45 protein-coding genes (1 of these 45 cut by a window edge) are annotated in these 50,189 nt (G+C 64.7%); 26 read left to right on the forward strand and 19 right to left on the reverse strand.

Going from position 1 to position 50,189, the window contains the following annotated elements; all coding sequences use genetic code 11:
* From IVB42_RS36770 to IVB42_RS36780, 3 genes are all read right to left on the reverse strand, one after another.
* On the reverse strand, window positions 1–626 hold the 5' portion of the coding sequence (locus IVB42_RS36770; protein WP_018454905.1) for a 4-(cytidine 5'-diphospho)-2-C-methyl-D-erythritol kinase. Its footprint begins 259 nt before the window's first position; 626 of the gene's 885 nt are visible here — the first part of the coding sequence; its start codon is at window positions 624–626; its stop codon lies beyond the left edge, outside the window.
* Window positions 627–654: 28 nt separating this feature from the next.
* Window positions 655–2,457: a tetratricopeptide repeat protein gene (locus IVB42_RS36775; protein ID WP_026232840.1), complete on the reverse strand. Its 1,803-nt coding sequence runs from the start codon at window positions 2,455–2,457 to the stop codon at window positions 655–657.
* A 331-nt stretch (window positions 2,458–2,788) separates the two neighbouring features.
* On the reverse strand, window positions 2,789–4,450 hold the full coding sequence (locus IVB42_RS36780) for an electron transfer flavoprotein-ubiquinone oxidoreductase (protein ID WP_018454907.1): 1,662 nt from the start codon (window positions 4,448–4,450) through the stop codon (window positions 2,789–2,791).
* Window positions 4,451–4,585: 135 nt separating this feature from the next.
* Between IVB42_RS36780 and IVB42_RS36785 the strand changes: the two genes are divergently transcribed.
* Window positions 4,586–5,395, forward strand: coding sequence for a uracil-DNA glycosylase (locus tag IVB42_RS36785; protein WP_247372693.1), 810 nt, complete (start codon window positions 4,586–4,588; stop codon window positions 5,393–5,395).
* A 124-nt stretch (window positions 5,396–5,519) separates the two neighbouring features.
* On the opposite strand, the gene IVB42_RS36790 is transcribed toward IVB42_RS36785, so the two are convergent.
* From IVB42_RS36790 to IVB42_RS36805, 4 genes are all read right to left on the reverse strand, one after another.
* Window positions 5,520–7,028, reverse strand: coding sequence for a glycosyltransferase family 39 protein (locus tag IVB42_RS36790; RefSeq protein ID WP_247391673.1), 1,509 nt, complete (start codon window positions 7,026–7,028; stop codon window positions 5,520–5,522).
* Window positions 7,029–7,126: 98 nt separating this feature from the next.
* A complete protein-coding gene (locus IVB42_RS36795; RefSeq protein ID WP_247372689.1) occupies window positions 7,127–7,984 on the reverse strand; it encodes a ribonuclease HII in 858 nt (285 codons plus the stop codon).
* A gap of 77 nt (window positions 7,985–8,061) precedes the next feature.
* Entirely contained in the window at window positions 8,062–8,517 is a 456-nt protein-coding gene (locus tag IVB42_RS36800; RefSeq protein WP_018454911.1) for a VOC family protein, read from the reverse strand.
* A 23-nt stretch (window positions 8,518–8,540) separates the two neighbouring features.
* A complete protein-coding gene (locus IVB42_RS36805; protein ID WP_018454912.1) occupies window positions 8,541–9,704 on the reverse strand; it encodes a PA0069 family radical SAM protein in 1,164 nt (387 codons plus the stop codon).
* Between the two features lie 211 nt (window positions 9,705–9,915).
* Between IVB42_RS36805 and IVB42_RS36810 the strand changes: the two genes are divergently transcribed.
* From IVB42_RS36810 to IVB42_RS36825, 4 genes are all read left to right on the forward strand, one after another.
* Window positions 9,916–12,330 (forward strand): phosphoketolase family protein, encoded by a 2,415-nt coding sequence (locus tag IVB42_RS36810; RefSeq protein WP_247472052.1) that lies wholly within the window; start codon window positions 9,916–9,918, stop codon window positions 12,328–12,330.
* 8 nt (window positions 12,331–12,338) lie between these two features.
* Window positions 12,339–13,523 carry an acetate/propionate family kinase gene (locus IVB42_RS36815; RefSeq protein ID WP_018454914.1) on the forward strand — a complete coding sequence of 395 codons (1,185 nt, stop codon included), beginning with the start codon at window positions 12,339–12,341 and terminating at the stop codon, window positions 13,521–13,523.
* Between the two features lie 338 nt (window positions 13,524–13,861).
* A complete protein-coding gene (locus IVB42_RS36820; protein ID WP_204513849.1) occupies window positions 13,862–14,437 on the forward strand; it encodes a glycosyl transferase in 576 nt (191 codons plus the stop codon).
* 63 nt (window positions 14,438–14,500) lie between these two features.
* Window positions 14,501–15,427: a helix-turn-helix domain-containing GNAT family N-acetyltransferase gene (locus IVB42_RS36825; protein ID WP_085352622.1), complete on the forward strand. Its 927-nt coding sequence runs from the start codon at window positions 14,501–14,503 to the stop codon at window positions 15,425–15,427.
* Window positions 15,428–15,671: 244 nt separating this feature from the next.
* Here the strand turns inward: IVB42_RS36825 and moaB are convergent, their stop codons facing one another.
* Together moaB and IVB42_RS36835 are read right to left on the reverse strand one after the other, a co-directional pair.
* Entirely contained in the window at window positions 15,672–16,235 is a 564-nt protein-coding gene (moaB, locus tag IVB42_RS36830) for a molybdenum cofactor biosynthesis protein B (RefSeq protein WP_018454917.1), read from the reverse strand.
* Between the two features lie 134 nt (window positions 16,236–16,369).
* Window positions 16,370–17,305 carry a neutral zinc metallopeptidase gene (locus tag IVB42_RS36835; protein ID WP_085352623.1) on the reverse strand — a complete coding sequence of 312 codons (936 nt, stop codon included), beginning with the start codon at window positions 17,303–17,305 and terminating at the stop codon, window positions 16,370–16,372.
* 400 nt (window positions 17,306–17,705) lie between these two features.
* Here IVB42_RS36835 and IVB42_RS36840 point away from each other — a divergent pair, with 400 nt between their 5' ends.
* From IVB42_RS36840 to IVB42_RS36850, 3 genes are all read left to right on the forward strand, one after another.
* Window positions 17,706–18,836, forward strand: a complete 1,131-nt coding sequence (locus IVB42_RS36840) for a site-specific DNA-methyltransferase (protein WP_276576659.1) — start codon at window positions 17,706–17,708, stop codon at window positions 18,834–18,836.
* A gap of 121 nt (window positions 18,837–18,957) precedes the next feature.
* A complete protein-coding gene (locus IVB42_RS36845) occupies window positions 18,958–19,284 on the forward strand; it encodes a hypothetical protein (RefSeq protein ID WP_018454920.1) in 327 nt (108 codons plus the stop codon).
* 132 nt (window positions 19,285–19,416) lie between these two features.
* Window positions 19,417–20,103: a glutathione S-transferase family protein gene (locus IVB42_RS36850; protein ID WP_085352625.1), complete on the forward strand. Its 687-nt coding sequence runs from the start codon at window positions 19,417–19,419 to the stop codon at window positions 20,101–20,103.
* 59 nt (window positions 20,104–20,162) lie between these two features.
* Here the strand turns inward: IVB42_RS36850 and IVB42_RS36855 are convergent, their stop codons facing one another.
* Together IVB42_RS36855 and IVB42_RS36860 are read right to left on the reverse strand one after the other, a co-directional pair.
* Window positions 20,163–22,172 carry a methyl-accepting chemotaxis protein gene (locus IVB42_RS36855; protein WP_247372686.1) on the reverse strand — a complete coding sequence of 670 codons (2,010 nt, stop codon included), beginning with the start codon at window positions 22,170–22,172 and terminating at the stop codon, window positions 20,163–20,165.
* Window positions 22,173–22,512: 340 nt separating this feature from the next.
* Window positions 22,513–22,956 (reverse strand): nuclear transport factor 2 family protein, encoded by a 444-nt coding sequence (locus tag IVB42_RS36860; RefSeq protein ID WP_018454923.1) that lies wholly within the window; start codon window positions 22,954–22,956, stop codon window positions 22,513–22,515.
* A 90-nt stretch (window positions 22,957–23,046) separates the two neighbouring features.
* Between IVB42_RS36860 and IVB42_RS36865 the strand changes: the two genes are divergently transcribed.
* Window positions 23,047–23,967: a LysR family transcriptional regulator gene (locus tag IVB42_RS36865; protein WP_204513844.1), complete on the forward strand. Its 921-nt coding sequence runs from the start codon at window positions 23,047–23,049 to the stop codon at window positions 23,965–23,967.
* A 199-nt stretch (window positions 23,968–24,166) separates the two neighbouring features.
* Here IVB42_RS36865 and IVB42_RS36870 read toward each other — a convergent pair whose 3' ends face one another.
* Entirely contained in the window at window positions 24,167–24,787 is a 621-nt protein-coding gene (locus IVB42_RS36870) for a glutathione S-transferase family protein (RefSeq protein ID WP_085352629.1), read from the reverse strand.
* A 128-nt stretch (window positions 24,788–24,915) separates the two neighbouring features.
* On the opposite strand from IVB42_RS36870, the gene IVB42_RS36875 reads away from it, so the two are divergent.
* Window positions 24,916–26,193: a flavin-dependent oxidoreductase gene (locus IVB42_RS36875; RefSeq protein WP_085361332.1), complete on the forward strand. Its 1,278-nt coding sequence runs from the start codon at window positions 24,916–24,918 to the stop codon at window positions 26,191–26,193.
* Between the two features lie 206 nt (window positions 26,194–26,399).
* Here the strand turns inward: IVB42_RS36875 and IVB42_RS36880 are convergent, their stop codons facing one another.
* Both IVB42_RS36880 and mutY read right to left on the reverse strand, forming a co-directional pair.
* Window positions 26,400–26,822, reverse strand: coding sequence for a PaaI family thioesterase (locus tag IVB42_RS36880; RefSeq protein WP_247372684.1), 423 nt, complete (start codon window positions 26,820–26,822; stop codon window positions 26,400–26,402).
* Between the two features lie 52 nt (window positions 26,823–26,874).
* Window positions 26,875–27,990: an A/G-specific adenine glycosylase gene (gene mutY / locus IVB42_RS36885; protein WP_018454928.1), complete on the reverse strand. Its 1,116-nt coding sequence runs from the start codon at window positions 27,988–27,990 to the stop codon at window positions 26,875–26,877.
* Between the two features lie 122 nt (window positions 27,991–28,112).
* Here mutY and IVB42_RS36890 point away from each other — a divergent pair, with 122 nt between their 5' ends.
* The 9 genes from IVB42_RS36890 to IVB42_RS36930 all read left to right on the forward strand — a co-directional run bounded on the left by IVB42_RS36890 (window position 28,113) and on the right by IVB42_RS36930 (window position 38,217).
* Window positions 28,113–28,607: a DciA family protein gene (locus IVB42_RS36890; RefSeq protein ID WP_085352633.1), complete on the forward strand. Its 495-nt coding sequence runs from the start codon at window positions 28,113–28,115 to the stop codon at window positions 28,605–28,607.
* 127 nt (window positions 28,608–28,734) lie between these two features.
* Window positions 28,735–29,409, forward strand: a complete 675-nt coding sequence (locus tag IVB42_RS36895) for a DsbA family protein (protein ID WP_027516417.1) — start codon at window positions 28,735–28,737, stop codon at window positions 29,407–29,409.
* 217 nt (window positions 29,410–29,626) lie between these two features.
* Window positions 29,627–33,091 carry a chromosome segregation protein SMC gene (gene smc, locus IVB42_RS36900; RefSeq protein WP_204513841.1) on the forward strand — a complete coding sequence of 1,155 codons (3,465 nt, stop codon included), beginning with the start codon at window positions 29,627–29,629 and terminating at the stop codon, window positions 33,089–33,091.
* A 60-nt stretch (window positions 33,092–33,151) separates the two neighbouring features.
* Complete coding sequence (locus IVB42_RS36905) at window positions 33,152–34,132, forward strand: small ribosomal subunit Rsm22 family protein (RefSeq protein ID WP_247372679.1); 981 nt, start codon at window positions 33,152–33,154, stop codon at window positions 34,130–34,132.
* 138 nt (window positions 34,133–34,270) lie between these two features.
* A complete protein-coding gene (locus tag IVB42_RS36910; RefSeq protein WP_085352637.1) occupies window positions 34,271–34,831 on the forward strand; it encodes a LemA family protein in 561 nt (186 codons plus the stop codon).
* Between the two features lie 32 nt (window positions 34,832–34,863).
* Window positions 34,864–36,108, forward strand: a complete 1,245-nt coding sequence (locus tag IVB42_RS36915) for a M48 family metallopeptidase (RefSeq protein WP_204513839.1) — start codon at window positions 34,864–34,866, stop codon at window positions 36,106–36,108.
* A gap of 205 nt (window positions 36,109–36,313) precedes the next feature.
* A complete protein-coding gene (locus IVB42_RS36920; protein WP_018454934.1) occupies window positions 36,314–37,069 on the forward strand; it encodes a hypothetical protein in 756 nt (251 codons plus the stop codon).
* Between the two features lie 60 nt (window positions 37,070–37,129).
* Window positions 37,130–37,798, forward strand: coding sequence for a hypothetical protein (locus IVB42_RS36925; RefSeq protein ID WP_204513838.1), 669 nt, complete (start codon window positions 37,130–37,132; stop codon window positions 37,796–37,798).
* An 86-nt stretch (window positions 37,799–37,884) separates the two neighbouring features.
* Window positions 37,885–38,217, forward strand: a complete 333-nt coding sequence (locus tag IVB42_RS36930) for a GIY-YIG nuclease family protein (RefSeq protein WP_204513837.1) — start codon at window positions 37,885–37,887, stop codon at window positions 38,215–38,217.
* 23 nt (window positions 38,218–38,240) lie between these two features.
* Here IVB42_RS36930 and IVB42_RS36935 read toward each other — a convergent pair whose 3' ends face one another.
* From IVB42_RS36935 to petA, 5 genes are all read right to left on the reverse strand, one after another.
* Window positions 38,241–38,780 (reverse strand): adenine phosphoribosyltransferase, encoded by a 540-nt coding sequence (locus IVB42_RS36935; protein ID WP_007595035.1) that lies wholly within the window; start codon window positions 38,778–38,780, stop codon window positions 38,241–38,243.
* Window positions 38,781–38,792: 12 nt separating this feature from the next.
* The gene (locus IVB42_RS36940) at window positions 38,793–40,955 is read right to left on the reverse strand and encodes an anthranilate synthase component I (RefSeq protein WP_204513836.1); all 2,163 of its coding nucleotides are present in this window, start codon (window positions 40,953–40,955) and stop codon (window positions 38,793–38,795) included.
* A gap of 314 nt (window positions 40,956–41,269) precedes the next feature.
* Window positions 41,270–41,944, reverse strand: coding sequence for a dienelactone hydrolase family protein (locus IVB42_RS36945; protein WP_008134159.1), 675 nt, complete (start codon window positions 41,942–41,944; stop codon window positions 41,270–41,272).
* A gap of 144 nt (window positions 41,945–42,088) precedes the next feature.
* Window positions 42,089–44,161 (reverse strand): cytochrome b/c1, encoded by a 2,073-nt coding sequence (gene fbcH / locus IVB42_RS36950; RefSeq protein WP_018454938.1) that lies wholly within the window; start codon window positions 44,159–44,161, stop codon window positions 42,089–42,091.
* A gap of 62 nt (window positions 44,162–44,223) precedes the next feature.
* Entirely contained in the window at window positions 44,224–44,754 is a 531-nt protein-coding gene (gene petA / locus IVB42_RS36955) for a ubiquinol-cytochrome c reductase iron-sulfur subunit (RefSeq protein ID WP_026232845.1), read from the reverse strand.
* A gap of 278 nt (window positions 44,755–45,032) precedes the next feature.
* On the opposite strand from petA, the gene IVB42_RS36960 reads away from it, so the two are divergent.
* The 7 genes from IVB42_RS36960 to IVB42_RS36990 all read left to right on the forward strand — a co-directional run.
* The gene (locus IVB42_RS36960; RefSeq protein WP_247472050.1) at window positions 45,033–45,491 is read left to right on the forward strand and encodes a tRNA (cytidine(34)-2'-O)-methyltransferase; all 459 of its coding nucleotides are present in this window, start codon (window positions 45,033–45,035) and stop codon (window positions 45,489–45,491) included.
* A 28-nt stretch (window positions 45,492–45,519) separates the two neighbouring features.
* Complete coding sequence (gene queE / locus IVB42_RS36965) at window positions 45,520–46,152, forward strand: 7-carboxy-7-deazaguanine synthase (RefSeq protein ID WP_018454941.1); 633 nt, start codon at window positions 45,520–45,522, stop codon at window positions 46,150–46,152.
* A 17-nt stretch (window positions 46,153–46,169) separates the two neighbouring features.
* Window positions 46,170–46,535 (forward strand): 6-carboxytetrahydropterin synthase, encoded by a 366-nt coding sequence (locus tag IVB42_RS36970; RefSeq protein ID WP_247357255.1) that lies wholly within the window; start codon window positions 46,170–46,172, stop codon window positions 46,533–46,535.
* A 4-nt stretch (window positions 46,536–46,539) separates the two neighbouring features.
* Window positions 46,540–47,439 carry an oxygen-dependent coproporphyrinogen oxidase gene (hemF, locus tag IVB42_RS36975; protein WP_231188796.1) on the forward strand — a complete coding sequence of 300 codons (900 nt, stop codon included), beginning with the start codon at window positions 46,540–46,542 and terminating at the stop codon, window positions 47,437–47,439.
* Entirely contained in the window at window positions 47,436–48,182 is a 747-nt protein-coding gene (locus IVB42_RS36980) for an HAD family hydrolase (RefSeq protein ID WP_247372676.1), read from the forward strand. The genes hemF and IVB42_RS36980 overlap by 4 nt, the downstream gene beginning before the upstream one ends.
* Window positions 48,183–48,553: 371 nt before the next feature.
* A complete protein-coding gene (locus IVB42_RS36985; RefSeq protein WP_018454945.1) occupies window positions 48,554–48,760 on the forward strand; it encodes a DUF2158 domain-containing protein in 207 nt (68 codons plus the stop codon).
* Between the two features lie 194 nt (window positions 48,761–48,954).
* The coding region (locus IVB42_RS36990; RefSeq protein WP_247472051.1) for an IS5 family transposase at window positions 48,955–50,189 on the forward strand (1,235 nt) is incomplete at its 3' end.

Genomic DNA, 50,189 nt, shown 5'->3' on the forward strand with positions numbered 1-50,189 from the left:
CCCTCGCCTGGCCAGGCCGGGCCGTCGAAGACGGACGTGGCGCCGACCAGGAGTTCGCCGTTGCGCAGGCCCAGCTCCTGGAACACGTCCTTTGTCGCGACCGGCACGCGTGGATTGACCATCACGCAGGGCATGCTCGGCAGCATCAAGGGCAGCAGCTGCTCGCCGACACCGGTCATGTCGCAGGCGCGCGAGAACAGACACACCGGCACGTCGGCGCCGGTCGCAAGCGCAACCTTCTGGAGGCGGGCGTCGTCGAGCGACAGATCGTTGAGGCGCGCCAGCAACCGCAGCGCCGCCGCGGCGTCGGCCGAGCCGCCGCCGATGCCGGCGGCGACCGGGAGCACCTTGTCGAGCGCGAAGGCGCCCAGCTTCAGGTTCGGGACGGCTTCGGCCAGGAGCTTGGCCGCCTTGAACACGAGGTTGTCGGCCATATTGCCGCAGGCCGCGGCGAGCGGCCCCGTCGTGGTGAGCTTCAGCTCGCCGCCGGGCTCCAGCGTGAGCCGGTCGGCGCAGTCGGCAAAGGCGACCACGCTTTCGAGATCATGATAGCCGTCGGCACGACGGCCCACCACGCGAAGGCTCAGATTGACCTTCGCGCGCCCTTCTTCAATCAACGCCGGCATTGACGACACGCCCCCAACTTCAACTCACTCAGCCGCCCTTGCCGTCGTCCTTCTTCTTCTCCTTCTCCGCCTGCGCAGCCGAGGAGTTCGAATTGTCGTCGGTCATACCGTTTGCAATCTTGGCCTCGATCTTCGGAAGCTCATCCGCTTCGGGCTTGAGATCGCGGGCGTGGGCCCACTGGAACTTGGCTTCCAGCGTGCGGCCGACGCGCCAATAGGCGTCGCCAAGGTGATCGTTGATAGTGGGATCCTCGGGCTTGAGATCAATGGCGCGCTCGAGGTTCTTCACCGCGTCCTCGTAATTGCCGATGCGGTAATAGGCCCAGCCAAGGGAGTCGACGATGTAGCCGTCATCCGGGCGCTGCTCGACTGCCCGCTTGATCATCTTCATGCCTTCGTCGAGATTGATGCCCTGGTCGATCCAGGAATAGCCGAGATAGTTGAGGACGTGCGGCTGGTCGGGTTGCAGCTCGAGCGCCTTCTTCATGTCGGCTTCGGCCTTGCCCCACTGCTTGGAGCGCTCCTCGCAGATGCCGCGATAATAATACCAGACGCTGTTGGCCTTATCGTTGCCGGCCGGCAGCACGTCGACGCCTTGCGAATAGGTCGCGCCGCATTCGCCGAACTTCTTGCGGCCGCGCTCGATGTTGCCGAGCGCCATGATGGCTTCGAGATCCTTGGGATCCTCAGTGGTGACGCCCTTGAGGATCTTGATCGCCTCGTCGGTGCGGTCGGCGGAATCCAGATCGATGGCGAGCTGGATTTGGGCGTTGCGCTTGAGTGGAGAGGACGACGGCACCCGCTCGTAGACCTTGATCGCCATCTGCGGCCGCTTCACCGATTCATAGAGATCGGCGAGCGAGAGCAGCGCCAGGGGATGGGTGGGCTGCAGGTAGAGCGAGAGCTGGAGGTAGACCAGCGCCAGATCCTCGCCGCCGCGGCGGGTCAGTGTGGCGCCGATGCCGTAGAGTGCTTCTGCGGCGCCGGCTTGCGCGCTATCGACAAGCGGCGGCATCTTCTTGCCGGCCTTGGTGTCGCGCAACCCTTCCACGATCAGCGGATGGCGGGCGAGCTTCTTGTCGAAAGCCTGGTAGACCGTGGTCGCGGCGGCCGAGTCCTTGTTGCGAGATAGCCAGCGCGCATAGGCCTCGGTGACACGCAACATGGAATCGTCGAGCTTGTAGGCACGCTCGAACCGGGTGCCAGCGTCTTTCTCCTTGCCGGCGAGTTCGAGGATCATGCCGGCATGGAGATCCTTGAACAGCGGATACCATTCAGGACCGGCCAGCTTGTCGATGGTGGCGACGCCGCCCTTGGCATCCCCCGCACCATAGGCGGCCCAGCCCGACAGCAGCGTGGCGACGAGATCGGTGATCGGACCGCGGATCGACTGGTTGATGTTGGTCTGCGCGGTCGCGTACTTCTTGAACTTGAGATCGTGCACGCCAACGACGAGCCGTGCAACGCGGTTGGTCTTGTCGATGGTCAGGATGCGCTCGGCGAGCTTGACAGCCTCGTCGATGTCACCGTCGGCGACCGAGGAGATGAAGGCGCGATCGAGCAGCTCGTTGTTCTTGGGGTCGGTGCGCAGGGCCGAGCGATAGAATGCGGCGGCGGAGGCCGCGTCGCGCTCGACGCTGGCGTGGCGGGCGGCGAGATAGCTGCCGGAGGTGGTCAGCGCCTTCAGATCGTTTCGGGTCGGAAACTGCGCCGCCGTGTCGGACGGATGGTCCGGCGTCTGCGCCCGGACCGCGCCGGGGACCGTCGCCATCGCTGAGCCCATGAGGGCAATGGCGGCAACAGTCCAACGGTTGAAACGATTTGAAAGCATCGGGGCTCGCCTTGAGTTGGTAGTGCCTGGGTTTGCAGAAGGCCGTATCGCAAGCGAACGCGGCCGGTGGCATGGGGACCCGGAACCGTCAGGCCGACAATGCCGCTTTTGGCGCTTCACCGCAAGGATTCGGGCCGGGCGATCCCCTCCGCACGGCACAAATCGGCCAAGTGACCCGTCAAGAGCGCCCCAAGACGCCGCCAGTATGGCCTTATCGTGACCACGGGGACCGCGGCCGGGTTCTCACGCGAACGTGCGTCACAGGGCGAAGATCACGCAACTCTGGTCACATTGGCCTCGGTCACATGGATCGTGACTTGCTGACCCCAGCCTACATGGCCTCGTAGTTCGGACCGCCGCCGCCCTCCGGGGGAACCCAGGTGATGTTGCCGTTGGGGTCCTTCACGTCGCAGGTTTTGCAGTGAACGCAGTTCTGGGCATTGATCTGGAAGCGCGGGCCCGAACCTTCCTCGATCCACTCATAGACGCCGGCCGGGCAATAGCGATTCGAGGGACCGGCAAACACGTCGTGCTCGGAGGTCTTCTGGAGGTTCATGTCCGTGACCTTGAGATGGACCGGCTGGTCCTCCTCATGATTGGTATTGGACAGGAACACCGACGAGAGCTTGTCGAAGGAAATCTTGCCGTCCGGCTTCGGGTAGGTTCTCGGCGCGTGGGTCTTGGCCGGATCGAGCGTCGCGCGATCGGGCTTCGCGTGCGACTGGGTGCCAAATAGCGAGCCGCCGAACAGCGTGTTGCACCACATGTCGAAGATGCCGAGCCCGGCGCCGATGAAGGTGCCGAACTTCGACAACAACGGCTTGGCATTGCGGACAGGATAGAGGTCCTTACCGACGACGGAATCGCGCCAACCGTTCTCGTATTCGACCAGCTCATCATTGGCGCGGCCCGCAGCGAGAGCCACGTTAACATGTTCGGCCGCGAGCATGCCGGTGCCCATGGCATTGTGCACGCCCTTGATCCGGGGCACGTTGACGAAGCCGGCCGCGCAGCCGATTAGCGCACCGCCCGGGAAGCTCAGCCGCGGCACCGACTGGTACCCGCCTTCGGTGATGGCGCGCGCGCCGTAAGCCAGCCGCTTGCCGCCTTCAAGCGTCGCGCGGACGGCCGGATGGTTCTTGACGCGCTGGAATTCGTCGAATGGCGACAAATAGGGGTCGTTGTAGTTGAGATGAACGACGAAACCGATCGACACCAGGTTCTCGTCATAATGGTAGAAGAACAGGCCGCCGCCGGTGTTGTTGTTCAAGGGCCAGCCAACCGCGTGCTGCACGAGGCCCTTCTGATGCTTGGCCGGATCGATCTGCCAGACTTCCTTGAGCCCGATGCCAAATTTCGGCGGCTCACTTTTGGTGTCGAGCGCGTATTTCGAGATCAGCTGCTTGGTCAGGCTGCCGCGCGCACCTTCGGCGAACAGCGTGTACTTGCCGAGCAATTCCATGCCACGGGTAAAGGAGTCCTTCGGCTTGCCGTCCCGGCCGATCCCCATGTCGCCGGTGGCGATGCCGCGCACCGCGCCATTGTCGTCATAGAGCACTTCGGCCGCGGCAAAACCGGGATAGATCTCGACGCCTAGCGCTTCCGCTTTGCGCGCCAGCCAGCGGCAGACATTGCCGAGCGAGCCGATATAGCAGTGATGATTGTCCATCAGCGGCGGCATGATGAAGTTCGGCAGCTTGATCGCGCTGGTCTCGGTGAACCAGAAGAAGCGGTCGTCCTTGACCTGCGTCTTGAGCGGACAATCGGAATCCTCGCGCCAGTCCGGGATCAGCTTGTCGAGCCCGGCCGGATCGATCACGGCGCCGGAGAGAATATGCGCACCGACCTCGGAGCCCTTCTCCACCACCACGACATTGAGATCGGCATTGATCTGCTTCAGCCGGATCGCCGCAGCCAGGCCCGAGGGACCGGCGCCGACGATGACGACGTCGAATTCCATGGATTCGCGCGGGGGAAGTTCTTCGGTGCTCATCTGATCTCAGCCCTTGAGACGGTCCTTGGTCGATTGCGCCCTCTTGTTTCCGATTTTTCCGGGTAGGACAACCTCGGAAATGCGTTTCGCCGGGGTGCAAGGCGCTCCAAACTGGACTAATAGTCAGACTTTCCGATGATCCCAGAACCCGCACCCACGGTCCGAGAGCTGCTCGCCTTCTATCTGGAGGCCGGAGTCGATTGCACGCTCGCGGAGGAACCGATCGACCGCCTGGCGGAATTGGATGTTCCACCTCCGGCCCCGCGCGCGCCACCTCCAGTCGAGGCCCCACGGCCGGTCGCCGCGCCCGCGGTGATGCGCGGCGAGGCGGCACCTGCGCCCGACATCGCGATCGCCTCGGCGCGCGAGGCCGCACGCACCGCGCCAAGCTTGGAGGCGCTGCGCGAGCTGATGCAGAGCTTTGACGGCTGCGCGCTGAAGCACACGGCGACACGTTTGGTTTTCGCCGACGGCAATCCGCAGGCACGCATCATGTTCGTCGGCGAGGCACCGGGCCGCGACGAGGACATCGAGGGGCTGCCCTTCGTCGGGCGCAGCGGCAAGCTGCTCGATTTGATGATAGGAGCCATAGGCCTCAACCGCACCACGGCCTACATCGCCAACGTGATTCCCTGGCGGCCGCCCGGCAACCGCACGCCGACGCCGCAGGAGACGCAAATCTGCCTGCCGTTCATCCAGCGCCAGATCGAGCTGGTGAATCCGGATGTGCTGGTGACACTCGGCAATCCCTCGACGCAGACGCTGCTGTCGACCCGCGAAGGCATCATGCGTACCCGCGGCCGCTGGTTCGACTACGAGACGGGCGGGCGCACCATTCGCGCGCTGCCGACCTTCCATCCCGCCTATCTGTTGCGCTCGCCGTCGTACAAGCGGCTGGCCTGGCAGGATCTGCGCGCGATCGCGAAGGTGCTGGCGGAGGCGTGAGGGGCCGTACAGCCTTTCGCCGTCATTGCGAGCGCAGCGAAGCAATCCAGAATCTTTCCGCGGAGGGGCTGTGGATTGCTTCGTCGCAAGGGCTCCTCGCAATGACGACCGAAAGAGCGAGCAACTAAGTCCCCTTCGGCCGCACGATGGCCCAGCCGATGCGCAGGAGTTGCTGGCGTCCGGTCACCAGCCATTCGAAGGCGCGCGGGACTTCCGGCACGATGCCGGGAAAGCGCGCGAGGATGTCCGGCGGCGGCGTGCCGGCGGTATCGGAAGCGCGCCAGACCACGACGCCGCCGGTCTCGCTGAATTTGGCCTGATTGATCCAGGGTGTACGCGCGGGCTCGGCATCGATGAAGAGATGCGGCCGGCCGGAATGCAGCGTGATCAAGCTCGCAAGCTGGGTCTCGCCGGCGACCGCGCGCAGGCGATGATTGGTGCGGCGGGCAAAGCTCTCGTCGAAGAAGTCCGAAATCGCGCGGGCCGGCATCGAGGTCGCGATCTCGTTGGCACCGGTCCACGGCAGCAGCAGGACGGCGAGCACGACGCCGATTGCGGGCGCCACGACGGCAGCCGCCCAGACCATCCGCAGCATCCTCGCGCGGCGCATCGCGATGAGATCGCCGGCCCCCACGACCACGGCAAGCCCCGACGACACCAGCACGACGCCGGCGCCGCCGACGACGGCGTCGAGGCCCAGCAGGCCGGAGATCAGCACCGCGCCGAGCGCCGGCGCCAGCGCGAAGAAATAGACGAAATTACGTGCGAGCGGCTCGACCGGCGGGCGGTAGATGATCGGCGCCTCCTCGCTCTTGGGCACGAACAGGCCGGTGTTGAGGACGGTCAGCGCCGGGATCGCCGCCGCACCGAGCAGGAGCCCCCCGAGCAGCCAGGCCGCGTGCAGCGCGCGGGCATTGAGCTGGGCGACCGCAGGCAAGGCCGGCAGGACGAGCGCCTCGGCGCGCATCAGCCAGACGGCATAGGGCAATGCCAGCACGGCGACGACCACCAGCGCAAACAGCGGGTCGAAGGCACGCAACGTGCGGCGGCCGTCCGCGGTTGCGAGCGCGAAGACGACGATCAGCAGCAGCAGGAAGATCGCAGCCGGCGTCGTCAGCAGCAAGAGGCCGGCCTCGATCGACCAGGCAAACCAGGCGTTGCCGCGGCGCTGTCCGATGATCTGCCAGGAATGCAGCAGCAGCAGCGCCCAGAGCGGTCGCGCCAGCACCAGAGGGCCGAAGTCGAGTGTGGGCGAGGAGAAGGCCAGCAGCGTCATGGTCAGCAGCACGGCCAGCACTGCCTGCTGGGGACCGACCACCGCGCGGGACAGATGATAGAGCGTGATCAAAGTCGCGATCCCGCAGAGCTCGGCCAGCACGTAGACACCGAACAGGTGGCCGCCGGCAGCGCGATAGGCGATGTCGGCGAGCCAGACCGGCAAGGGCGGCCCGAGATCGGTGCCGACCTGGTATTCGCGGCCGAAGGCCAGCAGGGTCGCGAGACTGCCGGGCGGGCTGCGATAAAACACGAGCGCCACGAACAGCCACATCGCGGCCTGGAGCAGCACGGCGATCCAGACGATCAGCCGCGGCCGCGCGCGAATGAGCTCGATGACCAGGGAGGTAAACCGCATGCAACGTCCGAAAGATGCAGCCAACCCGTGAAGCCGGCCCTATTCGCTCACGACTGTTTTGATAAAGGGCGTGACGCGTCGTGGCAACTGAGTCTCGTCTAGAGATTTGCCGACGCGTCGACTTCCAGGCTCGTGTCCACCTGCAACTCGATCTCGGTCACCGCAAACAGATCCTGCGCCGGCTCGACCGTCCAGGGCATGTGCTTGGCGCGTGCGGCGGCGACGGGGGCGAAGAAGCTGCGGTGGTGGACGGTGGGACCGAGGCGGTTGAGCGCGTCGAGGTGCTCGGGCACGGCGTAGCCCTTATGCTGCTCGAAACCGTAGCCGGGACAGTCCTGCGCCAACGCGCACATCAGGCGGTCCCGCGTTACCTTGGCGATGATCGAGGCCGCTGCGATCGACAGGACGATGCCGTCGCCGCCGATCACGGCTTCGCAATCGCATTCCGTGTCGAGCCGGTCGCGGCCGTCGACGAAGACGTGCCGCGGCTGCTGGGGCAGCGCCACCACGGCGCGCTTCAGCGCCCACAGCGAGGCGCGCAGGATGTTGTCGCGGTCGATGCGGGAGCGCGAGGCGACGGCCACCGAGACCTGGGCGGTCGCGCAGATCTTGCCGAACAGCCTTTCGCGCTCCTCGGCCGTCAGGCGCTTGGAATCGTCGATGCCGCGCGGGATGCGGTCGGGATCGAGAATCACCGCCGCCGCCACCACCGGACCGGCCAGTGGCCCCCGGCCCGCCTCATCGCAGCCCGCTACCGGCCAAACGCCGCGCTTGATCAGCGCGCGCTCACGGCGGAAGCTTGGGGCAACGATGATGGCGCTCTTTGTGCCGGCCAGCGCCTTGGCGATTTTTTTGGGCGCAGCTTTCTTGTTCTCAGGCGCAGCCTTCTCGTTCTTAGGCGCAGCCTTTTTGGGCGCGCCTTTGGCCGGCTTCTTGGCGGATTGATCCCGAATCATGGCCGGGATCGTGCGCAAGCGGCATGGCCTGCGCAATCGGGAACCTCGAACAATTCCCGTTATTCAAGCCAGCCGCCCTATTCCGCCAGATGCACCCGCCGGTCCTCGCCGACGTCGATGCCGGGCGCGACCACGACCTCCCAGGGATGGCCGTCAGGATCGGCGAAATAGCCGGAATAGCCGCCGTAGTCGGTCTCATGTGCTGCCTTCAGCAACGCGGCTCCCTTGCTGACGGCGAAGACCAGCACCGCATCCACCTCCTCACGCGCGCGGCAATTCCAGGCGAGCGTCATGCCGCGGAACGTCGATGGCCTCGGATGATCAGGCAATTTGGCGTCGACCGCGAGTTGATCCCAGGGAAACAACGCGAGCACCGGACCGCCGGTGTCATAGAACGCAACGGTCTCGCCGGTTACCTTGAGCCGGCGCGAGAAACCGAGCGCGTCGTAAAAGGCAATGCTGGCGCGGATGTCGTTCACGCCCAGCGTGATGACGGTCAGCCGCGGGATAGGAGCTGGCGGTTCCTTACTCATAGACGCCTCTCTCACTTCGTCCCTCAGAACAGGCTGAGCTGATCGCCGTTCCGCTTCGGCTTGGCAAAATGATCCGTCGTCAGCTTGGCGCGCCGTTTGTTCAGCCCGAGCCTGTCGCAAGCGATCTCGAAGCGGCGGCCGATGGTCCAGGCCATCGGGCCGGTGCCCTTCATGCGCTCGCCCCATTTCGCATCGTAGTCACGGCCGCCGCGCATGTCGCGGATCAGCGTGAAGACGTGGCGATACCGGTCCGGATAGTTCGCCATCAGCCATTCCCGAAAGAGATCGCGCACCTCGAGCGGCAACCGCAGCAACACGTAGGAGGCCTCCTTGACGCCGGCATGGGCGGCGGCATCCAGGATGCGCTCGATCTCGGAATCGTTCAGCGCGGGGATCACGGGCGCGACCATGACGGTGGTCGGAATGCCAGCCTCGGAAAGCTGCTTCAGTGCCTCCAGCCGCTTCGGCGGCGTGGACGCCCGCGGCTCCATGGTGCGCGCTAGTTTCGGATCGAGCGAGGTCACGGAGATCCCGACCTTGGCGAGGTTGCGTTTGGCCATTCGCGCGAGAATGTCGATGTCGCGCACGACCAGCGCCGACTTGGTGACGATCCCGACGGGATGGCCGGCGCGCTCCAGCACCTCCAGAATGCCGCGCATGATTTTGCGCTCGCGCTCGATCGGCTGATAGGGATCGGTGTTGGTGCCGATCGCGATCATCCGCGGCTCGTAGCCCGGCGCCGCAAGCTCCTTCTCGAGCAACGCCGGCGCCTCGGGCTTCACGAACAGCTTCGACTCAAAGTCGAGCCCCGGCGACAGGCCGAGATAGGCATGCGTCGGCCGCGCGAAGCAATAGACGCAGCCGTGCTCGCAACCGCGGTAGGGATTGATCGAACGATCGAAGCCGATGTCGGGAGATTCGTTGCGGGTGATCACCTTGCGCGAGGTGTCGATCCCGACCGTGGTCTTGAACGGGGGCAGTTCTTCAAGGCTCTGCCAGCCATCGTCGAATGCGACGCGCGCCTCGGCCTCAAACCGGCCGCTGGCGTTGGACTGCGCGCCCCGGCCTCGCCTGCGCTGGCGGTCGATGGCGACCGCCAGCTCAGGGAAGTCAGAAGGCGCACCCGCCGGCTCGGAGGGCGCCGTGACCGGCGGGTGCTTGAGAGCATGAGAGGATGCTGGACTCATGAAGCCAAGATAGCATGCCAAAGGAACAAATCAAGAACACAAACAAAAAACGTGAAAACAACCCCATGCACAGTCGAGCTGCCCAAATTTCGGGCGGGGGTTTTTGACTTCACGCAACACCAGCGTGACCACGATTCCGTTTGATCACGGGAGGGATCGATCGTCGCGGAACATGGTTGATGACGATCGTTGGGTGAAGGTCGGCAAGAACATGACAAATCAACAACAATTGGCCGCAGCGAGCAGCAACCTCGATCTGCTCGACCGCTATTGGCGCGCCGCGAACTATCTCTCCGTTGGGCAAATCTATCTCCTCGACAATCCGCTGCTGCGCGAGCCCTTACGGCCCGAGCACATCAAGCCGCGTTTGCTCGGCCATTGGGGCACGACGCCCGGTTTGAACTTCATTTATGCCCATCTCAACCGCATCATCCGCGCGCTGGACCTGAACGTGATCTATGTCTGCGGTCCCGGGCACGGCGGCCCCGGCATGGTCGCCAACACCTATCTCGAAGGCAGCTACAGCGAGCTCTATCCCGATATCGCGCGCGATACCGAGGGGTTGCGCAAGCTGTTCAGGCAATTCTCCTTCCCCGGCGGCATCCCGAGTCACGCGGCGCCGGAAACGCCGGGCTCGATCCACGAAGGCGGTGAGCTCGGTTACGCGCTGGTGCATGCCTATGGCGCGGCCTTCGACAATCCCGACCTGATCGTCGCCTGTGTCGTCGGTGACGGCGAGGCCGAGACCGCCCCGCTCGCCGCGTCCTGGCACTCCAACAAATTCCTCAATCCTGCGCATGACGGCGCGGTGCTGCCGATCCTGCATCTCAACGGTTACAAGATTGCCAATCCGACCGTGCTCGGCCGGATGCGCGACGACGAGATCCGCGATCTCTTCCGCGGGCTCGGCCACGAGCCGCTGTTCGTCGAGGGCGACGATCCCAAATTGATGCACCGGGCCATGGCAGACGCGCTCGACGTCGCGCTCGTCAGCATCCGGTCGATCCAGCAGCACGCCCGCGACGGCCGCAAGAGCGTCGAACGTCCGCGCTGGCCGATGATCGTGCTGCGCAGCCCGAAGGGCTGGACCGGCCCCAAGGAAGTCGACGGCAAGAAGGTGGAGGGCTTTTGGCGGGCGCATCAGGTGCCCGTCGCGAACTGTCGCGAGAACCCGGCGCATCTGAAGATTCTCGAAGACTGGATGCGCAGCTACGAGCCGGAAAAGCTGTTCGACGCGAACGGCGCGCTCATTGCCGAGCTCCAGGCGCTCGCGCCCGAAGGCAATCGCCGCATGGGCGCCAATCCGCACGCCAATGGCGGCCTTCTGAAGAAGGAGCTGAAGCTGCCGGACTTCCGCAGTTTCGCCGTCGAAGTAGCGCAGCCGGGCGGCGTCGTGGCGGAGGCAACCCGCGAGCTCGGGAAATTCCTGCGCGACGTCATCCGCCTCAACACCGAGGCCCGCAACTTCCGCATCATGGGCCCGGACGAGACTGCGTCGAACCGGCTCGATGCGGTGTTCGAGGCCACCGAACGCGTCTGGATGGAGCCGACAAAACCTTACGACGTGCATCTCGCCCAGGACGGACGCGTGATGGAAGTCCTGAGCGAGCATCTCTGCCAGGGCTGGTTAGAGGGTTACCTGCTCACGGGCCGACACGGCTTCTTCTCCTGCTACGAGGCGTTCATCCACATCGTGGATTCCATGTTCAACCAGCACGCCAAATGGCTGAAGGTGACCCGGCATCTGCCGTGGCGGCGACCGATCGCCTCGCTCAACTATCTGCTCACCTCGCATGTCTGGCGTCAGGACCACAACGGCTTCAGCCATCAGGATCCCGGTTTCGTCGATCTCGTCGCCAACAAGAAGGCCGACATCGTCCGCATCTACTTCCCGCCGGATGCCAACACGCTGCTGTGGATCGCCGATCACTGCCTGCGCACCTATGACCGCATCAACGTCATCGTCGCCGGCAAGCAGCCGGCGCCGCAATGGCTGTCGATGCAGGAGGCAGCCACGCATTGCGCCGCCGGCATCGGCATCTGGAGCTGGGCCGGCACGGAAGATGCGAATGGCGAGCCCGGTGTCGTGATGGCCTGCGCCGGCGACGTGCCGACACTGGAAACGCTCGCTGCCGTCGACCTGCTGCGCAAGGCGCTGCCCGAGCTGAAGATCCGCGTCGTCAACGTCGTCGACCTCATGACGCTGCAACCCAGGGAGCAGCACCCGCACGGCTTGTCCGACCGCGACTTCGACGGCCTGTTCACGCGCGACAAGCCGGTGATCTTCGCCTATCACGGCTATCCTTATCTGATCCACCGGTTGACCTATAACCGCACCAACCACGCCGGCATGCACGTCCGCGGCTTTGCCGAGGAAGGCACCACGACGACGCCGTTCGACATGGTCGTGCTCAACGAGCTCGACCGCTATCACCTCGCGATCGAGGCGATCGAGCGCGTGCCGGGGCTCGCGACCAGGGCGGCGCAGGTGAAGCAGCAATTCCGCGACAAGCTGATCGAGCATTCGCGCTATGTGCGCGAACACGGCGAGGACATGCCGGAAATCCAGGAATGGGTCTGGCAGAACAGCGCCGGCGGCAACACGCCGGCAGAGGCAGGCGACTGAGGAGAGCCATGTCGAACACGGTTCTCGTTCTCAACTCGGGATCGTCGAGCATCAAATTCGGCCTGTTCGATATCTCGGCGGCCGAGCCCGCCCTGCTCTGCAAGGGCCTGCTTGACGAGCACGAGACGAAGCCGCGGCTCGTCGTGAAGAGTCCCGCGGGCGAAGACCTGTTCGAGAAACGGAGGGAAGCATCGGATGCGGCCAGCGATCATCTGTTCGCCGACGTGCTCGGCTTCATCGAGGATCGTTTCGGCGACCATCGCTTGCGCGCCGTCGGCCATCGCGTCGTCCATGGCGGTCCGGACTATTCCGCTCCGGTCGAGCTGACGGAGGATGTCACCGCAAAGCTGCAAGCGCTGACGCCGCTGGCGCCCCTGCACCAGCCGCGCTGCCTGGCTCCGGTCCGCACTATCACGGCGATCAGGCCCGACCTGACGCAGATCGCCTGCTTCGATACCGCTTTCCACCACGGCATTGCGCCGCCCGCCAGCCGCTTCGCCATTCCGCGACGTTATGAAGAGCGCGGCATCCGGCGCTACGGATTTCATGGCCTCTCGTTCGAATATGTCGCGGGACGGCTCGCCCGAATCGCGCCGCAGCTCGTGGCGAAGCGCACTGTGATCGCGCATCTCGGCAACGGCGCGAGCCTGTGCGGCTTGCGCGACGGCCGCAGCATCGACACCACGATGGGACTGACGCCGCTCGACGGGCTGGTGATGGGCACGCGCTGCGGCAGGCTCGACCCGGGCGTGCTGCTCTATCTGCAACAGCACGAGAAGATGTCGGTCGAAGATGTCCAGCACCTGCTCTACCACGAATCGGGCCTGCTCGGCGTCTCCGGCATCGCGTCGGATATGCGCATGCTGCTTGCGAGCCGCGAAGCTGCGGCGCGGGAGGCGGTCGAGCTCTTCACCTTCCGCGCCGCGCAGGAGGTGGCGGCGATGGCGACAACGCTTGCAGGGCTAGACTGCCTGGTCTTCACCGGCGGCATCGGCGAGCATGCCAGCGAAATCCGCAGCGCGATCGGTGAGCGTCTCGACTGGCTCGGCGTGCGCATCGATGCCGCTGCGAATGATGCGGCGCGCGAGCGCATCAACGATGGCGATAGCGCAGTCGATGTCTTCGTCATTCCAACGAATGAGGAACTGATGATCGCACGACATTGTGCGGCGGTGCTGCGAACAGCGAGTTGACCGGCGTTCATTCGAAGCCCTCGTCAGCAGCGTGGTTGCACGTTTTCCCGTCCTCGCGCTCGTCCGCTATCGCATCCTCCTCTTGCATGATTGCGAACGGCCGGCGCGCCGCGCAATATTGCGGCTCACCTCCGGATTAATACGGACAGGACAGGCTGGGGCGACACATTCGGCAATATCGCCGCCCCGTACGGGACATATTTGGATGCGAGGGCTGCAGCGGTTTACCATCGTCTGCCGAGGCGCGGCCGGAAAGTTGCACTCGGCAGCGCCATGTTTTATGACGCCCTCATAATGAGCTACGCTTCTCCCGAAGTGTGGACAGTGAAGCTTCCATCATGCTGAGTGTCATCATTCCGACCGAAGGCGTCGAGCAGACGGCCGTCGCAACTCTGGCCGCGCTGGTACCCGGTGCCGCCGCAGGCGTCATCCGGGAAGTGCTCCTGGTCGACGGCACCCGCAATGGCGTCATCGAGCGCGTTGCCGACGTCGCGGGCTGCCGTTTCATCGGCTTCGAAGGATCCACTCAAGGCGCCGCGCTCGCCGCCGGCGCACTCCAGGCCCGTTCGTCCTGGCTGATGTTCCTGCCCGCGGGCGCCGTGCTGGAAACCGGCTGGATCGAGGAAACCACCCAGTTCATCCAGTCCGTCTCGACCAGCGGCCGGGATCGTGCGGCCGTCTTCCGCTATGCGCGCTCGCCCTACGCCGATGCCGGCTTCCGCCACATCCTCCGGGCCCTGATGCGCAAGCTCGTCGGTCCCTTCGGCGATCAGGGACTTTTGATCGCGCGTGATCACTACGACCGCATTGGCGGCTACCCGCCCCAAGCCCGCCACTCCGAGGCACGGCTGCTCCGGCGGCTCGGCCGCTCGTCGCGGATCATGCTGCGCAGCCGGATCGTCATGGTCGGCTGAGGCACTTCGATACTTGCCAAGGTCAAATAATCATTTGACAATGGCAAATATCGGAGGTGACCCATGTCGTTCAATCCTACCGACGACCACATCGCAGCGGTCCGCGCCTTCAACCGCTTCTACACCCGCAAGCTTGGCGTGCTCGACCAGCACCTTGGCAAGAGCCCGTTCTCGCTCAGCGAGGCCCGCGTGCTCTACGAGCTCGCGCAACGGGACGACCTTGCCGCCAAGGAGATCGGCAACGAGCTTGGCCTCGACCCCGGCTATCTCAGCCGGATCGTGCAAAGCTTCGACGAAAAGGGCCTGATCACCCGCAGGGCCCTGCCCGCGGATCGCAGGCAATACCAGCTCAGCCTCACCGCCAAGGGGCGCCAGGCCTTTGCCAAGCTGAACCTGGGCTCGCAAAATGAGGTCGCCGCAATGCTGGCTCAGCTTTCGACCAGCGATGCAACGCGGCTCACGCAGGCTATGGCGACCATCGAGGCCGTGCTGGAGCATCGAAGCCACCCCGCGGCTTTCATGCTGCGCAGCCATCGCGTCGGCGACATGGGCTGGGTCATCTCCCGGCAGGCCGCCGCCTATGCGGCCGACTACAACTGGGATATCAGCTACGAGGCCCTGGTCGCCGAGATCTGCGCACAGTTCATCAAGAACTATGACGCCGCCCGCGAGCACTGCTGGATTGCGGAAGTGGGCGGAGAGCCGGTCGGCTCTATCTTTCTGGTCAAGGCCACGGACCAGATCGCCAAGCTGCGCCTGTTGCAGGTGGAAAAGAAAGCGCGGGGACTCGGTGTCGGCCGCGCGCTGGTCGACCAATGCATCCAGGGTGCGCGCGAGAGGGGCTACAGCAAGATGACGCTGTGGACGCAAAGCATCCTGGTCGCCGCGCGTGGCATCTATCAAAGCGCAGGCTTCAAGCTCGTGAAGAGCGAGCCGCATCACAGCTTCGGGCAGGATCTGATTGGGGAAACGTGGGAGCGGGATCTGTAGAACTCTCGCAACGAGCGAGAGGCGCATGTATGCGCCCTCGCCCCTTGTGGGAGAGGGCAGCGATGCTGCCAGACGCACACTCACTAGGGCGAGGGGTATGTCTCCGAGCACTCCGTGCCGATAGATACCCAAGCTTCGCTTCGGCATTCTTTAAGGACGGGCGGCCGAAGGCGGCCTATGCCACCTTTCCCGCATCCGCCTTCGCTAAAGCTTCGGCCGACATGAGCGGAGAAGAAATGTCCAACTACACCGTCGCGCCCTGGGCCTTCGGCCGGCGCAGGTGCTCGTCCAGCCGCGGCATGATCTCGACGAAATTGCAGGGGCGCGTGCGGTAGTCGAGCTGGGCTTTGAGGATGCCGTCCCAGCCGTCGCGGCAGGCACCGGGCGAACCTGGGAGGCAGAAGATGTAGGTTGCGCCCGCGACGCCGGCCGTGGCGCGGCTCTGGATCGTCGACGTTCCGATCTTGGCGTGGCTCAGCATGTGGAATGAGATCGAGAAACCGTCCATGCGCTTCTCGAACAAGGGCTCGATCGCCTCCGGCGTGACGTCGCGCCCGGTGAAACCGGTGCCGCCGGTGGTGATGACGACGTCGACACCTGCGTCCGCAATCCAGCGGCGGATGACGGTGCGGATCGCCTCGACGTCATCGGTGACGATCTCGCGCGCGGCGAGATGATGGCCGGCAGCGGTGAGACGGTCGGCCAGGGTCTGGCCGGATTTATCATCCGCCAGCGCGCGCGTGTCCGACACGGTGAGCACCGCGATGTTGAGCGGGACGAACTGTTTTGTTTCGTCGATGGAGGTCATTGCAACGCACCTTCTTCACAGACCACAGACGTCATCCTGAGGTGCGCGCTCTTGCGCCCTCGAAGGATGGGCCACGGGCTCGCCATCCTTCGAGGCTCGCCAATTGGCGAGCACCTCAGGATGACGGATAACCCCTACTGTCCGCCCCCAAACGTGTTGCAGGCCTGGACGGTGCCCTGCTGGTAGCCGGTCATGAACCATTGTTTGCGTTGCGCCGCCGAGCCGTGGGTGAAGGAATCGGGCACGACGCGGCCTGTGGACTGGCGCTGCAGCGTGTCGTCGCCGATCGCGCTCGCCGTGGTGAGTGCGGCGTCGATGTCGCCCGGCTCCAGGAAGTTCGGCCGCTTCTTCGCCTCGCGATTGACCCAGACACCGGACAGGCAGTCGGCCTGCAATTCGACCTTCACCTGCAGCGCATTGGCCTCCGCCTTGCTGCCGGCCTGCTGCTGCAGCCGCGTCACGCGCGGAATGATGCCGAGCAGGTTCTGGATGTGATGGCCGGCCTCATGGGCGATGATGTAGGCGGTGGTGAAGTTACAGGCCGACTTGCCGGAGCAGCCGCGAAAACGCGTCTCGACCTCTCGGAAGAAACCGGTGTCGAGGAAGATGGTCCTGTCGGGCGGACAATAGAACGGTCCCATCGCCGACTCCGCCCGGCCGCAGCGCCCGCCATTGGTGACGTTGCGGAACAGCACGACCTTTGGACCGGTAAAGGACTGGCCGGAGGCCTGGAAGATCTCGCTCCAGCGATCGTCGATCTCGCCGAGGATGCCGGAGATCATGCTGCCCATCTCGTCGGTCGGCGCGCCGCGCTTGGCGTTGGACGACGATTGGCGATCGGTCTGGTAGGACGGCGCCTGGCCGCCGCCGGTGAGTATCTCGGCGCCGCCGATCAGGATGCGCGGATCGATGCCGAAGGCGTAGCCGACCAGGCCGAGCACGATGATGGTACCGATCCCAAGCCCGCCGCCGCCCATGGGGAGGCCGAACCCGCCTCCTCCACCGCCGCCGCCACCATCGTCGCGACGATCCTCGATGTCGTCGCTGCGGCGGAAATCATCGTAGCGCATGGCGGCTTCCCTCGGTCCTAGCTCAATTCGGCGCGAAAGCGCGAAAGCTCAACGCGCCACATACGTTTCCGTTGCGTTAATCAATATCCCGCTCGGCAATTATTGCCTAGTGCGACAGCATGGCAATGCCAGCAATTTTTTCCGGGCATCGAGCAATTTTTTCCGAGAGGAATTTTGAGTCTTTTTGCGCTCCGATCACAGCCGCAACGCGAAGAAACGCGAAATACACTGCAAAACATGGAGAATGCGCGGAGCGAGCCGCGTGCAAGGCGCGATGTGAGGGCTGTTCACGAAAGCCACGGGTTAAGTCGATTTTTACTTTGCCGCTTCAATGTAACGGTCAGTCGGTTGTTTGGTCCCGCGTCGCCGACAGCGTCGCCTGAGTCAGAGTTCTTGAGTCATGGTAGAGTCGCGTCGCGGGGCGTCTGCAAGGGCGCCCCGCACAAATTTTGAGTCTCCTTCGCACAGCATCGTCCTCGGCGATTGCGTCGCCGAGATGTCGAAGCTTCAGGCTGGTTCGGTCGACCTGGTGTTCGCCGATCCACCCTACAATCTCCAGCTTAAGGGCGATCTCAAGCGCCCCGACGAATCTCATGTCGATGCGGTCGACGACGACTGGGACAAGTTCGATTCGTTCTCCGCCTATGACGATTTCACCCGCGCCTGGCTGCTCGCCGCCCGCCGCGCGATGAAGCCGTCGGCGACGATCTGGGTGATCGGCTCCTATCACAACATCTTCCGCGTCGGCGCGATCATGCAGGACCTCGGCTTCTGGCTGCTGAACGACATCGTCTGGCGCAAGACCAACCCGATGCCGAATTTCCGCGGCCGCCGATTCACCAATGCGCACGAGACCATGATCTGGGCCGCGCGGGAAGAGAAGGCCAAGGGCTACACGTTCAACTACGAGGCGCTGAAGGCCGCCAACGAGGACGTGCAGGCACGGTCCGACTGGCTGATCCCGCTTTGCACCGGCGAGGAGCGCCTCAAGGGCGCCGACGGCAAGAAAGTGCACCCGACGCAGAAACCGGAAGGCCTGCTGGCGCGCGTGCTGCTGTCGTCCTCCAAACCCGGCGATCTCGTGATCGATCCCTTCAATGGCACCGGCACCACCGGCGCGGTCGCAAAGCGCCTCGGCCGCTCCTATATCGGCTTCGAGCGCGACAAGACCTATGCGAAAGCGGCCGAAGCGCGCATCGCCGCGATCGAGCCGCTTCCGGAGGCAAGCCTCGCCCCGTTCATGACGGCGCGCGAAGCGCCGCGTGTGGCGTTCTCCGAGCTGATCGAGCGTGGCATGATCATGCCCGGCACCAAGCTGTTCGACGCGAAGAAGAAACTCGGCGCGCTGGTGCGTGCCGACGGCGCCATCATGTTCGGGGACAAGGTCGGCTCCATCCACCGCATGGGCGCAGTGGCGCAGGGCGCGCAAGCCTGCAACGGCTGGACCTTCTGGCACATCGAGACCAAGAAGGGTCTTAAGCTGATCGACGAGCTGCGCGCCGAGATCCGCGCCGGCATGGCGGCGGGGTAGCCTTCCTTTCGTCGTCCCGGAGCGCGCCTCCTGGCGCGGCCCCGGAATGACGAGACTGGTTGAATACAGCGGCCGGCGGGACTAGATTGACCGCCTACGCCCCGTCTTGACCGGTCGAGCCATGCGACGACAGTCCGAGACATTGCTGCTGGTGCCGCTGCTGCCGATCTTTCTGGTCGGCATGTTTCCGATGTTCCTGATCGCGCTGCTGGGATTTTTCGGCCTCGCCTTGTTCGGCGTGCTCGTGGTCTGTGTCGGGCTCGCCAGCAGCAACGAGGCCCACGACAGCTTCAATCACGACGTCATCGTTCACGGCTACGCGCGCGGATCGGAGCGCGCGGCGCGGGCCTCCGACATGCATATCGCTACCCGGCTCGGGTTGCGCCTGGAGGTCGTGGGCGCGGCCATGGTCATTACGGCGGCGATCGGCCTTTGTTACGCCGGCTGATCTGCGTGACGCGCAGACGCCGCCCGGCAAACTCGCCGGTTGCCCTCCCCGATAAGGTTCAGGCAAGACAAGGCCGCTTGCGGACATGTTGCTGACTCCACTCTCAGCCAACAAACACAGGGGAGATGCCCGATGCTCAAATTCTATTTCAACGGTTCGCCGAACCCGACCAAGGTCGCGCTTTATCTCGAAGAGGCCGGCCTGCCCTTCGAGCCGGTGAAGATCGACACCCGCACGGGCGAGCAGTTCACGCCGGACTACCTGAAGATCAATCCGAACGGCAAGGTGCCGGCGATCGACGACAACGGCACCATCGTGTTCGATTCCAACGCCATCCTGCTATATCTCGCCGAGAAGACCGGCAAATTCCTGCCGGCCGCCAATGTTCGCGGCGAGATGCTGTCATGGCTGATGTTCGTCGCCACCGGCGTCGGGCCGTATTCGGGCCAGGCCGTGCACTTCAAGCATTTTGCGCCGAAAGACCAGAACCACGACTACGCGCATAACCGCTATCAGTTCGAGACCGATCGCCATTACAAGATTCTCGACGGCCACCTCAAAGGCCGCCGCTATATGGTCGGCGACAGCTATTCGATCGTCGACATGGCGCTGTGGGGGTGGGCGCGGATGGTGCCGTTCAAGCTCGGCGACGATGCCTTCGCGCGATACCCGAACGTGAAGCGGCTGGTGGACGAGATCTCGGCGCGGCCTGCGGCGACGCGCGCGATCGCGCTGAAGGACAAGTTCACCTTCAAGGCGGAAATGGACGACGAGGCGCGCAGCAACATGTTCAAGCACATGACGACGAAAGTCGCCTGATCGTCTCAGGTCACAATGCGAGGCCACGCGCATGCGCGTGGCCTTTTGCTTCTTGAGGCTCAGGCGGCGTGGACCGAGCTCAGGAAGTTGGCGACTTCCTGCTTCAAGCGATTGCTGTCGGCCGACAGCGAGCGTGCCGCCGAGAGCACCTGCGAAGACGCCGAGCCGGTCTCGGACGCCCCGCGCTGCACGTCGCCGATGTTGGACGACACGAGTTGCGTGCCTTGGGCCGCCTGCTGGACGTTGCGGGAGATCTCCTGCGTCGCCGCACCCTGCTCCTCCACGGCGGCGGCGACCGTCGACGAGATCTCCGACAGCCGCTCGATGGTGCCGCTGATTTCCCTGATCGAGCCGACCGACTCCTCCGTCGCAGCCTGGATGCCCGAGACCTGCTGGGCGATCTCACCGGTGGCCCTCGCGGTCTGCTCGGCGAGCGCCTTGACCTCCGAGGCGACTACGGCGAAGCCGCGGCCGGCTTCACCCGCGCGCGCCGCCTCGATGGTGGCGTTCAGCGCCAGGAGGTTGGTCTGGCCGGCGATGGTGCTGATCAGCTCGACCACGTCGCCGATGCGGGCTGCAGCCTTGGAGAGCTCGCTGACGCGCGCGTTGGTCTTGCTCACCTGACCGACGGCTTCGCCCGCTATGCGCGCCGATTCCTGCACCTGGCGCGCGATCTCCGTCACCGAGGAGGACAACTCCTCGGTCGCGGAGGCGACCGCCTGCACATTGGCCGAGGCTTCCTGGGAGGCGGATTGCACTTCGGTGGAGAGATCCTGAGCGCGCCTCGCGGTCGCGGTCAGGGTGCCGGCCGAGCCCTCGAGCTCGTGCGATGCCGAGGATACGGTATCGACGATCTCGCCCACCGCCTGCTCGAACTGGCTGGCGAGCCGGGCCATGTCGGCCTTGCGGCTCTCGGCCTGCCGGGCCTCGGTTGCGGTCTGCTCTTGGCGCAGCCGTTCGGTCTCGATCATGTTTGTCTTGAAGACGTCGATCGCCTTGGCCATGTCGCCGATCTCGTCGACCTTGCCGCGCGAGGGGATCTCGACGGCGAGATTGCCGCCGGCAAGCAGCCCCATTGCGCGCGTCATCGAGGTCAGCGGCCGCACGATGCTGCGGGCGGTCAGGAAGGCGACGATCAGTCCGAACAGGACGGCGAGGCCGCCCGCGATCTCCTGCAGCGAGGTCGTGCCGTCGATCACAGCATCGGCCGCGGTGCGCGAATCCTTGTAATCCGTCTTCAAGGCGGTTTCCGCGACCTTGAGCTTGGCGATGCTCGCGGAGATGAGCGGTGCGAGATCCTTGTGGTAGATCTCGTCGGACCGCAGCATCGCCGCAGAGGTGGTTTCGAACGCGGATTTGTAGATACCGAGAGCGGTCTTCACTGGCGTCAAAGACGAGCGAAGGTCCGCCGCCTGCGGGCTCCTTTCGACGGCCGCCAGCCGCTGCACCGCCCTGTCGACATTGGTTCTGAAGGCGGTGGGCCCGTTGGCGTCGCGCAGGGCGAGGAAGCGCCAGTTCGCGATTCGAACCAGCAGGACCCGGGACTCGAGGTCCGCGACGAGCGACACCGTGTCGTCGTCGGCGGCGGCACGGGCCACATCGACCAGCTTGGCCATCTTGACGGTCAGCTCTTCGCCACTCGGCAACAGCGTCGCCTTGCCGGTCCGCGCCTCGTTGACGGCGTCGCCGAGACTGTCACGCAGGCTTTTCATTTTGGCGATGTCGGCGATCAGATCGTCGTAGAGCTTCCGCCGCTCCTCCGAGAGGGTGCCCTTTGCTCCCAGCTGCAACAGCCCGGTCGCCGCGGCCTCTCGCTCGGCAGCCTCCCGCATCGCAGGCTCGTTGGCGTCGTAAATGTAGCGCAGATTGGCCCGCTGGATGGCCTGAAGATGGGTCGATATCTCCAGGACGCGCGCCGTGCTGTCCGACAACGCGGAGAGTTTTGCGACCTGATCCTGGACGGATCGCAAATTCCAGATGGCGACCACCGCCATCACAAGACCAACCGCCACCAAGGCCATGAAACCTGCGTACAGGCGTCCCCTGATCCGCAAACGAAAACTCGGCATTCCCACTGTCCACCCAGATGCATGTCAATTCGAGCGGCCGGCCTAATCCGGCGATCGTCACCGGCCACTCTGGCAGCCGCGCGTCGCGTTGTTCGCGACCCACGCTGCACCGCGACACAATGGGGGACACTCGTTAATTGAACCTTCAAATTTTTCGCGCGCGCATCCGTCGGATGGTACAACATCTGCTGATTTTATCGGCAGGTGAGCAAGGTTTTAGCGAGAAGCCCGCAGCGGCATGCAGGCCGCTGCAGCTGGTCCGGCCTGCGCCAGACCAACACGCCCCTCGCCGACCGCGGCGGACGGCACCGGTCGACGGAGGCGACGCTGCTCGATCCGCTCAGCTCGCGGCCCTCACGGCCGTTTGTGGAAACGGACCAAGGGCCTTCTCGGTCAGCACCGAGTCGCAATATTCCCGGATCTCCTTGATCTTGCCGTCCTCGAGACGAAACACGAGACAATAGTCGTTGTCGTAGCGCACGCCTTCTGGCGTGACATTGTCGCCCTTTGCTTCGATGACGACGATATCGCCGTCGGCGATGAAGCGATGAGCGACCGTCCGCGTCCGGTCGACAAGGCGGGTCCGCACATAGCCGTGCAGATCGTTGAGGATCGCCTGTTTGCCCGAAAAGGTGCGCGACCAGGAATACTGGCCGGTCACGATCCATTTGGCGTCGTCGGCAAGACTTTCGGTGAACAAGCCACGGTCGCGCGCAGCCGGATCGGGGCTGGCGGCGGCTGCAAAGATATCCTGCATCAGTTTCTTGTTGGCGCTCGCGCTCATGGCGGCATCTCCTTTGGTGAGAACACGGAAATCATCGCCGCCGGTGCTAAATTCTTCAAATCGATAGTGGATATGATATCTATTCGCCTCATGAATTTGAATTCGCTCGACCTCAATCTCCTGACCGCGCTCGACGCGCTGCTGCGCGAGGCCAGCGTCAGCCGCGCCGCATTGCGGATCGGGCTGTCGCAGCCGGCGGCGAGTCATGCGCTCCAGCGTCTGCGCGACATCCTTGGCGATCCGCTCTTGGTACGCACAGGCGCGCGGATGGAGTTGACGCCGCGGGCGCAAGCCTTGCGCGCGCCGCTGGCGCAGGCGCTCGACCAGGTGCGCGGGCTGTTCGTATCGGATGAATTCGATGCGGCGCGCAGCGAGCGGCAATTCCGACTGATGATGCCGGACCTCGCGGTCGAGCTGTTGATGCCGCCCTTGATGGAAAAGGTGACGCAGGCCGCCCCCAACGTCCGCATCGACGTGGTGCCGTGGCGAGGACCGGCTATTTTCCACGCCGAGTTCGCCCGCACCATCGATCTCGTGATCTCGATCGGCAACGCCTTCAAGGGATTTCACCGCCAGTTGCTTTACACCGACAGCGACGCGCTGGCGGTGCGGCGCGGCCACCCCGTGGCTGCGAAGCTGAAGCGGCGCGAGACGTTCCTGGCTGCACGCCATGTCGGCGTAATCATCCGCGGCCAGCCGGAGGACCTCATCGACACTTGGCTGGGCACCAAGGGCATAGACCGGCATATCGCTCTCGTCGTCCCGGGTTATCTCGAAGCGCTGCACGTCGCCGCCCGTACCGACCTCGTCGCCTTCGTGCCGCGCCGGTTGATCGCGGCGCTGTCCAAGCAGCTCGGCCTCGTCACGGTGACGCCGCCGCTCGACCCCGGCATCGATGAGCAGTTCATGTTCTACCCGACCCGCGCGCAGATGGATCCAGGCTCGATCTGGCTCAGGCGGCTGATGCTGGAGACGGGACGGGATTTGGAGAAGAAAGGGCGCGCTGGATAGGACGCAACTTCAAAGCAAATGGTGTCGTCCCGGACAAGCGCAGCGAAGCGGAGCGCCGATCCGGGACCCATAACCACAGGACGTGGTTTGGCGAAGACTCGTGATTGTCAGCTTGCGTCACAACTTCTCCCTGTGGTTATGGGTCCCGGGTCTGCGCTGACGCTTGCCCGGCACGACAGGGGAATATATTGCCGCGCTCCTACGCCTTCTGCGCGTCCATCACCTTGCGCACGGCGGGGCGGTCGGACATGCGCTTGAAATGATCGGCGATCTTCGGCGTCGCGTTGATGTCGACGCTGTCGCCTTCGAGCCAGGTCGACAGGGTGTAGAGATAAGGATCGCAGATCGTGAACTGCTCGCCCATCACCCAGGGCCCCTTGTACATCTTCTGCTCGATCAGGGCGAAGCAGGCGCCCATGGTCTTCGGGATCATCGCCTTCATGTCGGCGAACGAGCTCTCTTCGCTCGCCCAGCGTGCGCCGCGCATCTTGTGGGCATGGTTGATGTGCACGGTCGAGCAGAGGTAGGAGTTGAACGACTGGACCTGGGCGAAGTCGAAGGGATCGTCGAGCGGCGCGAGCTTCGCCTTGGGGAAGGTCTGCGCGAGATAGGCGAGCATCGCCGGGGTCTCGGTCAAAACGCCGCGATCGGTCACCAGCGCGGGGACGCGGCCTTTCGGGTTGATCGCGAGGTACTCCACGCTGTTCTGCTGGTTGTCCTTGAAGCTCAGCCGCTCCGCCGCGTAGTCGGCGCCGGCTTCTTCCAGGGTGATGTAGGTGGCGAGCGCGCAGGTGCCGGTGGCGTAGTAGAGCTTGAGCATGTCGGACCTCATGGGAAAGCCGGAAGGTAACGGCTGCGGGCCCCGAGGTCCATAGCACGAACCTCTCTTCGCAGTTGCCCACCGGCGCCCGGCTGTGCCAAGACGCCCCGAGTTGGAGGGGCTTTCCCATGACCGTACTCATCGCCGGTGGCGGCATCGGCGGGCTGACGCTTGCGCTCAGCCTGCACGGAGTCGGCGTTCCCGTGAAAGTGTTCGAGAGCGCCGCCGAACTGCGGCCGCTCGGTGTCGGCATCAACGTGCTGCCGCACGCGGTGCGCGAGCTGATCGAGCTCGGGCTGATGGACAAGCTCGATGCCAGGGGCGTGCGCACCCGCGAGCTTGCCTATTTCTCCAAGCACGGCAAGCCGATCTGGAGCGAGCCGCGCGGGCTGGAGGCCGGCTATAAATGGCCGCAGTTTTCGATCCATCGCGGCACGCTCCAGCAATTGCTGCTCGACACCGCCATCGAGCGCCTCGGCCGCGACAACATCCTCACCAGCCATCATCTGACCGGCTGGAGCGAAACCGCCGACGGCGTGCGCGCCGATTTCGTCGACAAGGCCACCGGCAAGGCCGCGGGGACTTACGACGGCACGATCCTGATCGCCGCGGACGGCATCCATTCCGCCGCGCGAGAAAAACTCTATCCCGACGAAGGCCCGCCGATCTGGAACGGCCGCATCCTGTGGCGCGGCGTCACGCCCGCAAAAGCCTTCCTCAGCGGCCGCACCATGATCATGGCCGGTCACGAGATCCTGAAATTCGTCTGCTATCCGATCTCGAAGGAACCGGACGCCGCGGGCAACCATCTGATCAACTGGGTTGCCGAGCGCCACATGCCGCCGACCTATCAATGGCGGCGCGAGGACTATAACCGCACCGCGCGGCTGGAGGAGTTCTTACCCTGGTTCGAGAGCTGGCAGTTCGACTGGCTCGACGTGCCCGGCCTGATCAAGAACTGCCCGCACGCCTATGAATATCCGCTGGTCGACCGCGATCCGGTATCGCAATGGACTTTCGGCCGCGTCACGCTGATGGGCGACGCCGCACATCCAATGTATCCGATCGGATCCAACGGCGCCTCGCAGGCGATCCTCGATGCGCGCACCATCACGCGCGAGATCCTGGCGCACGGCCCGACGCAAGCGGCCCTGCTCGCCTATGAGGCCGAGCGGCGGCCTGCAACCACCAGTCTCGTCCTGCTCAACCGCAAGAACGGCCCCGAGCAGGTGATGCAGCTGGTCGAGGAGCGCGCGCCCGACGGCTACAAGGTCGTCACTGACGTGCTGTCGCAACAGGAGCTCGAGGATGTTGCCGCCAATTACAAGCGCGTCGCCGGCTTCCAGGTGGAAGCGCTGAATGCGAAGCCGCCGATCGTGAGCAAGGACGCGCGCGCGACGAAATGAGTATTCGCACGAAGCGAGACGCACGTTGATGCGCCCTCGCCCCTTGCGGGAGAGGGCAGCGACGCCGCTAGACGCAAGCTCACTCGGGTGAGGGGTCTGTCTCCGCGAGTCTAACTCTCATTTGAACTCGCCGAGACAAACCCCTCATCCGGCGCTTCGCGCCACCTTCTCCCGCAAGGGGAGAAGGAAAAAAGACTGCCCGGCAGCTATTTGCCCACCACCCTCGCCGCCTCCAGCAGCCGCTCGCTCGCCGTCGCCGTCGCCAGCAGCGTTCCGTCCTCTGCCATCAGCTTTGCCTCGACGAACGCAATCGTCTTGCCGAGCTGCGTCACCTTGGCCTCGCCGATGATCGGTCCGGGCTTTGCGGGCGCCAGGAAATTCACGGTCATGCTGATGGTGGTGGTGTAGAGCCTGCCCTCGCTCATCACCAGCACGGCGGGGCCCATCGTGTCGTCGAGCATGGCCGAGAGCATGCCGCCCTGGATGAAGCCGGCCGGATTGCAGAACTCCGGCTTGCCGTCGAAGGCGAGCTTGATCCAGCCTTCCCTGGGTCGGGCATCGAGCAGGCGCCACCCCAATAGCTCGGCACAGGGCGGCCTGGGAAAGTTGTCGAGCGCGGTGTTGATCATGCGAGCCTCCGTTGCCTACCACAGCTAACGCAGGCCTGCTGCCAGCATTTTGTCAGCAGGATGGGCTGCTAGGGTCCAATCCATGCGCAATCACCTTACGCATGACGTTGGGCAATGCTTCATCGGCGAGCGTGGCGATCGGCACCCAGCGCATGCTGGCGGGTGCCCGCGTCCGCGCTTCCACCCTCGCCGTGTAGACCACCAGTTCCAGCGGAAAATGCGTGAAGACGTGGGTGACCACGCCGACCTTGCGCTGCCAGCGCGACAGCCCCTTCAACTCGGGCGCCTGCCGTTTTGCCTTGGCGTCGTCCTGCCCGGCCAGCCAGTCCGACCCCGGTACTTCGGTCATGCCGCCGAGCAACCCCTTTTCGGGACGGGTGCGGACGAGAAGCTCGTCGCCGCGCGTGACAACGAAAGCGGCGCCGCGCCGTAGCGCGCCGCTCTTCTTCGCGGCCTTGCGCGGAAACGTGTCCTGCGTTCCCAGCGCGCGCGCCGTGCAGCCCTCGTTCAGCGGGCATAGCGAGCAGGCCGGCTTTTTCGGCGTGCAGATCGAGGCGCCCAGATCCATCAGCGCCTGCGCGCTATCACCGGCGCGAGAATCGGCAAGCAGCGTCGCAGCCAACTCCTGAATCAGCGGCTTGGCCTGCGGGAGCTCTTCCTCAACTGCAAAGAGCCGCGAGACCACGCGCTCGATATTGCCGTCGACCGGCATGGTGCGTCGATCGAACGCTATCGCCGCGATCGCTGCCGCCGTATAGGGCCCGACGCCCGGCAGCGCGCGCAGACGCACTTCGGTGTCGGGAAAGGTGCCGCCATGCTCGCGCGTCACCGCGACCGCGCAGGCATGGAGATTACGGGCGCGAGAATAATAGCCCAGCCCGGCCCACATCCGCAGCACGTCCTCCTGCGAGGCCCGTCCGAGCGCGGTGACATCAGGCCAGCGCGAGACGAATTTTTCGAAATAGGGCCCGACCGCCTTCACTGTGGTCTGCTGCAGCATGATCTCGGACAGCCAGACGCGGTAAGGGTCGGATGCTTCGCCGGGCGGAGCCCGCCAGGGTAATCGGCGGCGGTGGCGGTCATACCATTGGAGCAGCGCGAGCGGACGCGATGGGGTCTCCGGCGGAACTGGTTCCGATTTCGCCTTGAGGGCGGATTTGGGGCTCATGTCCGCACTGTAACGGCAATGCGTCGATCTCTCCACGTCGTGCCCACGCTTGTCGCGGGCATCCACGTTTTTCTTCGCGGTGAAGAGCCTGCGGCCGACGCCCCGGAGTGCTATAAGGTCCCATGTCCAAGCTTCGCCCCATCAAACCCGGTCCCCTCAGCGCCAAGCCGCTGTCGCTCCTGCTCAACGACGTCTTCGCCGAGGCCTATGCCAAGCAGGGATTTGCCGCGCGCGAGCTGGTGACGCGGTGGGCGCAGATTGCCGGACCGGAGATCGCGGCCCACGCCGAGCCACTGAAGATGCAATGGCCGCGGCCGGTCGAGGGCCAGCCGCAGGAGCCGGCGACGCTGGTGCTGCGGGTCGAGGGGCCGATGGCGCTCGAGATCCAGCACTCCGCCGATGTGATCCTGCAGCGGGTCAATCGCTTCTTCGGCTGGAGCGCGGTCGGCAAGCTGGCCTTCCGCCAGGCTCCGCTATCGCGCGCCCGCCGGCCGACCCGGCCCGGCCCGCCGGACGCCAAATCGGTGGCCGAAGTGGCTGAGCGCCTGGGCGACATCGAAGATGAACAATTGAAGTCGGCGCTGGCGCGCCTCGGGGCCGCCATCAAGCGAAATTGAGCCTTATTCTGCGGCCAAACTGGACCTGTCCTGGCCGCTCGCCATTGCCTCAAACGACGTTTCAAGCTAGCGACAGGCCGCCTGAACGGGAATTTCGGGCGAGACCACGCCAATCCGGGAGCCGACCTTGATCATCACCCGCCGCGCCTTCACCTCGATGCTGTCGCTGACCGGGCTTGCCGCGCTCGCCGGGTTCTCGCCGCTGCGGTTCATCTCCGATGCCATGATCCCTGAAGCCATGGCGCAGCCGGCGGCTGGCGACGTGGCCAAGCCGGTGTCGCTGCCCGACATGGCGCTCGGCCCGAAGGACGCCGCCGTCACCATCACCGAATACGCCTCGATGACCTGCCCGCATTGCGCGGCCTTCAACGAGCAAGTGTTTCCCAAGATCAAGTCGGAATACATCGACACCGGCAAGGTGCGTTACGTCTTCCGCGAGTTCCCGCTCGACATCAAAGCCGCCGCCGGCTCGATGCTGTCGCGCTGCATCGCCAATGGCGACGCGCCGAAATACTTTGCCGTCACCGACATGCTGTTCCGCCAGCAGAACGATTGGGTCGTGAAGAACACCACGGAGACCCTGACGCGGATCGGCAAGCAGGCCGGTCTCACCCAGCAGCAGGTCGAGGCCTGCCTGAAGGACCAGGCGCTGCTCGACAAGATCGCCGCCGACCAGAAGTATGCCAGCGACGTTCTGAAGGTCGATTCGACGCCGACGTTCTTCGTCAACGGCGAGAAGATCAAGGGCGAGACCTCGTTCGAGGAATTCGCCAAGAAGATCAATCCGCTGCTCAAGAGCTGATTCGCACGGCACAATCCTGATTCGCATCTCGATAGCCGTATCTTTCCCGGCACAAATCCCTTGGGAAAAGCGGCTTTCGCCGGTTGCCCTCGCAGCCCACCGCGGCCATTGTCCAGCCGCATGAGGCGCCTCGCGCGACTCGCCCGGATACCGACATTGCCTTCCATGGTATTGTCCCGGCAGGGGGATTCGCGCCTGCCAACAGAGATGCGTGCTTATGAAAATCACCCGCCTGCGCCTTCACGGCTTCAAGTCCTTCGTTGAGGCCACCGACTTTGTCATCGAGCCCGGCCTGACAGGCGTGGTCGGCCCCAACGGCTGCGGCAAGTCGAATCTCGTCGAGGCGCTGCGCTGGGCGATGGGCGAGACCTCCTACAAGTCGCTGCGCGCCGCCGACATGGACGCGGTGATCTTCGCCGGCTCCGGCAATCGCCCCGCGCGCAACCACGCCGAAGTGACGATGACGATCGACAATTCCGATCGCACAGCGCCGGCGGCGATGAACGACAGCCAGCTTCTGGAAATTTCCCGCCGCATCGAGCGCGAAGCCGGTTCGGTCTACCGCATCAACGGCCGCGACGTGCGCGCCCGCGACGTGCAGATTCTGTTCGCCGACGCCGCCACCGGCGCGCGCTCGCCGGCCCTGGTCCACCAGGGCAAGATCGGCGAGATCATTCAGGCCAAGCCCGAGCAGCGCCGCCGCGTGCTGGAAGACGCCGCCGGCGTCGCCGGCCTGCACGCCCGCCGCCACGAAGCCGAGCTGCGGCTCAAAGCGGCTGAAACAAACCTCACCCGCGTCGAGGACGTGATCGGCCAGCTCGCGGGGCAAATGGAAGGCCTCAAGAAGCAGGCCCGCCAGGCCGTGCGCTATCGCGAAGTTGCGGCCAAGGTCCGCAAGGCCGAGGCAACCCTGTTCCATCTGCGCTGGATCGGCGCCCATGCCGACGTCAACGAATCCGGCCAGACCCACGATCTCGCGGTTCGCGAGATGGCCGAGCGGACCCAGCACCAGGCCGAGGCCGCTCGCATCCAGGCGATTCGCGCCGCCGAAATGCCGGCGCTGCGCGATGCCGAAGCGCGCGCCGCAGCGGGGCTGCAGCGCCTGACCAACGCCCGCGAGCTGCTCGATCGCGAGGAAGAGCGCGCCAAGGAGCGCGTCGCGGAACTCGAGCGGCGCCTCGCGCAGTTCGAAGGCGACATCTCGCGCGCCCAGCAGCAGACCATGGACGCCGATATCGCGCTGCAGCGCCTCGACGCCGAAGATGCCGAGCTGAAGGAAGAGATCAAGTCGCGCGTTGAGAAGCGCTCCGGCGTCGACGAGCGTGTCGCCGAAGCCGAGGCGGTGCTGACCGAAACCGAGCAGCAGTTCGCCGAGCTCACCACCGCGCTCGCAGACCTCACCGCCAAGCGCAACCAACTCGAAGCCAACGTTCGCACCCACCGCGACAAGCTCGCCCGGCTCGACCAGGAGATTTCGAACGTCGCGGCGGAAGAGCAGAAGCTCACCGAGGAGACCGGCGGCTTCGGCGATCTCGACGAGCTGACCGCGACGGTCGAGAGCGCCGAGCAGACGCTGGCGGCCTCGGAAGCCGCCGCTCAGGCCAGTGAAGCCGCGCACGTCGCCGCGCGGCAGACGCTGGAATCCTCGCGCTCGCCGCTCGTCGAAGCCGACAAGCGCGTGCAGCGGCTCGATACCGAGGCGCGCACGATCTCCAAGATCCTGAACGGCGAGACCAAGAATCTGTGGCCGCCGATCATCGACGGCATCACCGTCGACAAGGGATTCGAAAAAGCGATCGGCGCAGCCCTCGGCGACGATCTCGACGCCCCGGTCGATCCGTCCGCGCCGATGCGCTGGACCAATTCCGGCGTCACCGACGGCGATCCGGAACTGCCCGAAGGCGTGGTGCCGCTCGCCAACCACGTGCAGGCCCCGGCCGAGCTGACTCGCCGCCTGGCGCAGATCGGCGTGGTGCCGCGCGAGCGCGGCGCCGAGTTGGTCTCGCATCTCAAGACCGGCCAGCGGCTGGTCTCGCCCGAAGGCGACGTCTGGCGCTGGGATGGTTTTGTCGCAGCCGCCCACGCGCCGACCGGCGCAGCACGGCGGCTTGCCGAGCGCGCCCGCCTCATCGATATCGAAAACGACCTGGAGCAGGCCCGCATCGACGCGCAGATCAAGCGCCAGGCGCTGGAGAACGCCGAGGCCGAGCTGCAGATGGCCGCCAGCACCGAAGGTGCGAGCCGCGAAGCCTGGCGCGCCGCGCAACGCGAGCTCAACGTCGCGCGCGAACGCCATGCTACGGTCGAACGCGAGATCAGCCGCCATGCCGCGCGCAAGGCGACGCTGTCGGAAGCGCACAGCCGTCTGGCCGCCGACCGCGCCGAGGCCGAAGCCGCCTACGAATACGCCGAAGCGGGGATCTCCGAGCTGCCGTCGAGCGAGGACACCGAAACCCGTCTCGCCGCCGTCCGCAGCGACATCGAAGGCCATCGCCGCATGGCCGCTCAGGTCCGCGCCGAGGCACAGGCGCTGGCGCGCGAAGCCGAGCTGGCCGACCGCCGCGTGCAGGCGATCCTCGCCGAACGAACCGAGTGGCAGAACCGCAAGGAGAGCGCGGCCTCCCACATCGACACCATCCAGGCCCGTATCGCCGAAGTCTCGATCGAGCGCAGCGATCTCGAGAACGCGCCAGCCGTGTTCGCAGAGAAGCGCAGCGCGCTGATCACCGAGATCGAATACGCCGAAAACGACCGCCGCATGGCCGCCGATGCGCTCGCCAGCGCGGAAACCGCGATGGCCGAAACCGATCGCGTCGCCAAGCTGACGCTCGAGGCGCTCTCCAGCTCGCGCGAGGCCACCGCCCGCGCCGAGGAGCGCATGGAAAGCGCGCGGCGCCGACTCGATGACATCGAGCGCGAGATCCGCGACATGCTCGAAGTCGAGCCGCAGGCCGTTGCCGGGCTCGCCGAGATCGAGCCCGGCGCCGAGCTGCCGCCGCTGCACGACATCGAGGAAGACCTCGAAAAGATGCGCCGCGATCGCGAGCGCCTGGGCGCGGTCAATTTGCGCGCCGAGGAAGAGCTGCGCGAGGTCGAGACCCAGCATAATGGTCTGGTCACCGAGCGCGACGACCTCGTCGAGGCCATCAAGCGGTTGCGCCAGGGTATCCAGAGCCTCAACAAGGAAGCTCGCGAGCGGCTCCTGACCTCGTTCGAGGTCGTCAACAACCACTTCAAGCGCCTGTTCGTCGAGCTGTTCGGTGGCGGCGAAGCCGCGTTGCATTTGATCGAGAGCGATGACCCTCTTGAAGCCGGCCTCGAAATCATCGCCAAGCCGCCGGGCAAGAAGCCGCAGACGCTATCGCTGCTCTCCGGCGGTGAGCAGGCGCTGACCGCGATGGCGCTGATCTTCGCGGTGTTCCTCACCAATCCCTCGCCGATCTGCGTGCTGGACGAAGTCGACGCGCCGCTCGACGACCACAACGTCGAGCGCTATTGCAACCTGTTGCACGAGATGACCGCCTCGACCGACACGCGCTTCATCATCATCACCCACAACCCGATCACGATGGCGCGGATGAACCGCCTGTTCGGCGTCACCATGGCCGAACGCGGGGTCTCGCAACTGGTGTCGGTGAACCTGCAAGAGGCGGTGGACATTCTCGACCAGAACGTGGCGTGAGTCCGCTCCCGTCACGCACCTATTGACGTCGTCATCCGCGCAAGCGGATGATGACCACGAATGATGATCTCACCCACCCTCCCCGCCGAACTGAAAGCGGCCCTCGACGGCAAGCTCCAGGGGTTCTCGCGCGCCGACGCTGCGCAGCGATCGCAGAAAATCTCGACCACCTATCGTGCAGGGGGCGGCTCCGGCACGATCAAATCCGAGGCCGATGCGCTCGCCTATGCGCTCGCGAGGATGCCGGCGACCTACGCTGCGGTGGCGGCAAGTCTGAATGCGCTGACCGAGGTCGCACCGGACCTCGGTCCGGAAACGCTGCTCGACGTCGGCGCAGGTCCGGGCACCGCGAGCTGGGCCGCTGCGGAAGCTTTTCCGTCGCTGCAATCCTTCACCCTGCTCGATGCCAACGCCACGCTGAGCCGTCTCGCGCTCGAACTGGCGCGCGACAGCACGCGTCTGGCGAATTGCCGCTATCTGCCGGGCGATGCCGGCGCGAACCTCGCTGAGGTTTCGCAAGCCGATCTCGTCGTCGCGAGCTATGTCATCGGCGAGCTCAGCGAGGGCGATCAACGCAAGCTCGCGGAAGCGATGTGGGCGAAAGCGCGCCACGTGCTGGTCGTGATCGAGCCCGGCACGCCCGCCGGCTACGCCCGCATCCTCACCTTGCGCCAGCAACTGATCGCGGCGGGCGCCTATGTCGCCGCACCCTGCCCGCACGAAAAGCCGTGTCCGCTGACGGCGCCCGACTGGTGCCATTTCTCCCAGCGCTTGCCGCGCTCGCAGGCTCACCGCCAAATCAAGGGCGCCGAGGTGCCGTTCGAGGACGAGCGATTCATCTACGTGGCGCTAACCCGTAGGCCTCCCGCCACCCGCGCCGCGCGCGTGTTGGCGCCGCCGGATCTCGGCAAGCCCGAGATCACGGCAAAGCTCTGCACCGAGCAAGGCGTCGAACTCGCCAAGGTCCCACGGCGGGACAAGGTCGCCTATGCAAGCGCCCGCCGCTGGCGCTGGGGTGATGCCATCCTGTCCGAAAGTTAACCTGCTCCGGCGCTTTCGCCTTGAACTGGGATAGTCCCTCATCCGACCAAGTCTTACCTCTCTTCTGTACCGGGCTCTCGCTCGGCGCCAATTTGGTCTACCCTAGCGCCCGCCTTCTTCCCCCTTCAGGAGTTCTCCATGTCGACCGGCTGGATCGTTCTCGGCGTTATCGTCGTCCTCGTGTTCTTTGCCTTCGCCGCCTACAATCGGCTGGTGGCGCTGGGCCAGCGCGTCGGCCAGGCCTTTGCCGACGTCGACGTGCAGCTCAAGCAGCGCCACGATCTGATCCCGAACCTGGTCGAGACGGTGAAGGGCTATGCCTCGCATGAGCGCGGCACGCTCGACGACGTCATCAAGGCGCGCAATTCGGCGATGTCGGCGCAGGGACCGGCGCAGGTGTCCGCGGCCGAGACCCAGCTCTCCGGCGCGCTCGGCCGACTGATCGCGCTGTCGGAGGCCTATCCCGACCTCAAGGCCAACGCCAATTTCCAGCAGCTCGCCAGCGAGCTGTCCGATCTCGAGAACAAGATCGCGGCCAGCCGACGCTTCTTCAACAGCGCGGTCCAGGAATACAACACCGGCATCCAGCAGATGCCGGCAGCCTTGTTCGCCGGCATGTTCGGCTTCACCAAAAAGGACTTCTTCGATCTCGGCGCCAGCCGCACCGAGGTCGAGGCCACGCCGCAGGTGAAATTCTGAGTTGAGCCGATAGGCCGGCAGGGCATCGCGTCATGGCCGCGTATGGTCTCTACACGCACATCGCCTCGAACAAGTTTCGTTCGATGCTCCTGCTCGCCGGTCTGTTCGCGCTGGTCTACGTGCTGGTCTATGCCGGCGCGCTGATCGCCGAAGTCGTCATCAATGGCGACGAGACCGTCCTCCATTATCTGAGACGCGCCTTCTATGATCTGAAAGTCGCCGCACCGGTTGCGACCGTCGTGGCAGCGACCTGGATCGTGATCGCCTATTTCTTCCACCAGTCGATGATCGATGCGGTGACCGGCGGCCACGACGTCACCCGGCAGGAGCAGCCGCGGCTCTATAATCTGCTTGAAAATCTCTGCATCTCGCGCGGCATCACGATGCCGAAGCTGAAGATCATGGAAAGCCCGGCGCTGAACGCGTTCGCGACCGGCCTCAACCCGCGGCAATATTCGGTCACCGTCACCACCGGTCTCCTCAATGCGCTGGACGACCAGGAAATCGAGGCGGTGCTGGGTCACGAGCTGACCCATATCAAGAACGGCGACGTGCAGCTCATGGTGGTCGCCGTCATCATCGCGGGCGTGGTCGGATTCTTCGGCGAACTGTTCTTCCGCCTGTTCACGAATTTCAGCTGGAGCTCCGGCTCCGGCGGCTCGTGGTCGTCGGGCTCCTCCTCGTCACGATCGTCCTCGTCGTCGAGCGACAGCAAGAGTTCGGGCGGCGGCGCGGTGATCGTCATCATCATCGCGGTCGTGCTGATCGTGGTGGCCTGGCTGTTGTCTCAGGTGGTGAAGCTCGCGCTGTCGCGCTCGCGCGAATATCTCGCGGACGCAGGCTCCGTCGAGCTGACGAAAAACCCGGACGCCATGATCTCGGCACTGCGCAAGATCGAGAACCGCGGCGAGCTGCCGGGCGCAACCTCGGCAGTGATGGAGCTCTGCGTCGACAATCCGCGCGAGGGTTTTGCCGATTTGTTCGCGACCCACCCCTCGGTGCAGTCGCGGGTCGACGCGTTGGTCAAGTTCGCCGACGGCCATGATCCCGGCCCGCTGCCGCTTTCCGCCGACGAGGCCGAGGAGCCAGACACGCAAGCCGACCAGCAGGGCGTCCGACCGCCACCGCGCCAGGGGCCCTGGAACGACGTAGGCGGCGCGGCCAGTCCGCCGCCCCTGCCCGCACCCAGCTCCGCCGGAACCGCCAGCAGCAACCCGATAGGCAATCGAGTAAGCAATCCCTTGGGCAATTCCTTGGGTCCTTGGGGCCGCCATTGAGCGTGATTTGACGCCATGCCCGGCAGAATTCGTCGTGCTTGGGAAAAACGTCGGGAATTGCCGTAACTGGGCCCTGCGGAATTGAATTCTCCCTTGTTTCTGCCATGTTCGCGCCCAACAGCAGACTTGGGACATGTCTGCGACATCGATTTGGGGCCCATCCGATTGCAACCTCGCGATCGGGGGCGCGCGTTAGGGGACAGCAATGGCAAAGCCGGCAGTGGTTGTGGTGGGCGCGGACAAGGGTGGGGTCGGCAAGACCACGGTGTCGCGCACCCTGCTCGATTATTTTTCCGCCAACAACGTGCCGACGCGCGCCTTCGACACCGAATCGCCGCGCGGAACCCTGAAGCGCTTCCATCCTGACATCACCGAGATCGTCGACATGACGACGACGTCGGATCAGATGAAGATCTTCGATACGCTCAACGCGACGAGCCCGTCGGTCACCGTGATCGACGTCCGGGCCGGCCTGCTCTCGCCGGCGCTCGCCTCCTTGCGCGACATCGGATTCCTCGACGCCGCCAAGGCCGGCCAGATCACCTTTGCCGTGTTCCACATCCTCGGACCCTCGATCGCCTCGCTGGACGAGATCGCCGAGACCGCGGGCTTCATGGGCGGCGCGAAATATTTCCTGGTGAAGAACTTCATCAACGATACTCAGTTCTTCCAGTGGGATCAGTCGACTTACCAATCGTATTTCAACCGCATCAAGGACGCGACCGAGCTGACCATCCCCAAGCTCAACGAAATGGCCTATGAGCAGGTCGAGGTGTCCTCCGTCCCATTCCTGAAATTCGTCGCCAACAAGGGCGTCAACGACGAGGCCGCCAACTACTCCTTCGTGCTGCGTGGTTATGTCCGACACTGGCTGGCGAACGTCTGGAGTGAGTTCGATCGGATCCGGCTGACCGATATCGTCGGCTCGACGAAATCCGGGGCCCGCAACAGCGAAAAATAGTTGCGCAAGCCGGGCGGATACGGCTGGATTGGTCGCCAAGTTCGACTGATATAGCTATCGATGCCCGCAACGCCCCTCTACATCATTTGCTCGCCCCGTCCGCAGGTCGGCAAGACCCTGCTGGCGCGGCTTTTGAGCGAATTTTTGCTGCTCAAGAACGGCAACGTCGTGGCCTTCGACGTCAACCTGAAGGAGCCGTCGCTGCTCGACTATCTGCCAACGATCACCGAGACCGCCGACGTGATCGACACCTACGGCAAGATGCAGCTGATGGATCGCGTCATCGTCGATGACGGGCTTGCCAAGGTGATCGACCTCGGCTTCCACGCCTTTGACGAGTTCTTCAAGATGACGGAGGAGATCGGCCTGTTGAAAGAGGCTGCGCGCCGCCACGTCGCGCCGATGATCCTGTTCGTCGCCGACACCGACCGCGTCTCGGCCCGCGCCCACGAGATGCTGCGCGAACAGATCCCGCGGATCAACCTGATCACGGTGGACAACGAGCACATCGTGCGCGGCGAGCTGCCGGAAGCGATGGCCGGCGGCCGGCTGCTGCGCCTGCCGGCGCTGCCCGGATTCCTGAAGACCTATATCAGCCGCCTGAATTTCTCCTTCACCGGCTATCTTCGCCAGGAGAAGGATGCCTCGACCGAGCTGCACCAATGGACCCGGCGCAATTACCTCGCCTTCCGCGAACTCGAGCTCAGCCTGATCCTGCAACGGTCCTGAATATTTTACCCGGATAATATTGACGCCGAGCGACGTTGCGGTTACTGAGTGTACGCACCATCGTTCCTCAGCAAGGCCTCTTCACCGTGAGCATCGACCGTAAAGCAGCAATCGCCGCCTATAAGGAGCGGAAGACCGTTGCCGGCATCTACGTCGTCCGCTGCGCGGCCTCGGGCGAGGCCTGGGTCGGCCAAGCCTCGAACCTCGAGACAATCCAGAATCGCATCTGGTTCTCGCTGCGCCAGGGTAGCCACACCTGCCGTAGACTCCAGACTGCGTGGAACATGCACGGTGAGGCAGGCCTGACACTCGGCGAATGCGAGCGGCTGAAAGATGAGGCGAGCGACTATGTCAGGAATGCGCTCCTCAAAGAGCGCATGCTGCATTGGCTGTCGGAGCTAACGGCCGAGCCGATCTGAACGTCGCCAGCCGTGCCGTGCCCTCAGTGCCCCTCGAACGTCATCAGCGTGCGCACCGGCACGTCCATCGCGCGCAGCTTGGCGGCGCCGCCGAGATCGGGCAGATCGATGATGAAGCAGGCGGCGACCACATTGGCGCCGATCTGGCGCAGCAGCTTCACCGCACCTTCCGCGGTGCCGCCGGTGGCGATGAGGTCGTCGACCAGGATCACACGCTCACCCGGCTGAATGGCGTCGACATGCATCTCCATCTCGTCGATGCCGTATTCGAGAGAGTAAGCGATCCGCACGGTGGTGTGCGGCAGCTTGCCTTTTTTCCGGATCGGCACGAAGCCGGCCGAAACCTGGTGCGCCACCGCGCCACCGATGATGAAGCCGCGCGCTTCCATGCCAGCGACCTTGTCGATCTTGTTGCCGGCCCAGGGATTGACGAGTTCGTCGACCGCACGGCGGAACGCACGCGCATCTGCGAGCAACGTGGTGATGTCGCGGAACAAGATCCCGGGTTTCGGATAGTCCGGGATGGTGCGGACGCTCGCCTTCAGATCATGGTCAAAAGTCATGGTGCCTCTCAATCAGCGCGACGCATCCAGGCGGAACGCGTTCTCGACAATTCGTAAGCCCACCTCGCCGCTCAGCGACATCAGCGATTCCGGATGGAATTGCACGCCGGCGACCGGCAGGGTCTTGTGCTCGAGCGCCATGGCGACGCCGTCCTCGGTGCTGGCGGTGACGGATAGCACCTCCGGCATGCTGTCGCGCTCGACATACAGCGAGTGATAGCGGCCAATGACGATCTCGTTCGGCAGATTGCGCATCAGCCGCCCGCCACGTACCTGAACCCGCGAGGGCCGGCCATGGGCGGGATGCGTGAGCTGCCCGAGCTCGCCGCCGAAATACTCGCCGATCGCCTGGACGCCGAGGCAGACGCCGAACACCGGCAGCTTGTCCTCCAGCGCCGCGTCGATGGTCTTCTTGATCCCAAAATCCTCGGGCCTGCCCGGCCCTGGCGACAGCACCAGCAAATCCCACCGCTTCTGCTTGAGCATGTCGAGCGCATGCACATGGCGGACCACGGTGACGTCGGCGCCGACCTGGCGGAAGTAATCGGCCAGCATATGGACGAAGCTGTCGTCATGGTCGATCAGCAGCACCCTCTTGCCGCTTCCGGTCGCATCGGGCGCAAAGGCCGACAGCGGCTTCGGCGGATCACCGCGCAGCGCCTGGAATAGGGCGGCGGCCTTGACCTGGCATTCGCGGTCCTCGGCGGCGGGATCGGAGTCGAACAGACAGGTGGCGCCGACACGCACTTCCGCGAGGCCCTCCTTCATCCGGATGGTCCGGATGGTGAGGCCGGTGTTGATGCTGCCGTCGAAATTCACCGCCCCGATCGCGCCGGCATACCAGCGGCGGGGCGAGCGCTCGTGATCCTCGACGAACTGCATCGCCCAGAGTTTTGGTGCGCCAGTGACGGTGACGGCCCAGGCGTGGGTGAGAAAGGCGTCGAGCGCATCGAAGCCGGGACGCAGCATGCCTTCGACATGGTCGACGGTGTGGAACAGTTTTGAATAGGTCTCGATCTGCCGGCGCGCCAGCACCTTGATGGTGCCGGGAACGCAGACGCGCGCCTTGTCGTTGCGGTCGACGTCGGTGCACATGTTGAGCTCGAACTCGTCCTTCTCGGAGTTCAGGAGCTGGCGGATCTGCTCGGCATCGCCGATCGCATCGGTACCGCGCGCGATCGTCCCCGAGATCGGGCAGGTCTCGACCCGGCGTCCGTCCGAGCGCACGAACATTTCCGGAGAGGCCGAGACGAGAAATTCGCCCTCGCCGAGATTCATCAGCGCGCCGTAGGGCGACGGATTGATGACACAGAGCCGCTGGAACACTTCCGCCGGCGAGCGGTCGCAGGGCTCGGCGAAGAGCTGCCCCGGCACCGCCTCGAACAGATCGCCACGCGCAAAGGCAGCGCGCGCGGTCTCGACAGTGGCCTGATATTCGCCGGGGGCGTGATCGGCAAAACCCTGGCGCGGTGTCTTGAGGTAGGGGCTCTCGGCGGTCTCGTGCGGCAGGCCCGCGGTGGACTTGCCCTTCCACGCGAAATCGTATGTGAGCACGACGCCGCGGCCGGTGGCGCGGTCATAGGCGAGCAGGCGATCGGGGACGTAGAGCACGATGTCGCGCTGGTCGCTCTCGCGCGCGCGCTTCTGCACGAGGTCCTCGATCTGGAACACGAGATCGTAGGCGAAGGCGCCGAACAGGCCGAGCACGCCGTCGTCATTGGCGGAGAAAGCGGCGACGAGATCGCGCACCAGCGACATCACGCTGGCGCGCCGCGTGCGCTGGTCTTCGTCGATCGGGGCTTCGCCGCGGATGATATGACCGGCAAGGCGCGTCGGCGTCGTCTCGGAGATCACGACGCAGGGTTCGCGCAAGACGTCGGCGAGGAAGGCGATCAGCACCTCCCCGCGCGCGTTCAGCGCTTCCAGCTTGAAATTGACGCCGGTGGTCTCGAGCTTGAGCGGCGGATCGGAGAAGCCGAGGTCAAAACTCTCGTAGCGGCCGGGCACGGTCGTGCCCGACGACAGCACCACGCCGCGGCGGCGGTCGAGCAGGCTGACGAGATCGTCGAGCCGGTTGGCGCCGCCGGAAAACTGTTCCGCCACGCGCGTGATCGCAAGCCCCGCGCGGGTCACGTAGTCGCTTCGAGCCGGAAGGGCAAAGACGGTCCTGTTCATGGGGTCCTCTTACGAAACTTGTCGAGGGAACGCCACACAGGACAAACGATCAGGCCGCCGCACTGCGTGGGCGACCTCAGACGATTTTGGGAGAATAAATCGCACCGGCCACCTCTCAGGAGGTGCGCCACCAAAGACGGGATGGGCGGACGGCGGTGCTCATGGGCGGATACTCACCATGGCGCGGGGACGACGTCAAGGCTGGCTGGGCTGGCTGCTCAACGCCGATCACCACAGTCGTCCCGGCGAAGGCCGGGCAATTGCGCACCAGGCCGGGGCGACACTGAAATGGTAGCGCGACTGGCGCAGCACACCTACCCCAGATGCTTCCTGAAAAACTCCGTCGCCCTGCCCCAGGCGAGCTCGGCGGCTTCCCGGTCGTGCACGGCCTGGCGCTGCTCGTTGACGAAAGCGTGCTCGGCGTCATAGCGGAACAGCTCCAGCGACTTGCCGGCGGCCTTCATGGCCTTTTCGAAACCGTTGACCAGCTCCGGCGTGCACCAATCGTCCTTGTTGGCGAAATGGGCCTGAAGCGGGATCTTGACGTCGGCGGGCTTGGCCGCCTGCTCTGGCGGGATGCCGTAGAACACCACGCCGGCGGCGAGCTCCGGCACATGCACCGCGCCGATGATGGTGACGGCGCCGCCGAGGCAGAAGCCGGTCAGGCCCACCTTGGCGCCGTTGCGCGACAGATATTGCGTGGCGCCGCGCACCGTCTGCGTGGTGGCGTCCATGAAGTCGAGCGAGTTCATCTCTTTGCCGGCGGCGTCGGTGTCGTGATACGGCACCACCTTGCCCTTGTAGAGATCTGGCGCCAGCGCATCGAAACCGGCGAGCGCGAAGCGGTCGCAGAGGCCCTTGATCTGGTCCGAAAGGCCCCACCATTCTTGGATCACCACCACGCCCGGCGCGTTGCCGCGCGCGGCATTGGCGAGATAGCCCGATGCGTCCTTGCCGTCCGGGCGCTTGAAGGTGATGGCGGTTCCCATGGTGTCCTCCGACGAGTTTTTGGGGAGCGGTTGGCGGCATTTTGGCGTTTGAGCGGGCGATAGGCAATCGCGCCTGACAACACACTCTCGTGCCCAACAAAAAAGCCCCCTTGCGGGGGCCTCTTCATTCTCGCCTCGGGCCCCTCAGTGCGAGTCTGCCCAGACCTTCTTCTTGGTGAAGTACATCAGGCCGGCGAAGATGATCAGGAAGATGAACACCTGGAAACCGAGGCGCTTGCGCGCTTCCATATGCGGTTCGGCGGTCCACATCAGGAACGTGGTGACGTCCTTGGAATACTGCGCGACAGTGGTCGGCGAGCCGTCGTCATAGGTGACCTGGCCGTCGCTGAGCGGCTTCGGCATCTTGATGGCGTGGCCCGGGAAGTACTTGTTGTAGTAGGAGCCCTCCGGGATGGTCACACCTTCGGGCGCCTTGTCCTCAAAGCCCTGGAGCAGCGCCGAGACGTAGTCCGGACCCTGCTCCTGATACTGGGTGAAGAAGTCGACGATGAACATCGGGAAGCCGCGGCCGTAGGAACGCGCCTTGGTGATCAGCGACAGATCCGGCGGCGCCGCGCCGCCGTTCGCCGCACGCGCCGCCTGCTCGTTCGGGAATGGCGAGGGGAAATAATCCGCCGGCCGGCCCGCGCGTTCGAACATGTCGCCGGCGTCGTTCGGACCATCCTTGACCTTGTAGTCGGAGGCGAAGGCTGCAGCCTGCGCGACCGAATAGCCGGGACCGCCGGCTTCCGCGAGATTGCGGAAGGCGACGTAGGACAGGCCGTGACAGTTGGCGCAGACTTCCTTGTAGACCTTCAGGCCGCGTTGCAATGCGCCGCGATCGTACTTGCCGAACGGACCGGCGAACGACCATTTGTTGCCCGGCGGCTTGTCGCTGCCTTCGGAGGCGCGCGCGCTGTCGGCTGAGCCCGCAAACAACGCGCCCGCCAGCGCAAGCACGATCGCGCTCGACACCATCGGCGTCGACCTGCTCCCGGTTTTGGCCAGGACGGCATCCGAGATCGAGTTCGGCACCGGACGCGGCTTCTCGATCCGCGAGAGCAGCGGCAGCACGATCAGGAAGTAGGCGAAATAGCAGAACGTCAGGACCCGGCCGGCGATCACATAGATGCCTTCCGGCGGCTGCGCGCCGAGATAGCCGAGCAGGATGCAGACCGCGACGAAGATCCAGAAGAACTGCTTGGCCAGCGGACGGTACTTCGACGACTTCGTCCTGGCGGCGTCGAGCCAGGGCAGGAAGCACAGGATGATGATCGCCGAGAACATCCCGATCACGCCCGCGAGCTTGTTCGGGATCGAGCGCAGGATCGCGTAGAAAGGCAGGTAATACCATTCCGGCACGATGTGCGGCGGCGTCACGCCCGGGTTCGCCGGAATGTAATTGTCGGCGTCGCCGAGATAATTCGGCATGTAGAAGATGAACCAGGCGTAGAGCAGCATGAAGCAGGAGACGCCGAACATATCCTTGATGGTTGCATGCGGCGTGAACGGAACAGTGTCCTTTTCCGTCTTGGGCTCGACGCCATCAGGGTTGTTCTGGCCGGAGACATGCAGCGCCCAGACGTGGAGCACGACGACGCCCGCGATCAGGAACGGCAGTAGATAGTGCAGCGAGAAGAAGCGGTTCAGCGTCGGGTTGCCGACCGAATAGCCGCCCCACAGGAGCGTCACGATGCTCTCGCCGACATAGGGGATGGCGGAGAACAGATTGGTGATGACGGTCGCGCCCCAGAAGCTCATCTGGCCCCACGGCAGCACGTAGCCCATGAAGCCCGTCGCCATCATCAGGAGGTAGATGATGACGCCAAGGATCCACAGCACCTCGCGCGGCTCCTTGTAGGAGCCGTAATAGAGGCCGCGCAGCATGTGGACGTAGACAGCGACGAAGAACATCGAGGCGCCGACGGCATGCATGTTGCGCAGCAGCCAGCCGTAATTGACGTCACGGACGAGCAGCTCGACCGACTTGAAGGCGAGGTCGGCATGCGGCGTGTAGTGCATCGCCAGGATCACGCCGGTCAGGATCTGGATCCCCAGCATGAAGGAGAGGATGGCGCCGAAGGTCCACCAATAGTTCAGGTTGCGCGGGGTGGGATAGACCACGAAGGAGGAGTGCATGAGGCCGAGGATCGGCAGACGTCGCTCGATCCATTGCAGGGCCGGATTGCTCGGCTGGTAGTCGGATGGTCCGCTCATGATGCGATCCTGAGGAAATAATACGACGAGACGGCGCGAAGCTTCGGACGAGGGCCCGAAGCTCAGCCGATCTGGATTTTGGTGTCCGAAACGAACTGGTACGGCGGCACCGGCAGGTTCGCGGGCGCGGGCCCCTGGCGGATGCGGCCGGACGAATCGTACTGCGAACCATGGCAGGGGCAGAAGAACCCGTCGTAATTGCCTTCATGGGCGATCGGGATGCAGCCGAGATGGGTGCATATGCCGATCACGACCAGCCATTGCTCATGGCCGGACTTGACCCGGGCCTCGTCGGACTGCGGATCGGGCAGGCTCGCCACGTTGACGGCGCGCGCCTCGTCGATCTGCTTCTTGGTGCGGTGGCTGATATAGATCGGCTTGCCGCGCCAGAACACCTTGATGTCCTGCCCCTCGGCAACCGGGCTGAGATCGACCTCGATCGGCGCACCAGCGGCGATGGTCGACGCATCAGGATTCATTTGGGAGATAAAGGGCCAGAGCGCGGCTGCGCCCCCTACTGCTGCAGCTGCCCCCGTTGCAACGAATAAGAAATCACGGCGTGTCGGATGGTCCGCCGAAGACGCTGTCGTCACGATTCCAACCCTTTCTTCTTATGCAGCCGGCGGAACCGCTCCGGGAGCCCCCAAGGTCCCCAGAACAGCCTGCCGGCGCCCGCGGCCCCCCGCGGCGGCAGAACTTCGCGTGCCCCCACCAAAACAAGGCGAAAACAGCAGTCCAGAATCGTTCTATTGGCACCCTTGCCGGGCGAGCGCAAGCCCGCTATCGGCGCGGGAGCGTGCAATGCACGAATTCCGCGGCTAGCGATGTTTTATTGAGACATTTCCGGCCCGCACCGAACCCGGCACCGCCCATGCAGATAGCGCTTTTCCAACCCGACATCCCCCAGAACACCGGCACGATTCTCAGGCTCTGCGCCTGTCTGGGCATGGCCGCCCATCTCATCGAACCGGCGGGCTTCCCGGTCTCCGACCGGCATTTCCGCAGGGCGGGAATGGACTACCTCGATCAGGTCAGCATCGTCAGGCATGACTCCTGGTCAAAGTTCGAGCAATGGCGGGCGGCGCAAGGCGCTCGCCTGCTGCTGTTCACCACCAAGGGGGCGACCGACTACCGCGATTTCCGTTACCAGACGGCGGACATCCTGCTATTCGGGCGCGAGAGCGCCGGCGTCACCGAGGCGGTGGTCGAGGCGGCGGACGCGCGGCTGGTGATCCCGATCGCTCCGGGGCTGAGGTCGCTCAATGTCGCCATGACCGCGGCGATGGCCGCAGGCGAAGCGCTGCGGCAGCTCCGGAACCCGCAAGTTTAATATGTTGAGGTATGTTGAGGAGAGACGGTTGAGTTACGCGGTCAAGGAAATCTTCCTGACCTTGCAAGGCGAAGGCGCCCATGCCGGGCGCGCGTCCGTGTTTTGCCGTTTTGCCGGCTGCAACCTCTGGAGCGGGCGCGAGGCCGACCGTCAGGAGGCCACTTGCAAATTCTGCGACACCGATTTCGTCGGCACCAACGGCACCCTCGGCGGTCGCTATGGCTCGGCCGCGGAACTCGCAGACACCATCGCCGCGCAATGGACAGCCTCCACCGAAGACCGCTATGTGGTGCTCACCGGCGGCGAGCCGCTGCTCCAGGTCGATACCGCGCTGGTCGACGCGCTCCATGCCCGCGGCTTCGAGATCGGCGTCGAGACCAACGGCACCATCGCCCCGCCCGAGGGGCTCGACTGGATCTGCGTCAGCCCAAAGGGCGGCAGCGATCTGGTGATCCGGCGCGGCCACGAGCTGAAGCTGGTCTATCCGCAACCGCTCGCCATGCCGGAGGCCTTCGCGGATCTCGCCTTCGAGCGCTTCTCACTGCAGCCGATGGACGGGCCCGAGGTCGCCCAAAACACCGCGGGCGCCATCGACTATTGCCTCAATCATCCGCAATGGCGGCTCAGCGTGCAGACGCATAAGTCGCTTGGTATCAGATAGGATTGGTTTTCGAACAGATGTGGGAATTGACGAAATCGTTTCGCTTCGAGGCGGCGCACTCATTGTCGGGAACGACGTTCGGCGCGGATAGCGAAGAGATCCACGGCCACTCCTTTCGCGCCGAGGTGACGCTGCGCGGCACGCCCGATCCCAAAACCGGCATGGTGGTCGATCTCGGCCTGGTCCAGCGCGCCATCGAGGATGTGCGCATGACGCTGGATCACAAGTACCTCAACAAGATCGAGGCGCTGGGCACACCGACGCTGGAAAACCTCTCGCGCTTCGTCTGGGAGCGGCTGGCTCCTATCGGCAAGCTCACCCGCGTCAGCATCCACCGCGACAGTTGCAACGAGAGCTGCACCTATTACGGTCCGCAGGGCTGACGAAATGACATCCACATTGGACCCGAGCTTGATCGAAGACCGCAAGACGCGCGCACGCGCCTGGTTCGAAGCCTTGCGCGACGACATCTGCGCGAGCTTCGAGCGGCTGGAGGACGATGCCCCCGAGAGCCTTTATCCCGGTGAGGCCGGCCGCTTCAAACGCACACCCTGGCAGCGCACCGATCATACCGGCGCGGCCGGCGGCGGCGGCGTGATGTCGATGATGTCAGGCCGCCTGTTCGAGAAGGTCGGCGTGCATTGCTCCACCGTGCACGGCGAATTCGCGCCAGAGTTTCGCGCGCAAATTCCGGGCGCGGCGGACGACCCGAAGTTCTGGGCCTCCGGCATCTCGCTGATTGCGCATCTGCGCAATCCGCACGTGCCGGCGGTGCACATGAACACGCGCTTCGTCGTCACCACCAAAGCCTGGTTCGGCGGCGGCGCCGATCTTACGCCGGTGCTCGACCGCCGGCGCACGCAGGACGATGCCGATAGCATCGCCTTCCACGCCGCAATGAAACAGGCCTGCACGCAGCCGAACGGCATCGCCGATTACGACAAGTACAAGAAGTGGTGCGACGAGTATTTCCACCTGCCGCACCGCAAAGAGGCGCGCGGCATCGGCGGCATCTTCTACGACTGGCACGACAGCGGCGACTGGGACGCCGACCTCGCCTTCACCCGGGACGTCGGTCGCGCTTTCCTGAAGGTCTATCCCGACATCGTGCGGCGCAATTTCGCGACAAGCTGGACCGCGGAGGATCGCGAGGAGCAATTGATCCGGCGCGGCCGCTATGTCGAGTTCAACCTGCTCTACGACCGCGGCACCATCTTCGGTCTCAAGACCGGCGGCAATGTGGATTCGATCCTGTCGTCGCTACCACCGGTGGTGAAGTGGCCATGACGACGATGAAGCCCGCGATGAGACCGCTCCCGCGCGCCATGCTAATCGACATGGACGACACCATCCTGTCGGCCTATGCGCGGCCCGAGATCGCCTGGAACACGATCACAGCGGAGTTCGCCGAGGAACTCGCGCCGCTGCCGCCGCAACTGGTCGCGAGCACCGTCCTGGCCTTCGCGAAGAATTTCTGGGCCAATGCGGACGCTTCGTGGCGGCTCAAGCTCGCCGAAGCCCGGCACCTCACCGTCAAGGGCGGTTTCACCGCGCTCGCGGCCGCCGGTCATCGCGCCCTGCCCGACGACCTCGCCATTCGTCTCGCCGACCGCTTCACCGTCTATCGCGAGGAGGAGATGTTCGTCTTCCCCGGCGCGCATGACGCCATCGACAGGCTCAAGGCGCTCGGCATCAAGCTCGCATTGGTGACCAACGGCGCCGCGGACACCCAGCGCGCCAAGGTCGAACGCTTCGAGCTGGCGCACCGCTTCCACCACATCCAGATCGAGGGCGAGCACGGTTTCGGCAAGCCCGAGGAGCGTGCCTATCTGCACGCGATGGAGGCGCTCGGCGTCACCGCAAGAGACACCTGGATGATCGGCGACAATCTGGAATGGGAAGTCGTGACGCCGCAGCGTCTCGGCATCTACTCGATCTGGATCGACGTGCATGGCGACGGCCTGCCCGAAGGCTCGATCGTCAAGCCCGACCGCATCATCCGCTCGCTGACAGAACTGGTGCCGGACTGACTGCAATCGGGGTGCGCAAACAAAAACGTCGAAAACAACCCCATGCACAGTAGACGGCCGCAGCAAAATCAAGGACTTGCGGCAAGCGCAAACTGCGGATCTGACGAAATCATTTGCGCCGTCGGGCAAAACAGGCGCATGGTGTCATGGTCGCGACGCACGGGACGGAAGAGCCCTTGTGCCATCCATCGAACAGGCACCATTGCCTCTCGTGATGGGATCGCTCCGGCCTAAAGCTCTCTGATCGACGTTTCAGCAGTCTGGCCGGCGGATGCGCGCTACCGCAACACATCCACTGACCGAGTAGCCCGTGATCGGCATGTCATGCCGGTTTGCTAGCTTCGCCGTCAATCAACCCGAAAGGACCATCCATGGAACTAAAAGCCGGCGATATCGTCATGCTGAAATCCGGCGGGCAGCCGCTCACCGTCGCGGACGTGAAGGGCGACGACGTGATCTGTCTCTGGATGGGCGCGGAGGGCGATCTGTTTCGCGAGACGCTCCCGCTTGCGGTGCTCGAGCACCTGGAAGAGCTCGACGACGAAGACGAGGATGAAGACGACGAAGACGAGGAGTAAGCGCGGCTGAGGCCGCGTCCTCATTAGTCGTCCGTGAACAAGGCACTAAGCGATTGAGCAGGAGTCAGTTTTCCGGTTGCGGCGGCATTTGAGATTGCAGGGATTGGGGGCTTGAGGCCCCCAAACCTTGCAATTTTCGTTTGTGGATTCCCTTTCGCTGCGGACCATGATTCTGTGGTGCATCGGAGGGGCCGATGCGACCGAAGAAGCACAGGACGACGGGATCGAACGATCTGTTCCGGGCGCGGCTGGACCAGATCATCAATCTGAAGCACGAGTTGGTTCTGCTTGCCGGCAAGATCGATTGGGACTGGATCGACGGCGAGATCGCGCCGCTCTACAGCGAGAACGGCCGGCCCGGGATCGAGACCCGCTTCATGATCGGGCTGTTGTTGCTCAAGCATATCTACGGGCTGTCCGATGAGGGGGTGTGCGAGCGCTGGGTCCACGACCCTTATTTCCAGTTCTTCACCGGCGAAGAGTTTTTCCAGCACGCTTTCCCGCACGAACGCTCGGACCTGAGCCATTGGCGCAAGCGGCTCGGCGACAAGCTGGAGCTGCTGCTGGCCGAGAGCCTGCGGGTGGCGCACGAAGCCGGCGCCTTACGCAGCCAGGACCTCAAGCGCGTCACGGTTGATACCACGGTGCAGCCGAAGGCCATCACCTTTCCGACCGACGCCAAGCTGCTTCATGCGGCCATCCAGGGCCTCAATCGCCTGGCGAGAAGGCACGCCGTCAGGCTGCGGCAATCCTATTCTCGCGTGGCCAAGGCCGCTGCGATGATGGCGGGCCGCTACGCCCATGCCAAACAGTTCAGCCGGCATCAGCGGCAGTTGCGTATCCTGCGCAGCCGGCTGGGCCGGATCATCCGCGACATCCGTCGCAAGATCGAGCGCCAGCCAGCCCTCGAGGAGGCATTCGCCCTTCCGCTTGGCCGAGCCAGCCAGATCCGCTCCCAGCAGCAGCGCCAGCGCGGCTGGAAGCTCTATTCATTTCATGCCCCGGAGGTGGAGTGCATCGGCAAAGGCAAGGCCTCAGCCCCTTACGAGTTCGGCGTGAAGGCCTCCATCGTCACCAACAATCGCCGAGCTCCCGGTGGCCTGTTCGTACTGCATGCCAGGTCGCTGCCCGATAATCCCTACGACGGTCATACCCTGCGGGACGTCATCGACCGCACCGAGGCGCTCACCGGCTGTCCGATCGAGCGGGCCTATGTCGACAAGGGATATCGCGGCCACGACACGCAAAATCCACGTCGCGTCTTCATTTCGGGCCAGAAGCGCGGCGTGTTCGGCGCCATCAAGCGCGAGCTCCGGCGCCGCTCCGCCATCGAGCCCATCATCGGACATCTGAAGGCCGAAGGTCACCTTGGCCGCTGCTATCTCAAAGGCCGCGCCGGCGACGCCGCCAACGTCGTGCTCTCAGCAGT

Origin of the sequence: Bradyrhizobium sp. 45, from assembly GCF_023073155.1 — a bacterium.
GTDB classification, from domain to species: Bacteria; Pseudomonadota; Alphaproteobacteria; order Rhizobiales; family Xanthobacteraceae; genus Bradyrhizobium; species Bradyrhizobium canariense_D.

Excerpts from the sequence above, each read along its gene's own strand:
- IVB42_RS36775 (WP_026232840.1), bottom strand. The coding sequence starts at position 2,457 with ATGCTTTCAAATCGTTTCAACCGTTGGACTGTTGCCGCCATTGCCCTC.
- IVB42_RS36780 (WP_018454907.1), bottom strand. The coding sequence starts at position 4,450 with ATGAGCACCGAAGAACTTCCCCCGCGCGAATCCATGGAATTCGACGTC.
- IVB42_RS36785 (WP_247372693.1), top strand. The coding sequence starts at position 4,586 with ATGATCCCAGAACCCGCACCCACGGTCCGAGAGCTGCTCGCCTTCTAT.
- IVB42_RS36790 (WP_247391673.1), bottom strand. The coding sequence starts at position 7,028 with ATGCGGTTTACCTCCCTGGTCATCGAGCTCATTCGCGCGCGGCCGCGG.
- IVB42_RS36795 (WP_247372689.1), bottom strand. The coding sequence starts at position 7,984 with ATGATTCGGGATCAATCCGCCAAGAAGCCGGCCAAAGGCGCGCCCAAA.
- IVB42_RS36800 (WP_018454911.1), bottom strand. The coding sequence starts at position 8,517 with ATGAGTAAGGAACCGCCAGCTCCTATCCCGCGGCTGACCGTCATCACG.
- IVB42_RS36805 (WP_018454912.1), bottom strand. The coding sequence starts at position 9,704 with ATGAGTCCAGCATCCTCTCATGCTCTCAAGCACCCGCCGGTCACGGCG.
- IVB42_RS36810 (WP_247472052.1), top strand. The coding sequence starts at position 9,916 with ATGACAAATCAACAACAATTGGCCGCAGCGAGCAGCAACCTCGATCTG.
- IVB42_RS36815 (WP_018454914.1), top strand. The coding sequence starts at position 12,339 with ATGTCGAACACGGTTCTCGTTCTCAACTCGGGATCGTCGAGCATCAAA.
- IVB42_RS36820 (WP_204513849.1), top strand. The coding sequence starts at position 13,862 with ATGCTGAGTGTCATCATTCCGACCGAAGGCGTCGAGCAGACGGCCGTC.
- IVB42_RS36825 (WP_085352622.1), top strand. The coding sequence starts at position 14,501 with ATGTCGTTCAATCCTACCGACGACCACATCGCAGCGGTCCGCGCCTTC.
- moaB (WP_018454917.1), bottom strand. The coding sequence starts at position 16,235 with ATGACCTCCATCGACGAAACAAAACAGTTCGTCCCGCTCAACATCGCG.
- IVB42_RS36835 (WP_085352623.1), bottom strand. The coding sequence starts at position 17,305 with ATGCGCTACGATGATTTCCGCCGCAGCGACGACATCGAGGATCGTCGC.
- IVB42_RS36840 (WP_276576659.1), top strand. The coding sequence starts at position 17,706 with ATGGTAGAGTCGCGTCGCGGGGCGTCTGCAAGGGCGCCCCGCACAAAT.
- IVB42_RS36845 (WP_018454920.1), top strand. The coding sequence starts at position 18,958 with ATGCGACGACAGTCCGAGACATTGCTGCTGGTGCCGCTGCTGCCGATC.
- IVB42_RS36850 (WP_085352625.1), top strand. The coding sequence starts at position 19,417 with ATGCTCAAATTCTATTTCAACGGTTCGCCGAACCCGACCAAGGTCGCG.
- IVB42_RS36855 (WP_247372686.1), bottom strand. The coding sequence starts at position 22,172 with ATGCCGAGTTTTCGTTTGCGGATCAGGGGACGCCTGTACGCAGGTTTC.
- IVB42_RS36860 (WP_018454923.1), bottom strand. The coding sequence starts at position 22,956 with ATGAGCGCGAGCGCCAACAAGAAACTGATGCAGGATATCTTTGCAGCC.
- IVB42_RS36865 (WP_204513844.1), top strand. The coding sequence starts at position 23,047 with ATGAATTTGAATTCGCTCGACCTCAATCTCCTGACCGCGCTCGACGCG.
- IVB42_RS36870 (WP_085352629.1), bottom strand. The coding sequence starts at position 24,787 with ATGCTCAAGCTCTACTACGCCACCGGCACCTGCGCGCTCGCCACCTAC.
- IVB42_RS36875 (WP_085361332.1), top strand. The coding sequence starts at position 24,916 with ATGACCGTACTCATCGCCGGTGGCGGCATCGGCGGGCTGACGCTTGCG.
- IVB42_RS36880 (WP_247372684.1), bottom strand. The coding sequence starts at position 26,822 with ATGATCAACACCGCGCTCGACAACTTTCCCAGGCCGCCCTGTGCCGAG.
- mutY (WP_018454928.1), bottom strand. The coding sequence starts at position 27,990 with ATGAGCCCCAAATCCGCCCTCAAGGCGAAATCGGAACCAGTTCCGCCG.
- IVB42_RS36890 (WP_085352633.1), top strand. The coding sequence starts at position 28,113 with ATGTCCAAGCTTCGCCCCATCAAACCCGGTCCCCTCAGCGCCAAGCCG.
- smc (WP_204513841.1), top strand. The coding sequence starts at position 29,627 with ATGAAAATCACCCGCCTGCGCCTTCACGGCTTCAAGTCCTTCGTTGAG.
- IVB42_RS36905 (WP_247372679.1), top strand. The coding sequence starts at position 33,152 with ATGATGATCTCACCCACCCTCCCCGCCGAACTGAAAGCGGCCCTCGAC.
- IVB42_RS36910 (WP_085352637.1), top strand. The coding sequence starts at position 34,271 with ATGTCGACCGGCTGGATCGTTCTCGGCGTTATCGTCGTCCTCGTGTTC.
- IVB42_RS36915 (WP_204513839.1), top strand. The coding sequence starts at position 34,864 with ATGGCCGCGTATGGTCTCTACACGCACATCGCCTCGAACAAGTTTCGT.
- IVB42_RS36920 (WP_018454934.1), top strand. The coding sequence starts at position 36,314 with ATGGCAAAGCCGGCAGTGGTTGTGGTGGGCGCGGACAAGGGTGGGGTC.
- IVB42_RS36925 (WP_204513838.1), top strand. The coding sequence starts at position 37,130 with ATGCCCGCAACGCCCCTCTACATCATTTGCTCGCCCCGTCCGCAGGTC.
- IVB42_RS36935 (WP_007595035.1), bottom strand. The coding sequence starts at position 38,780 with ATGACTTTTGACCATGATCTGAAGGCGAGCGTCCGCACCATCCCGGAC.
- IVB42_RS36940 (WP_204513836.1), bottom strand. The coding sequence starts at position 40,955 with ATGAACAGGACCGTCTTTGCCCTTCCGGCTCGAAGCGACTACGTGACC.
- IVB42_RS36945 (WP_008134159.1), bottom strand. The coding sequence starts at position 41,944 with ATGGGAACCGCCATCACCTTCAAGCGCCCGGACGGCAAGGACGCATCG.
- fbcH (WP_018454938.1), bottom strand. The coding sequence starts at position 44,161 with ATGAGCGGACCATCCGACTACCAGCCGAGCAATCCGGCCCTGCAATGG.
- IVB42_RS36960 (WP_247472050.1), top strand. The coding sequence starts at position 45,033 with ATGCAGATAGCGCTTTTCCAACCCGACATCCCCCAGAACACCGGCACG.
- IVB42_RS36970 (WP_247357255.1), top strand. The coding sequence starts at position 46,170 with ATGTGGGAATTGACGAAATCGTTTCGCTTCGAGGCGGCGCACTCATTG.
- hemF (WP_231188796.1), top strand. The coding sequence starts at position 46,540 with ATGACATCCACATTGGACCCGAGCTTGATCGAAGACCGCAAGACGCGC.
- IVB42_RS36980 (WP_247372676.1), top strand. The coding sequence starts at position 47,436 with ATGACGACGATGAAGCCCGCGATGAGACCGCTCCCGCGCGCCATGCTA.
- IVB42_RS36985 (WP_018454945.1), top strand. The coding sequence starts at position 48,554 with ATGGAACTAAAAGCCGGCGATATCGTCATGCTGAAATCCGGCGGGCAG.